Annotated in this window: 49 protein-coding genes (2 of these 49 cut by a window edge); 32 read left to right on the top strand and 17 right to left on the bottom strand. The window is 61.9% G+C overall.

Annotated elements, in window-relative coordinates; genetic code table 11:
- On the bottom strand, nucleotides 1-1,908 hold the 5' portion of the coding sequence (locus BLR80_RS01875; protein WP_092075676.1) for a putative bifunctional diguanylate cyclase/phosphodiesterase. Its footprint begins 189 nt before the window's first position; 1,908 of the gene's 2,097 nt are visible here — the first part of the coding sequence; it begins with the start codon at nucleotides 1,906-1,908; its stop codon lies off the left edge, out of view.
- 296 nt (nucleotides 1,909-2,204) lie between these two features.
- Here BLR80_RS01875 and BLR80_RS01870 point away from each other — a divergent pair, with 296 nt between their 5' ends.
- Nucleotides 2,205-4,061 carry a TonB-dependent receptor plug domain-containing protein gene (locus BLR80_RS01870; RefSeq protein WP_092075674.1) on the top strand — a complete coding sequence of 619 codons (1,857 nt, stop codon included), beginning with the start codon at nucleotides 2,205-2,207 and terminating at the stop codon, nucleotides 4,059-4,061.
- An 8-nt stretch (nucleotides 4,062-4,069) separates the two neighbouring features.
- On the opposite strand, the gene BLR80_RS01865 is transcribed toward BLR80_RS01870, so the two are convergent.
- From BLR80_RS01865 to murI, 10 genes are all read right to left on the bottom strand, one after another.
- Nucleotides 4,070-5,764, bottom strand: coding sequence for a hypothetical protein (locus BLR80_RS01865; protein ID WP_143012064.1), 1,695 nt, complete (start codon nucleotides 5,762-5,764; stop codon nucleotides 4,070-4,072).
- A 12-nt stretch (nucleotides 5,765-5,776) separates the two neighbouring features.
- Nucleotides 5,777-6,247 carry a hypothetical protein gene (locus tag BLR80_RS01860; protein WP_143012063.1) on the bottom strand — a complete coding sequence of 157 codons (471 nt, stop codon included), beginning with the start codon at nucleotides 6,245-6,247 and terminating at the stop codon, nucleotides 5,777-5,779.
- 131 nt (nucleotides 6,248-6,378) lie between these two features.
- The gene (locus BLR80_RS01855) at nucleotides 6,379-7,314 is read right to left on the bottom strand and encodes an NAD(P)-dependent oxidoreductase (RefSeq protein ID WP_281241572.1); all 936 of its coding nucleotides are present in this window, start codon (nucleotides 7,312-7,314) and stop codon (nucleotides 6,379-6,381) included.
- Nucleotides 7,315-7,389: 75 nt separating this feature from the next.
- Nucleotides 7,390-10,068 carry a DNA polymerase I gene (gene polA / locus BLR80_RS01850; RefSeq protein WP_092075666.1) on the bottom strand — a complete coding sequence of 893 codons (2,679 nt, stop codon included), beginning with the start codon at nucleotides 10,066-10,068 and terminating at the stop codon, nucleotides 7,390-7,392.
- 50 nt (nucleotides 10,069-10,118) lie between these two features.
- Nucleotides 10,119-11,489, bottom strand: coding sequence for a sigma-54-dependent transcriptional regulator (locus BLR80_RS01845; RefSeq protein ID WP_092075664.1), 1,371 nt, complete (start codon nucleotides 11,487-11,489; stop codon nucleotides 10,119-10,121).
- Complete coding sequence (locus BLR80_RS01840) at nucleotides 11,486-13,009, bottom strand: sensor histidine kinase (protein ID WP_092075662.1); 1,524 nt, start codon at nucleotides 13,007-13,009, stop codon at nucleotides 11,486-11,488. Before BLR80_RS01840 ends, BLR80_RS01845 begins: the two co-directional genes overlap by 4 nt.
- Complete coding sequence (locus BLR80_RS01835; protein WP_092075660.1) at nucleotides 13,009-13,392, bottom strand: RomY N-terminal domain-containing regulatory protein; 384 nt, start codon at nucleotides 13,390-13,392, stop codon at nucleotides 13,009-13,011. Before BLR80_RS01835 ends, BLR80_RS01840 begins: the two co-directional genes overlap by 1 nt.
- A gap of 56 nt (nucleotides 13,393-13,448) precedes the next feature.
- Nucleotides 13,449-15,863, bottom strand: a complete 2,415-nt coding sequence (locus BLR80_RS01830) for a homocysteine S-methyltransferase family protein (RefSeq protein ID WP_092075658.1) — start codon at nucleotides 15,861-15,863, stop codon at nucleotides 13,449-13,451.
- Nucleotides 15,860-16,471 (bottom strand): GerMN domain-containing protein, encoded by a 612-nt coding sequence (locus BLR80_RS01825; protein WP_092075656.1) that lies wholly within the window; start codon nucleotides 16,469-16,471, stop codon nucleotides 15,860-15,862. The genes BLR80_RS01830 and BLR80_RS01825 overlap by 4 nt, the downstream gene beginning before the upstream one ends.
- Nucleotides 16,468-17,307 (bottom strand): glutamate racemase, encoded by an 840-nt coding sequence (gene murI, locus BLR80_RS01820; protein ID WP_092075654.1) that lies wholly within the window; start codon nucleotides 17,305-17,307, stop codon nucleotides 16,468-16,470. Before murI ends, BLR80_RS01825 begins: the two co-directional genes overlap by 4 nt.
- Before the next feature lie 565 nt (nucleotides 17,308-17,872).
- Between murI and BLR80_RS01815 the strand changes: the two genes are divergently transcribed.
- Both BLR80_RS01815 and BLR80_RS01810 read left to right on the top strand, forming a co-directional pair.
- Nucleotides 17,873-18,187: a hypothetical protein gene (locus BLR80_RS01815; protein WP_092075652.1), complete on the top strand. Its 315-nt coding sequence runs from the start codon at nucleotides 17,873-17,875 to the stop codon at nucleotides 18,185-18,187.
- A 47-nt stretch (nucleotides 18,188-18,234) separates the two neighbouring features.
- Nucleotides 18,235-18,489, top strand: a complete 255-nt coding sequence (locus tag BLR80_RS01810) for a cytochrome c (protein ID WP_092075649.1) — start codon at nucleotides 18,235-18,237, stop codon at nucleotides 18,487-18,489.
- 27 nt (nucleotides 18,490-18,516) lie between these two features.
- Here the strand turns inward: BLR80_RS01810 and BLR80_RS01805 are convergent, their stop codons facing one another.
- Nucleotides 18,517-19,173, bottom strand: coding sequence for an L-fuculose-phosphate aldolase (locus tag BLR80_RS01805; RefSeq protein WP_092075647.1), 657 nt, complete (start codon nucleotides 19,171-19,173; stop codon nucleotides 18,517-18,519).
- Between the two features lie 44 nt (nucleotides 19,174-19,217).
- Nucleotides 19,218-19,952, bottom strand: a complete 735-nt coding sequence (locus BLR80_RS01800) for a phosphatase (RefSeq protein ID WP_092075645.1) — start codon at nucleotides 19,950-19,952, stop codon at nucleotides 19,218-19,220.
- A 119-nt stretch (nucleotides 19,953-20,071) separates the two neighbouring features.
- Here BLR80_RS01800 and BLR80_RS01795 point away from each other — a divergent pair, with 119 nt between their 5' ends.
- From BLR80_RS01795 to BLR80_RS01655, 29 genes are all read left to right on the top strand, one after another.
- Nucleotides 20,072-22,633 carry a TIGR03960 family B12-binding radical SAM protein gene (locus tag BLR80_RS01795; protein ID WP_092075643.1) on the top strand — a complete coding sequence of 854 codons (2,562 nt, stop codon included), beginning with the start codon at nucleotides 20,072-20,074 and terminating at the stop codon, nucleotides 22,631-22,633.
- A complete protein-coding gene (locus BLR80_RS01790; protein WP_092075641.1) occupies nucleotides 22,627-24,141 on the top strand; it encodes an Rne/Rng family ribonuclease in 1,515 nt (504 codons plus the stop codon). The genes BLR80_RS01795 and BLR80_RS01790 overlap by 7 nt, the downstream gene beginning before the upstream one ends.
- Nucleotides 24,142-24,147: 6 nt before the next feature.
- Entirely contained in the window at nucleotides 24,148-25,524 is a 1,377-nt protein-coding gene (locus BLR80_RS01785) for a sigma-54 interaction domain-containing protein (RefSeq protein ID WP_092075639.1), read from the top strand.
- A 212-nt stretch (nucleotides 25,525-25,736) separates the two neighbouring features.
- Nucleotides 25,737-26,162, top strand: coding sequence for a NifB/NifX family molybdenum-iron cluster-binding protein (locus tag BLR80_RS01780; protein WP_092075637.1), 426 nt, complete (start codon nucleotides 25,737-25,739; stop codon nucleotides 26,160-26,162).
- Nucleotides 26,163-26,263: 101 nt separating this feature from the next.
- Nucleotides 26,264-26,575 carry a DUF5320 domain-containing protein gene (locus BLR80_RS01775; RefSeq protein ID WP_092075635.1) on the top strand — a complete coding sequence of 104 codons (312 nt, stop codon included), beginning with the start codon at nucleotides 26,264-26,266 and terminating at the stop codon, nucleotides 26,573-26,575.
- A 187-nt stretch (nucleotides 26,576-26,762) separates the two neighbouring features.
- On the top strand, nucleotides 26,763-27,128 hold the full coding sequence (locus tag BLR80_RS01770) for a NifB/NifX family molybdenum-iron cluster-binding protein (RefSeq protein ID WP_092075633.1): 366 nt from the start codon (nucleotides 26,763-26,765) through the stop codon (nucleotides 27,126-27,128).
- A 6-nt stretch (nucleotides 27,129-27,134) separates the two neighbouring features.
- Nucleotides 27,135-28,007, top strand: coding sequence for a nucleotide-binding protein (locus BLR80_RS01765; RefSeq protein ID WP_092075631.1), 873 nt, complete (start codon nucleotides 27,135-27,137; stop codon nucleotides 28,005-28,007).
- Complete coding sequence (locus BLR80_RS01760; RefSeq protein ID WP_092075629.1) at nucleotides 28,004-28,912, top strand: ATP-binding protein; 909 nt, start codon at nucleotides 28,004-28,006, stop codon at nucleotides 28,910-28,912. The genes BLR80_RS01765 and BLR80_RS01760 overlap by 4 nt, the downstream gene beginning before the upstream one ends.
- A complete protein-coding gene (locus tag BLR80_RS01755; protein WP_245691292.1) occupies nucleotides 28,909-29,250 on the top strand; it encodes a NifB/NifX family molybdenum-iron cluster-binding protein in 342 nt (113 codons plus the stop codon). The genes BLR80_RS01760 and BLR80_RS01755 overlap by 4 nt, the downstream gene beginning before the upstream one ends.
- 113 nt (nucleotides 29,251-29,363) lie before the next feature.
- The gene (gene rplU / locus BLR80_RS01750) at nucleotides 29,364-29,672 is read left to right on the top strand and encodes a 50S ribosomal protein L21 (RefSeq protein WP_092075627.1); all 309 of its coding nucleotides are present in this window, start codon (nucleotides 29,364-29,366) and stop codon (nucleotides 29,670-29,672) included.
- Nucleotides 29,673-29,683: 11 nt separating this feature from the next.
- Nucleotides 29,684-29,938: a 50S ribosomal protein L27 gene (gene rpmA / locus BLR80_RS01745; RefSeq protein ID WP_092075625.1), complete on the top strand. Its 255-nt coding sequence runs from the start codon at nucleotides 29,684-29,686 to the stop codon at nucleotides 29,936-29,938.
- A 147-nt stretch (nucleotides 29,939-30,085) separates the two neighbouring features.
- The gene (gene obgE / locus BLR80_RS01740) at nucleotides 30,086-31,135 is read left to right on the top strand and encodes a GTPase ObgE (protein ID WP_092075623.1); all 1,050 of its coding nucleotides are present in this window, start codon (nucleotides 30,086-30,088) and stop codon (nucleotides 31,133-31,135) included.
- Nucleotides 31,102-32,265: a glutamate 5-kinase gene (proB, locus tag BLR80_RS01735; RefSeq protein ID WP_092075621.1), complete on the top strand. Its 1,164-nt coding sequence runs from the start codon at nucleotides 31,102-31,104 to the stop codon at nucleotides 32,263-32,265. Before obgE ends, proB begins: the two co-directional genes overlap by 34 nt.
- 46 nt (nucleotides 32,266-32,311) lie before the next feature.
- Nucleotides 32,312-33,607 carry a glutamate-5-semialdehyde dehydrogenase gene (locus BLR80_RS01730; RefSeq protein ID WP_342743340.1) on the top strand — a complete coding sequence of 432 codons (1,296 nt, stop codon included), beginning with the start codon at nucleotides 32,312-32,314 and terminating at the stop codon, nucleotides 33,605-33,607.
- Nucleotides 33,608-33,612: 5 nt separating this feature from the next.
- Nucleotides 33,613-34,278, top strand: a complete 666-nt coding sequence (gene nadD / locus BLR80_RS01725) for a nicotinate (nicotinamide) nucleotide adenylyltransferase (RefSeq protein WP_092075617.1) — start codon at nucleotides 33,613-33,615, stop codon at nucleotides 34,276-34,278.
- On the top strand, nucleotides 34,275-34,631 hold the full coding sequence (rsfS, locus tag BLR80_RS01720; RefSeq protein WP_092075615.1) for a ribosome silencing factor: 357 nt from the start codon (nucleotides 34,275-34,277) through the stop codon (nucleotides 34,629-34,631). The genes nadD and rsfS overlap by 4 nt, the downstream gene beginning before the upstream one ends.
- Entirely contained in the window at nucleotides 34,628-35,104 is a 477-nt protein-coding gene (locus BLR80_RS01715) for a 23S rRNA (pseudouridine(1915)-N(3))-methyltransferase RlmH (RefSeq protein ID WP_092075613.1), read from the top strand. Before rsfS ends, BLR80_RS01715 begins: the two co-directional genes overlap by 4 nt.
- Before the next feature lie 112 nt (nucleotides 35,105-35,216).
- Complete coding sequence (locus tag BLR80_RS01710; RefSeq protein ID WP_092075611.1) at nucleotides 35,217-36,572, top strand: tetratricopeptide repeat protein; 1,356 nt, start codon at nucleotides 35,217-35,219, stop codon at nucleotides 36,570-36,572.
- A 5-nt stretch (nucleotides 36,573-36,577) separates the two neighbouring features.
- Nucleotides 36,578-38,113 carry a 2,3-bisphosphoglycerate-independent phosphoglycerate mutase gene (gene gpmI / locus BLR80_RS01705; RefSeq protein WP_092075609.1) on the top strand — a complete coding sequence of 512 codons (1,536 nt, stop codon included), beginning with the start codon at nucleotides 36,578-36,580 and terminating at the stop codon, nucleotides 38,111-38,113.
- Nucleotides 38,114-38,122: 9 nt separating this feature from the next.
- Entirely contained in the window at nucleotides 38,123-38,890 is a 768-nt protein-coding gene (locus BLR80_RS01700) for a ComF family protein (RefSeq protein WP_092075608.1), read from the top strand.
- Nucleotides 38,891-38,995: 105 nt separating this feature from the next.
- Nucleotides 38,996-39,169 (top strand): hypothetical protein, encoded by a 174-nt coding sequence (locus BLR80_RS12860; protein ID WP_171906273.1) that lies wholly within the window; start codon nucleotides 38,996-38,998, stop codon nucleotides 39,167-39,169.
- A gap of 194 nt (nucleotides 39,170-39,363) precedes the next feature.
- Nucleotides 39,364-40,428: a branched-chain amino acid aminotransferase gene (locus BLR80_RS01695; protein WP_092075606.1), complete on the top strand. Its 1,065-nt coding sequence runs from the start codon at nucleotides 39,364-39,366 to the stop codon at nucleotides 40,426-40,428.
- 248 nt (nucleotides 40,429-40,676) lie between these two features.
- Nucleotides 40,677-41,783 (top strand): class II glutamine amidotransferase, encoded by a 1,107-nt coding sequence (locus BLR80_RS01690; RefSeq protein WP_092075604.1) that lies wholly within the window; start codon nucleotides 40,677-40,679, stop codon nucleotides 41,781-41,783.
- Entirely contained in the window at nucleotides 41,771-43,414 is a 1,644-nt protein-coding gene (locus tag BLR80_RS01685; RefSeq protein WP_092075602.1) for a glutamate synthase-related protein, read from the top strand. Before BLR80_RS01690 ends, BLR80_RS01685 begins: the two co-directional genes overlap by 13 nt.
- A gap of 11 nt (nucleotides 43,415-43,425) precedes the next feature.
- Nucleotides 43,426-45,741 (top strand): FAD-dependent oxidoreductase, encoded by a 2,316-nt coding sequence (locus BLR80_RS01680; RefSeq protein ID WP_092075600.1) that lies wholly within the window; start codon nucleotides 43,426-43,428, stop codon nucleotides 45,739-45,741.
- A 350-nt stretch (nucleotides 45,742-46,091) separates the two neighbouring features.
- Nucleotides 46,092-47,855: a DUF3373 family protein gene (locus BLR80_RS01675; protein WP_092075598.1), complete on the top strand. Its 1,764-nt coding sequence runs from the start codon at nucleotides 46,092-46,094 to the stop codon at nucleotides 47,853-47,855.
- Nucleotides 47,856-47,920: 65 nt separating this feature from the next.
- The gene (gene extJ / locus BLR80_RS01670) at nucleotides 47,921-48,148 is read left to right on the top strand and encodes a selenite/tellurite reduction operon protein ExtJ (protein ID WP_092075596.1); all 228 of its coding nucleotides are present in this window, start codon (nucleotides 47,921-47,923) and stop codon (nucleotides 48,146-48,148) included.
- 91 nt (nucleotides 48,149-48,239) lie between these two features.
- Nucleotides 48,240-49,640, top strand: a complete 1,401-nt coding sequence (gene extKL, locus BLR80_RS01665; RefSeq protein WP_248595824.1) for a multiheme c-type cytochrome (seleno)protein ExtKL — start codon at nucleotides 48,240-48,242, stop codon at nucleotides 49,638-49,640.
- Between the two features lie 101 nt (nucleotides 49,641-49,741).
- On the top strand, nucleotides 49,742-50,548 hold the full coding sequence (locus tag BLR80_RS01655) for a PP-loop family protein (protein WP_092075590.1): 807 nt from the start codon (nucleotides 49,742-49,744) through the stop codon (nucleotides 50,546-50,548).
- A 35-nt stretch (nucleotides 50,549-50,583) separates the two neighbouring features.
- Here the strand turns inward: BLR80_RS01655 and glnE are convergent, their stop codons facing one another.
- The 4 genes in view from glnE to gatA are tightly spaced (at most 60 nt apart) and all read right to left on the bottom strand, a layout consistent with a single transcriptional unit that may run on beyond the window.
- Complete coding sequence (gene glnE, locus BLR80_RS01650; RefSeq protein WP_092075588.1) at nucleotides 50,584-53,778, bottom strand: bifunctional [glutamate--ammonia ligase]-adenylyl-L-tyrosine phosphorylase/[glutamate--ammonia-ligase] adenylyltransferase; 3,195 nt, start codon at nucleotides 53,776-53,778, stop codon at nucleotides 50,584-50,586.
- Nucleotides 53,771-54,838: an S-methyl-5-thioribose-1-phosphate isomerase gene (mtnA, locus tag BLR80_RS01645; RefSeq protein ID WP_092075586.1), complete on the bottom strand. Its 1,068-nt coding sequence runs from the start codon at nucleotides 54,836-54,838 to the stop codon at nucleotides 53,771-53,773. Before mtnA ends, glnE begins: the two co-directional genes overlap by 8 nt.
- A 13-nt stretch (nucleotides 54,839-54,851) precedes the next feature.
- The gene (gatB, locus tag BLR80_RS01640; RefSeq protein ID WP_092075584.1) at nucleotides 54,852-56,303 is read right to left on the bottom strand and encodes an Asp-tRNA(Asn)/Glu-tRNA(Gln) amidotransferase subunit GatB; all 1,452 of its coding nucleotides are present in this window, start codon (nucleotides 56,301-56,303) and stop codon (nucleotides 54,852-54,854) included.
- A 60-nt stretch (nucleotides 56,304-56,363) separates the two neighbouring features.
- Nucleotides 56,364-57,671, bottom strand: the 3' portion of a protein-coding gene (gene gatA / locus BLR80_RS01635) for an Asp-tRNA(Asn)/Glu-tRNA(Gln) amidotransferase subunit GatA (RefSeq protein ID WP_092075582.1). Its footprint extends 150 nt past the window's final position; only the last 1,308 of its 1,458 coding nucleotides appear in the window; its start codon lies off the right edge, out of view — the gene reads right to left on this strand; it ends in the stop codon at nucleotides 56,364-56,366.

Below are 57,671 nucleotides of genomic sequence, written 5' to 3'. Positions count from 1 at the left end.
CTCCACCCCCTCGGCAATTACCGCCAGACCCAGGTTGCGGGCCAGATCAACGATGGAGTGGGCGATCCGGGCCGCACCCGGTTCCTCGACAATCGTTTCGACAAAGGAGCGATCAATCTTGAGCTTGGAAATACGAAAACGACGCAGATAGCTCAACGAGGAATAGCCAGTACCGAAGTCATCAATGGACAAGCGAATACCCATGGCACTGAGCTGCTCCATTGTGGCAATGGCCAGTTCCACATCCTCCATGATGGTTCCCTCGGTAATCTCCAGCTCCAGATGGTGGGGATCCAGTCCACTGCGCTGCAGAATGGCCGCAACATCCGCCACCAGGCTGGAAAGCCGGAACTGGCGGGGCGAGATGTTCACCGCAACCACCACCGGCGGCAGGCCCTGCAACTGCCAGACGCGGTTCTGCCGGCAAGCCTGTTCCAGCACCCAGTAGCCGAGTTCGACGATCAGGCCGCTGTTTTCAGCCACCGGGATGAATTCGGTCGGCCCGATAGCTCCCCGCTCCGGGTGCTGCCAACGCAGCAGCGCCTCCAGTCCGATCAGGCGACCATCGCGCAGAGCATACTGCGGCTGATACAGCAGATGCAGCTGCCCGCGCGGCAGGGCCTGTTGCAGATCGGCTTCGAGGGCCAGGTAATGGCGCAGGTTGCGGTCGAGTTCCGGCGTGAAAAACTGAAAACCATTGCCGCCACGCCGTTTGCTCTTGTGCATGGCCACATCGGCACAGCGCATCAGCCCCTGGGTCTGACGGGCATCCGCCGGATAGAGACTGATGCCGGCGCTGGCGGTAAGAAACAGCTCGTAACCCGCCACCGGCAGGCGCTCGCGGATGGCCCAGAACATGTTTTCCACCACCACCCGAGCGTGATCCGCATCGAGCAGGCGGTCAAGCAAAACAAAGAAATCATCTCCACTGAGCCGCGCCACCATGTCGTTGACGCCGACGCTGGCGCTGAGTCTTTCCGCCACCTGGCGTAGCACCATATCACCGACATCGTGGCCAAGCGAATCATTGACCTTGCGAAAGTTATCGAGATCGAGACAGATCACCGCCAGTTGATCACCGCGCTGGGCAGCCCGGGCAATCGCGGCATCAAGCCGCTTGCCGAACTGCAAGCGGCTGGGCAGTCGGGTCATCTGGTCGTACAGCAGCATCTGCTGCAGGCGTTCCTCTTGCTGTCCAAGACGCAGCTCCATCTGCTGGGTATGGGACAGATCGTGCAGGGTTTCGATGAGGGCATAAACCTGGCCAGCTTCATTCAGCAGCGGAGTAAAGGTGACCTCGTAGAGGGTCTGGCCACCACACTCCGGCACTGATCGGGCCACCAGAGCCTCACCGGTGGAAAGCACCGTCAGACGATAGGCAGCCAGTTGGTCATTCTCGGTGGCGGTCAGGGCCGGCAGAAACACCCCGGCGGCACCGACCTGCGGCGCTTCACCCAGCAACCGGCGGGCGGCCGGGTTGATAAACAGCAAACGACCGGGCGCATCCGTCACCACCAGTGGCAGATCAAGATGCAGCAGCAATGCCTGCCAGAGATCGGCCGCGGCGCCATCAGCCGAACTGTGATGACGCAGCAGGACAGCCTGCTGGCCACCCTGGCCATCGTAGAGCAACTGCAGCGACCAGAGATTGTCCTGCGGCGCCAAGCCTGGCAGCAGATCGGGACAGGCGACCTGCTCCATGGCCGAGCCGGCCTGCTCCAGCCGTCGCAATCCGGCCGGCAGCACCTGCTGCAGGGCGGCGACACCGATACCGTAACGCTGCAGCAGGGTTCGCACGGAAGCCGTCATCGACTGCACCCGACCACAGGCATCAAGCACCAGCAGACCATCCACCGGCCACAGGTGCAGGGCAATTTGCGGTACCTGTTGTTGGTGGAGATCTTCCATCGGTGGCTCCCTGAACAGCGACGGCCGGACTCCCGCAGGCGCCGCCGCTCGGTCTTAACGCTCCCCCTGGTCAGCCCTTACGGACTGCCTGCCAGCAGGTCTTTGGCAGTATGGCAGGTTTGTATCGCTTGTCCATGCCGGGAGCCCGGCCAGCCCTACGTCAACCAGAACAATAAACATGGTTGACAAAACCAGGCCTGGCCTGCTTCAATCCATCGTCAACCCAGACCTTATCATGAGTTGACCAATGCACGCCATAGCCGGGTCTGACCCCTGAGGCAAAAAGAGGAGCTGCCATGTCCCTGTTCCATCATTCACCTGCTGCCCTGCCCCAGCACAAGCCCTTGAGGGCATTGCTCCTCACGGTTGTCGTGGTTGTGACGCTTGCGGGTAACGCTGCGGCCGAACCGCGGCAACAGCTGGCGGAGCTCATCGTCAGCGCCAGCCGCAGCCCCCAGCCCCTGCAGGAAGCCGCTCAGACCGTGACCATCCTTGAACGGGCCGATCTGGAACGGCTGCCCGGCGGCAGCCTGTTCGACGCCCTGGAACAAGTCAGCGGCGTCGACCTGCGCCAGCGCGGCCCCTTTGGGCAGCAGGCGGATGTCGCCATTCGCGGCGGCAGCTTCGAACAGACTCTGATTCTGATTAATGGCATTCCGCAGGTCAACCCCCAGACCGGCCACCATAACCTCGATTTGCCCCTGCAGCTGGCCGATATCGAACGCATCGAGATTGTCAAGGGTCCCAGCGCCCGCCTTTATGGCGCCAACGCCATGGCCGGAGCCATCAACATCGTCACCCGCGCCAGCAAGGGCCCAGCCTGGCGTGCCGACCTCAGCGCTGGCGATCACGACGCCCTCAACGCCCAGGGGCAGGCGCGTTGGCAGCTGGGCAACTGGCATCACCGCCTTGGCGCCGGGCACCTGTACAGTTCCGGACACCGCCACGACGAACCAACAGGCTTCAACAGCAAGGTGATCAACTATCAGGCCCAGGGGGAACTGGCCGGCCAGGAAATGCAGGCCTTGCTGGCCCTGAGCGAGCGGGATTACGGCGCCAGCCGCTACTATTTCGACGATCCGCAGCAGAAGGAACGCAGTCGCAACGCCCGCGCCCTGCTGGCCGCCGAGTTGTACGGCGAACGACTGCACTGGCGGCCGACGCTGAGCCTCAACCGCCACGAGGACCGCTACCGTTATGCCTACAACGGCCGCTGGTTCAGCAATGACAGCACCAGCCACAACCTGACACCGGGCCTGCAGGGCTCGCTGGAATCCGCCCTGGGGCAGAGCAGTTTCGGCTACAGCGGCGACTGGCAGCAAATCCGCAGCAGCAGCCTGGGCGACCACCAGCGCCACCTGCATAACCTGTTTTTCAATCAGCGCTACGCCCTGGGCGATCGTCTGCAACTCGGAGGCGGACTCCATGCCCTTTACAGCCGGCGCTGGGGCTGGCAGAGCTGGCCGGGTGCCGAGATCAGTCTGGCCATCAACCGGCAGTGGCACTGGTTCGCTGCCGTCGGCGGCAGCTTCCGCATTCCGACCTACACCGAAATGTACTACCAGACCCCCAACCACCGGGGCGATGCCGACCTGAAACCGGAAGAGGCAACCACCTGGGAAACGGGTCTGCGCTGGCAGGACCAGCACCGTCAGGCCCATTTAAGCCTGTTCCGGCGTGACAGCGACAACCTGATCGACTGGGCCCAGGCCCCCGGAGAAACCCTCTGGCAGGTGCGCAATGTCGCCCACAGCCGCAACTGGGGTGTTGAAAGCGGCCTGACCTGGCAACAGCCCTGGCCGCTGCTGCCCTGGCTGGTTCAGCTTGAGCTGAACTACAGCTGGCTCCACAGTGATTTCAGCAGCAACGGTCTGGAAACCAAGTACAGTCGTGATCAGCTGCGTCATCAGTTGCACACCGGCCTGCAACTGCAGTGGTTGCCCCCGCTCAGCCAGCGGCTACAGCTGCGCTACGAACGTCGTTTCGGCGGCGAGGACGCCCTGCTGGTCGATAGCCGCCTGCGCTGGCAATTCGATCGTCACTGGTCCTGCCATCTCGACGTCACCGACCTGTTTGACCAGAAAGGTCATGAAAGTGGCTTTGTCGAGCGACCCGGCCGCTGGCTGCTGGTCGGCATCAGCTGGCAATCCTGATAACGTCGTCACAAGCCAGCGGGCAAAGACAGACGCAACAGCTGCGGCCCCGCCGGCGTCTCCAGCCGGCCCTGTACCAGCAACGCACCAGCCGATCCAATCTGAACCCCGTCGATCTGTCCCGGCCATTCGCCACAAAGCCAGTCCTGCTGCACCACTCCCTGCGACGACAGACGCAACAAACGCAAGGCAGCCGGACCAGGCACAGCCGGCACCGTTACTCCGACCAGAATCTCAGCCGTTTCAGGCAAAGGTTGCAGCCAGCAGATTCGGCCATTGGCATAGGGCAGCAACTGGCGCCAGCATTCCTCGCCGGCCAGCGTTTGGCCGCGCAAAACGGGCCAGGGCCAGGCCGCCTCGGGCGGCACCCAACGCTCGGCCAGCAGCTGCATGGCTCCATTTCGTGCCGTCAGTAGCAGCTGCGGATCACACCATTCGCCCTCCTGCGGCGGCGCGACCGTCACAGGCCCCAACGCCAGACTCTCGCCATCGATCTCGGCCAAATCCATGCGATACAACCAGGGTCGGCCACCCGCCGGGCCAGCCGGCGCGGCGCCGGCCAGCAGCAGGGTCGAACCGGTCAGCAACAGCGCTTCGCCCCGCACATCCCGCAACAAACGCAGCACTGCGCCCGGCCTGGCCACCCCTTCCACCACCACCGGGGGGAAGGCTGCCAGCAACTGCAACCACACCTGGCCGGCAGCAGCAGGCGCCGTGACATTCAGCCCCAGCACCACCGGCCCCGCCGTCTGCCCAGCCACGGCACAATGCGCCAGCCCGATCAGCTCGACATCACCAGCCACTTGCCGCGCCAGCGGCAGTTCGCGGTAGCCGTCGGCGGTCAGCCAGACCAGCTGTGGAAAAGCCCGCTGCTGAAGATCGAGACCTGTCCAGCCAGCCAGCAAACCATCAGCCAGCGCTAGCAGCTGCGGCACCGAGCCCGCCGCGCCCAACACCTGACGACGCAACAACCGGCCGGCCGGATCAAGCCACAACACCAGCGGTCGTGTGCCACAGGGCGCAATGGGCTGCGATGCGGTCAGCGCTAACGCGCCCGGCGGCAGCGCCGGCGGCCGCTGCTGGGGCAGCAGCTGCAATCGGGCAGGGATCAGCGGCCCATCCTCCGGCGTAGCCAGCCAGCGGGCCTGTCCCGCCGCGTCAAGCTGCACCAACTGCAGGTGCGGCTGCTGCTGGTCAGTCTGCCGCAGCACCACCACCAGGTAATCGGGCGCAGCAGCCGCCACGGCCACACCGATTCTGTCCTGCGATGGGTCGCTACACCACTGCCAGCGGATAGCGCCCTGCGCATCAAGACAGAGCGCCCAGGCCGACCTTGGACCAGCGGCAACGGCAGCGCAACTGCCCAGCGCCAGAGCACCGCCATCCGGCAGGGCGGCCACTGCTGTCAACTGACAGCTGGTCCCGCAGGCGTAGGTGCGACTCCAGCACAGCAAACCGTCGGCTCCCAGCCGCGCCACCAGACCGCGCATCTGCGGCGCGGCCCCTGGCAAAGCCCCGGCCTGGGGCCACAGCACCTCCCCCACCGCCAGCACCGCCCCATCGGGTAATGCCGCCAAGGCCTGCAACCGGCCGGGGTGCGGATGCAGGACCAGACCCTGCGCCGGAGCGCGGGTCAGCCCACCACCCCACAGCGCCAAATGCAGCAGCACAGACCAGAGGACAATACGCCTATAGCAGCCCACCACCCCGCACTCTTAGCGCAAGGCGGACAGATCGAAGGCCGCCAGCAGCCGCTCCATATCGGCCCGGCTTTTCTGTGGCGCGGTCAGCAGGCGCAGCTGCGCGCCCCGCTCCGGCAGGTCAAGATACAGCAGCGACATGCCGGCCATGCTCTTGAGTGTACAGTAAGCCAGCCGGCGGCCCTGAAACTGGCCTTCGACATAGGTTGCCAGATTGGGATCGCCCTTAAGTTCAGCCATGGAGCCCGGCTCGATCTTGATCGACAGATGCTGGGGCGCCCCCGTTGCCATGAAATCGAGGGTAAACTCCCGGTCATCGTAGTTTTCCAGACTCTCCTCATCCGCCACAAAACCGGGCAGTTGCTGGGTCTGGACCCAACGCATAAATTCCGTTTCGCTCAAGCGAAAGGGCGCGGCCCAGCCCGCACCAACCAGCAACAGGACCAGAGCCGCAGACATCAGGACAGACGCGACAGACAAACGCATAATGATCTTCTCCTCGGAAAAAACGGCAACGACCCCGGCCATTGCCCGCAATAACAAGCCATAAAAACAGGGGAAGCCTTTCCGGCTTCCCCTGTGGACAATCCCTTCATACGATCACAGGCCGCAGCGGCCTATTTTTTCAGCACCTTGATGACAGCGGAGAAATCCTCTTCACCCCGGCCGTCAGCCATGGCTTCGCCGTAAACATCCAGCACCGATTCCATCGCCGGCAAACGGGTGCCGGTGATATCGGCCGCCTCCTTCACCTTGCGCAGGCCCTCGTAAACATACTTCAGCGCCAGGTTACGGCTGAAATCACCCCGCGCGACGGAGCGGCCCTTCTTGTGCAGCAACGGCGAGGCCACGCCGCCGGCATCAAGCACCTCCATGATCTGATCGTTGCTGAATCCCAGCCGCTCGCCGAATACCAGACTCTCGGCCAGAGCCTCCATCAGATGCGACTGCATCAGAGTGACGACAAACTTCATCCGGGTGGCATCGCCGACACCGCCGACATGCAGAATATTAAGGCCAACATAGGACAGCACCTCGCGACAGCGGCTGACCACGGCATTATCGCCACCTACCAGAATGGTCAGCAAGCCGTGGGCGGCGTGCTCCTTGGTGCCCCACACCGGCGCGTCGACAAACTGGATTTTGCGCTGGGCCGCGTGCTTTTCCAGTTCCTTGGTCAACTCCAGCGAATGGGTTCCCATATCACACAGAATGGTGCCAGGATCAATACCGGCCAGAAAGCCCTCTTCGGCGAAGAACGCCTGACGCAAGCCCTTTTCATCCGGCAGCACGGCAATGACCATGTCCTTGCCCCGAGCGGCCTCAATGGCGGTGCTTGCCCCCTTGGCGCCCTGAGCCACCAGTTCCTCAACCGTTCCCTTGCGGCTGTCGTACACGGTCAGCTGGTAATTGCCCTTGAGCAGATTACGCGCCATGGATTTGCCGACCGTGCCGAGACCGATAAAGCCGATTTCCTTGATCATGTGCTCCCCTCCTTTAGCGCCTGATGGCTCTCTGTGGTTCCGGCGATAGTATAACCGATATCGGCCAATTTCAAGCCTGCGGCAAGCAACCCCTGGTCTTCGTCAACGGGTAGAAAATCCCTGCCATGAGACAGTGGCAATCGGTCAGTGGGCCTCGCTCCAGTTGCGACCCCAGCCAAGATCGACCCGCAGTGGCACCCGCAATGCGACAGCCTGTTCCATCTGCTGACGCACCAGAGCCTCGACCGCCTCGCGCTCGGCCAACGGCACCTCGAACAGCAGTTCGTCGTGCACCTGCAACACCATGCGACTTTTCAGCCCTTGCTGACGCAGCACCCGTCCGACACCCACCATGGCCACCTTGATGATATCAGCAGCCGAACCCTGCACCGGATAGTTGACGGCGTTGCGTTCGGCCTGACTGCGCACCTGACCATTTTTGCTGTGGATGTCGGCAACGGCACAGCGTCGGCCAAGCAGCGTGGTGACATAGCCCTGTGCCGCGGCCAACTGCTTCTGTTGTTCGATAAAACGCAGCACCGCCGGATAGCGGGCGAAATAGCTGTCGATATAGCGCTTGGCCTCACCGGTTGGAATGCCCAGCTCCCGCGCCAGGCTGAAGGCACCCATGCCGTAGAGCACGCCGAAATTGATGGTTTTGGCCCGGCGGCGCTGTTCGTCACTGACCAGTTCAGGAAAAACGCCAAACAGCTCGCTGGCGGTACGGCGGTGAATATCCTCATCGGTGGCAAAGCTGTGCTGCAGGTGCGGCTCATCGGCCAGATGCGCCATCACCCGCAGCTCAATCTGTGAATAATCGGCGGCCAGCAGCAGATGACCCGGCGGCGCGATGAAGGCCTGGCGGATGCGACGGCCGGCCTCGCTGCGGATGGGGATGTTCTGCAGATTCGGCTCGCTCGACGATAGCCGGCCGGTGGCGGTAACGGCCTGATTGAAACTGGAATGAATCCGGCCACTGGCAGGGTCAACTAGCCGCGGCAGACTGTCGCTGTAGGTCCCCTTGAGCTTGGCCAGAGAACGATATTCAAGGATGAGAGCAACGATGGGATGGGCGTCAGCCAGGCCAGTGAGCACATCAACGGCCGTCGACCAACCGGTCTTGGTCTTTTTGCCATGCGGCAACGCCAGGGTTTCAAACAGCACTTCACCAAGTTGCTTGGGTGAATTGAGATTGAAGGCCGTGCCGGCCAGCTGATGAATCTGCTGCTGCAGAGCGTCAATCTGCTGCTGAAATTCGGCACTTAAGGCCGCCAGATGGTCACAGTCGATGGCCATGCCATGCCATTCCATGTCGATCAGCTCGTGCAGCAGCGGCATTTCGACCTGCTCGAACAGGCGACGCAACTCCGCCTGCAACAGCGGGTCGAACTTCTGGTACAGCCGCCAGGTAAAATCAGCATCCTCGGCGGCATAGCGACTGGCTTCATCCAGGGACACGGCGGCGAAGGGCTTCTGCGCCTTGCCACTGCCGACCACCTCCTCGTAGCGAATCATCTGATGATCGCAGTGTTCCAGCGCCAGGGCATCCAAACCGTGGGAACGGGCCGCCGGGAACAGCAGATACGACTGCAGCAGGGTATCGGCCTGTATGCCGCGCAGTTCAATACCAGCACCGCGCAGCACCTGGACGTCGTATTTCAGGTTCTGGCCAACCTTGTTCAGGCGGTCATCCTCCAGCAGCGGCCGTAACGCCGCCAGCACCTGGGCCCGTGGCAACTGGACGGCAGCATCGGCGCCACAGTGGCCGACCGGCACATACCAGGCCTGACCGGCGGCTACGGCAAAGGACAGGCCAACCAGCTCGGCCTGGCGCGGCACCAGGGAGGTGGTTTCGGTATCCAGGGCAAATCCTCCGGCCGCGCGCAACTGCGCCACCAGCGCCTTCAGCTCGACGGCATCGGTCACGCAGCGATAATCCCCGGCGGCAGCAGCGGGCGATGACAGCGCCAGCCCGAAGTCCTCGTAGAGCTGCTGGAATTCCAACTCGCGCAGCAGCGCCGCCAACGCGGGACGATCCGGCTCGCCCGGCCGCAGGTCGGCGGGCAGGTCCGCCAGGGGCACCGTATCGACCAGGGTGACCAGCTGGCGCGAAAGTCGCGCCTGGTCGGCGTAATTTCTGAGATTCTCGCGCCGCTTGACGCCACTGACCTCGTCACAACGAGCCAGCAGCTGCTCCAGGGTACCAAAACGGTCGATCAGCTCGCGGGCGGTCTTTTCACCGATACCGGGCACACCCGGCACATTGTCCGAGCTGTCGCCGGCCAGGGCCTGCACCTCGACAACCCGCTCAGCCCCGCCAAAGCGCTCGGCCACCTCGGCCGGACCGATAACCCGGTCCTTCATGGTATCGAGCATGCGCACCTGCGGCCCAACCAGCTGCATCAGATCCTTGTCGCTGCTGACAATGGTCACCGCTCCGCCAAGCACCAGTTGGCGGCGGGTCAGGGTGGCGATGAGATCATCGGCCTCGAAGCCCTGTTGCTCGATCTGCGGCAGGTTCAGGGCGCGCACCATCTGCTTGATCAGCGGGATCTGCGGCACCAGATCCTCCGGCATGGCGGCTCGGTTGGCCTTGTAGGCGGGGTACAGTTCCGTACGAAAGGTTGGCCCCCGGGCATCGAACACCACTGCCAGATACGCGGGCTGCTGTTCGCGCAGCACCTTGAGCAGCATCTTGGTGAACCCCAGCACGGCATTGCAGGGCAGCCCGCGCGAAGTCGACAAATGACGGATGGCGTAGTAGGCGCGGTAGATGTAGGAGGAACCGTCGATCAGATACAGATGGTCGACACGGTCGGCCATGGAAGACCCCTTTTTTTCGTTCAGACAACACAGCAGCGTGGGCGTCGTGCTCACAGCAGGCCAAATTTCTTCATGCGGTAACGGAAGGCGTCGATGCCCAGATGCAGCTTGCGCGCGGCCTGCGACTGATTGCCCTGACACAGGAGCAGGGCCTGCTGGATGAGTTCGCGCTCGACCACCTCGATATCGACCCCCTCCGGCGGCAGATTGAAGGCGCCAAGGGCCGGCGAATTCTCGCCAGGGCTGTCGGCGCCCTCGCGCGGCAGGGGTTCGATCTCCAGCAGGTCACCACCTTCAAGAATGACCGCCCGTTCAAGCACGTTGCGCAATTCACGGATATTGCCCGGCCAATCGTACCCCAACAGGTACTGCTGGGCTTTTTTGCTCAGGCCCTTGAAGCTCTTGCCGAATTCGCGGTTGAAATGGCCAATGAAGTACTGTGCCAGCGGCAGGATATCGTCGCGGCGGTCGCGCAACGGCGGCAGATAGATGGGAATGACCTGAATGCGATAATACAGATCCTTGCGAAAGCTGCCCTCCTCGATAGCCTTGAGCAGATCCTTGTTGGTGGCGGCAACGATGCGGATATCGACGTGGATATTCTTGGTGCCGCCGATCCGACGAAAGCAGCGTTCCTCCAGCACCCGCAACAGCTTGGCCTGCATGCCCAGGGGCATGTCGCCGATCTCGTCAAGAAACACCGTGCCACCGCTGGCCAACTCAAACAGACCCTTTTTGAGCATCTTGGCATCGGTGAAGGCGCCCTTCTCGTGACCCATCAGCTCGCTCTCCAGCAGGGTTTCCGGCACGGCGGCACAGTTGATGGCCATGAACGGCTGATCCTTACGGGCGCTGTCATCGTGCAGGGCGCGGGCCACCAGCTCCTTGCCGGTGCCACTTTCACCCTGGATCAACACGGTAATGGCGTCACTACGGGCGATTTTGCCGACCATATCCAGTACCCGCGCCATGTGCTCACTTTCCGCCACGATACGCGCGTTGCTCTGGGCCCGCTTTTTCTCTGTCCGTAGATGTTCCACCTCCTTCTGCAGCGCGCGGGTTTCCAGCGCCTTACGGATGACTACTGCCAGCTCATCGAGGTTAAACGGTTTGTTGATGTAGTCACAGGCACCCAGCTGCATGGCCCGCACCGCCGTTTCCAGCACACCCTGGGCCGTGATCATGATGACGCTGATATCACCGTCGCCTTCGCGCAGCCGTTCGAGCGTTTCCAGACCGTCGATACCAGGCAGCTGGATGTCGAGCAACACCAGATCCGGCGATTCGCGCCGAACCGCGTCCAGCGCCTCCTCGCCCGACGCCGCTGTGCGCACCCGGTAGCCCTGTTTCTTCAGGCTCTGCTCCAGGGACCAGCGAATCAGGTGTTCATCATCTACAACCAATATACGGGCCGAATTCATGCGGATTCTTCTTCCTTGGCAGGTTCTGGCGGCGCTGCCGCCGGAAAGGACAGGGTAAAACTGGTGCCTTCGCCGGGCGCACTGACCAGGCTGATGCGGCCATCGTTCTGCTTCACCAGCTGGCGACAGATGGCCAGTCCCAGACCGGTACCCCGGGTTTTGGTGGTATAAAAAGGCGTGAAAATCCGTTCGAGCTGCGCCACATCCAGACCGACACCCGTATCGGCAATGGTCAGCCGAACATAACAGCGCTGGTCCTGTTCACACTTAAGTTCGCTCGCCAAACGCAGAGAACCGCCATCGGGCATGGCCTGCAGCGCGTTGATGATGATGTTGAGCACCACCTGCTGGATCTGCTTGCGATCGGCCCAGATCGGCGGCAGATCGGACTGCAGAGCCAGTTCCTGGCGCACATTGCAGGCCTCGGGATGCTGGGCAACAAAGAAGAGGGTTTCGCAAACCACCTCATTGAGCTGAACATAACTGCATTGCGGCTGGCCCGGTCGGCCAAAATGCAGCAGATCGGTGGCCGTTTTGTTGAGGCGATCGATCTGTCCAAGGATGTCAGCCACCACCTGACGCCGCGGATCACCCACCGGCAGGTCGTCGGCCAGCACGGTCACCGCACCACTGATGCCCGCCAGCGGATTCTTGATTTCATGGGCCATGCCGGTGGCCATCTCACCAATGGCCGCCAGGCGATCGGCCTGTTCCATCTGGCGGAAATGATACTGCTCCAGTTCCGTCTGGGCCGCTTCCAGACGGCTGACCATAGAGTTGAAACTGCGCATCAGATAGCCAATTTCATCCGTTGATTTCGGCTCCATACGCACATTTTTTTCACCCGCCTCGACCTGGGCCATACGATAGCTCAGCGTCTGAATCGGCCGGCGGACATAGCGCAACAGAATAAACGACACCCCGGCCGACAGCAGCAAGGTGATGAACACCATCGACAGGCTGAAACAGCGCGACGACTGGGCCAGGCGCACCGCGGTGCTCTGCATGGAATAGTTGAGATTGAGAACCCCGAGAACCTGTTCCTGGGTGCCGTGGCAATCCTGACACAGGGTGCGGCTGGTGATGGGCCGGACGATGCTCAGCACCTCCTCGTTGTCGTGCTGGAACAGGGCCGAACTCCGACCGCTGCGGTAAAGGGCGAGGGCGTCGGCGGCCACCACCTGGTCGATTTCATCCGGCCGGGAGGAGTTGGCAATGCGGCCACTATGCGGATTGAAGATGCGCACGCCGCGCAGACTGGGACTGCGGGCGATGAATTCCAGCGTGTTCTGCAGCTTCTGGGCATCACCCCGGCATTTGGAGTTGAATACAGCGTTTTCAATGGTTGCCATCAGAATCTCGGCACCATCGGTGGTCACGGCCAGCATGTTCTGGCGATCACGCTGATAGTGAAAGACGGTAAAAACGCCAATGCCGACGGTCAGCAGCAGAATGTTCATACCGATGACACGGAAAATCAGGCTGTTGCGCAGATCCGGTCGAGCGGGTTGCGGCGGCATCAGTCGCGCCCCGCTCGCAGATAGGCCCGCACCAGCGCTTCCAGCTCGGGTTCAGGCGCAGCCACTGCCTCCTGGACTGGCGGCTCAGCCACGGCTGGCCCGGCCGGCAGCGCGCCGCTGACAGCCGCGATACGGTCATCGAAGGCACCGCGATGCAGATCGCGCAGCAGCTGCTTGTGCTGGCTCTTCATTTGCGCCTCCACTCGGGCCGTCAGGTCAGGCAGTTCGCGCCAGTCGGGATAGTCAAAGTTCTGCCGCGCGATGATGGTACCCCCCAGGTACAGCAAGCTGGTGATACGGGCACGGACCGGGCCACTGTCCTCGGTCTGCAGATGAAAAGTCTGGCCCTGATAGCAGAAGTTATGATTGAAGCCACCGACCATCGCAGTCGCTCCTTCTGTTGGAGAAGAGGGCCGGTGCGGCCACCGGCGGCAAACGCTCAGACCGTCGGCGGATCGCGCCGCAGCAGCACCTTGATCTTGTCGACGGCTTCCATGGCATCGACCGCATAGAGATCAGCACCGATACTGTCGGCGTAATCCTGGGTTACCACGGCGCCACCCACCATGGTGAACACCCGCACACTGGCGGCACGCAGGGCGTCAATGGTCACCTGCATCTGCTGCAGGGTGGTGGTCATCAGCGCCGACAGGCCGACCGCGTCCACCTGATGGGCCAGCGCCTGCTCCACGATGCGGCCCGCCGCCACGTTCTTGCCCAGATCGATGACCTCGAAACCGTGATTCTCCAGCAGGGTGCAGACGATATTCTTGCCGATGTCATGAATATCGCCTTCCACGGTCGCCATCAGAATCCGACCGCGACTGGCCAGGGCCTCGCCGCGCATCTCCTGCTTCAGCCGGCCAAAAGCACGCTGCATGGTCTCGGCGCTGCGCAGCACCTGCGGCAGAAAGATGCGGTTGTCGCCAAACCGGCGACCGACCTCTTCCAATCCCGGCAGCAACCCTTCGTTACTGATGGCCATCACCGCATGGCCCTCGGCCAGGGCCTGTTCCACCAGCGCCACCACGCCCTCGGCATCACCCTGCAGCACGGCCTCGCCCAGGCGGGCCAGAATCCCGACCGGTGCCGGCGTCTCCGCCGCTGCCGTGGTCGGTGGCGCCAGGCCAGCATAGGCGGCAATGTAGTCGGCGGCCTGGGCGTCCTGCTGCAGTAGTACCCGGGCGCTGCGGTAGGCCTCCATCATGCGCGCCTCGCACGGATTGATGATGGCCGCGCTCAGTCCCGCTTCCAGCGCCATGGCAAAAAAGGTCGATGAAATCAACGGTCGCTGCGGCAGACCAAAGGAGATATTGCTGACCCCTAGAGCCGTGGCCACGCCCTGCTGGCGCAGCTGGCGGATGGCGCGCAGCGTCTCCAGTGCCTGATCGGGCTGGGCCGACACGGTCAGGGCCAGGCAATCGATCACCACATCACAGCGCGGCAGGCCAACCGCCTCGGCGCGAGCGAGAATCTTCTCGGCAATGGCCCGGCGTTTGTCCGCCGTAGCCGGGATGCCCTCCTCGTCCAGCGCCAGGCCGATGACGGCAGCACCGTAGCGTTTCGCCAGCGGCAACACCGTCGCCAGACTCTTTTCCTCGCCATTGACCGAATTGATCAGCACCTTGCCGTCGGCAGCCTTCAGTCCACGTTCGAGCGCCTGCAGATCAGAGGAATCAAGCACCAGTGGCAGGGTGCTGATACCACTGATGGCATAGACAGCCCGCTCCAGCGCCAGAGGCTCGTCGGCGCCCGGCGCACCGCAGTTAACATCAAGCAGATGGGCGCCAGCCGCCGTCTGCTGCTGGGCGGCGCTGCGGATATAGGCAGTCTTGCCCTCGCGCAGTTCGGCACTGTACTGCTTCTTGCCGGTCGGATTGATGCGTTCGCCGATGAGAGCGCAGGGCGCATCACCGCCAAAGGCCACCACCTCGGTACGGCTCGACAGCAAACCACGCCGCGCCGGCGCCTGCCATTGCAGATCGCGACCCTCAAGGGCCTGGCGCATGGCCCGGATATGGGCCGGCGTGGTGCCACAGCAGCCACCGATCACGCGCACCCCCAGCCGGATCAGTTCATCATGGCAGGCGGTCATTTCCTGCGGCGAGGCCGGAAAAAGGGTTTCGCCGTTACGCAGCACCGGCAGGCCGGCATTGGCCTGGGCAATGAGCGGCAGGCTGCAGACAGTCCGCATCTGGCGCAGCACCTCGACCATGCCCTCGATACCCAGACCGCAGTTGCTGCCGACCAGATCGACCTGCAACCCTTCGAGGGTGACGGCGGCGGCCTGGGGCGGTGTGCCCAGCACGGTACGACCACCATCGTCGAAGGTCAGCATGGCGATCACCGGCAGATCGCAGCAAGCCCGGCAGGCCAGCACGGCCGCCTTGAGTTCGCGGATATCGAGAAAGGTTTCGCAACTAAGCACATCGACCCCGGCAGCCACCAGCGGCCGCACCTGCTCGGCGAAAATCTCGACCATCTCATCAAAACCGGCATCCCCCACCGGCTCGACAAAGCGGCCGGTGGGACCGATGCTGGCAGCGACAAAACCCGGCCGCGCGCCCAGTCCCTGACGGGCCAGCTCAACGGCGCGGGCGTTGATATCGTACAGCTGATCGGCCAGTTCATAATGCGCCAGCTTGACACGGTTGCCACCGAAGGTGTTGGTGACGATAATCTGGGCGCCGGCTTCGGCATACTCCTGATGCACACCACGAACCACGCCGGGCTGCAGCAGATTCATCCGCTCAGGGCAGTCGCCGGCCTTAAGTCCGCGCGCCTGCAGCATGGTACCCATGGCACCGTCCAGAATCAGCACCTGCTCGCGCAGTGCCTGGCGAAAATCACTCATTGTCTCTCCTCGTTGACAGCGGCCGTCTCTTGTGAGCCGTCTTGCATCTCTTCCGGTCGCACCAGGGAAAAATCGGCGGACACCGGCCCGCGCAGATCAAGATGGCCCTTGAGGGTTGTGATGACCAGGCCATCGACCAGCAGGCGAACCCGTTTGATTTCGGGGAAATTGGCACTTACCGTGTTGGCCAGGGCACGCACCGTCAGCAGCTCCGAGGCACTGCCACCGGGATGCTGGTCGATCAGGGCGCGGTTGAAGTCGAGCAGCAGGGTGCCATCGGCCGCCAGCACGGCATCCTGCAGCCGGCTGGCGGGGGGCAGCACCGGCACCAGCACCGTGGCTGAAGGCGACGGACCGGCGATCAGCGCTGCGATCAGCTGCCGCAGTAATTGCATCTCATCGCCCGAATCCGGCAGCCGCAGGCGCTGTTCGACCAGAAAGGCCGACTGGTTGTCGCCAAAATAGAGCAGCAGCTCGCGTTCGGCTTGCGGCAGAAGCCGTTGCACCGGCGCCGCCGGCCGATGCAGGTCCAGCACCGCCCGCCCGATCAGCAAACCAGCCGTCACCAGCAACACAATCACCAGCAACGCCAGCAACAACCGTTTCATGGCGCCACCTGGGCCAGAACCGCACCGCTGCCATCAAGGGCACACTGCAATTCCACCCGCTGCACCTCGGTCAGCGCCTCTCCCAGAAACGCACCGCCAACACGGACAAAACGGGCGGGTTCGTCAGTGACAAAAAAACGGCAGCTGCCGTCACCGCGCTGGGCCAGCGTCTGCGGTCCAAGCAGACGCCGGACCTGCAGGGCCGTCTGGCGAGCAGAGTCCACCAAACGCACCTCCGGTGGCAGGATCGCCTCAAGGGTGCGCCGCAACAACGGATAGTGGGTACAGCCCAACACCAGCGTATCGACCCGCTGCTGCAGCAAAGGCGCCAGATATTCCTGCGCCGTCAGCCGCGCCACGGCGTGCTCGGCCCAGCCTTCTTCAGCCAAGGGGACAAACAGCGGACAGGCAGCGGAATACACCTCGGCATCCTGCCGCAGGGCACGGATGGCCTGAGGATAGGCGGCACTGGCGATGGTGGCCTCGGTGCCGATGACACCAATGCGGCCGCTGCGGCTGGTTTCCACCGCTCCGGCGGCCCCAGGCTCGATCACTCCGACCACTGGCACCGGCAGAGCCCGCTGCAGGGCCGGCAGAGCGACCGACGAGGCCGTATTGCAGGCCACCACCACCATCTTGACCTGCTGCGCCAGCAGAAAGGCAGCCGCCTGCAGAGCATAGCGTTCCACCGTCGGGGGGCTCTTGGTGCCATAGGGCACCCGGGCGGTATCACCCAGATAGACCAGCGACTCCAGCGGCAGCTCCTGCCGGATGGCCTTGAGCACCGTCAATCCACCTACCCCCGAATCAAAGATACCGATCGCCCGTAAGGACACAGTCAACCGCCTTCCCGAAAAACGTTTTCACCCACCCAGGCCGTGATTTTCGCCTTGGGTCTCATCATCGACGATTTAGCATTGATGCTTGATTGCGGCCCTTCAGCCAGAGGCGTCACCGAGGGTTTGCAGGAAAGCGGCCAGAGCAAACATCGGACGTCCCGTTCCGGCAGCCACGAATGGACATTCGTACACCCGCTGGCGGCGACATCAGCAACACAAAGCATCGCGGCGCCGACCTGCGATGATAGGCGACCAGCGGCGCCAGCGTCAAGGATTTCACCAGGATTTGCGCCTTGAATTTTCAGGCGGTAATGCTAGGGTATGAGGCATTCATGATGGCGCGGCGAAAACTCGCCATGGTCGCGTTGCTGCCTTGGTCTCGGGGCCTTGCCGTCCGTGGCTACAGCACGTCTACCTTGTTTGATTCATGGTGTGTGCCTTGCCTGTGACGTTTTTCGCCTCGCCATCCAAGCCTGACACTTTTTGCAAAATCATCTCTCATGAAGCAGCAGCCAACCCGGCTGCCTTGTTGCCATCCAGCCCGCAACTCCCGGAGCCGCCCATGGAAACCCTGCTCGAATGGCTCAAGCCCCTTGAGACCAGCGTCATTCTCGATTATATTGTCGCGCTCGATCTGGTACACAACCCCTGGTTCATCGCCGGGGCCCTCGTGTTTGTGGTCGTCAGCCTGTACCTGCGCTGGCACTTGCTGCTGAGCTGCACCCTGTCGCTGGCCGGCCTGGTCACACTGGTCTACTTTGTTCACGAACAGGGCACCAGCCTGGACCGTTCATCCGACGGCTTATTTCTGTTCGTCGGCGGTGGTGCTGCCATCGTCTTTTTTCTCATTTACATGGTTTTTTTACGCGGCGACTGACAGCCGAACCCGGTTCTGCCTCAAGACGCCAGAGGACACCCTCCATCGTGAAAACGCGAGATCTGCTGCTTGTCATCGCCGGCATCGCTCTGGTGGCCTTTTTATGGGCCGCCCCGGAAGAAACCACCCCGCATCTGCCGCGGGATACGACCCACGCACCCTACCTGACACTCTTCCAGCAGGAAGGCAAAAAGGCCGCGGAAGCCTTCTGCAAGGACTGCCACGGCCAGCCCGGCATGGAGTTCCCGCCAGAGCATCCCGATCCCAACCGCTGCCTGTTCTGCCACAAGGCCACGCCCTAGCCCCTCCGGTCAGCCCGGGCGATGCGCTCAGGCCGACGGCAGCGTTGGTTGGCCATAGCTTTTGAACCGCTCCAGCACCCGTGCCATCTCATCTTCTGCCACCAGCACCGGCGTACCGGCACAACGGCACTGATAGTAGAGACGGGCAACAAACTCAATTTCCTCAGCCACGTTGAACGCCCGCTCCAGTTGGGTTCCCACCGCTACCAGCCCATGATTGGCCAGCAGCACGGCATTGTAACCACCGATGCTGTCGGCCACCGCCCGGGCCAGCTCAGCCGTGCCGAAGGTGGCATAGGGCGCCAGCGGCACCCTGTCGCCACTGTAGCCCACCAGATAGTGCACTGCGGGCAACTCCCAGTGCAGGCAGGCCAGGGTGGTGGCATAAACCGAATGGGTATGTACCACGGCGGCAATATCGGGCCGCCGGTCGTAAAGCGCCAGATGAAAACCCAGCTCGCTCGACGGCTGATAACGCCCCTCCACCCGCCGGCCCTGCCGATCGACAATCACCACATCCTCTGGCCGGACATCGGTATAGGCGATGCCGCTCGGTCCGATAGCGATAAGTTCCTGCTCCCGGCACAGACAGCTAAGATTACCGCCACTGCCGGTGGTGAGCCCGGCCTGCAACAAACGCAGGCCGTAGTCGACAATCTGTTGCCGCTCGGCTGCCAGCTTCACAGCACCTCCCGGAATAAAAAAGGAAAAGCCAAGAAAAACGATCCTCAGCGCAGCATACGGCCGTTGCGACCCAAGAAGGCGCGGGTCGAGGCCAGGGTGCGGTTGACCACCAGCTCCGGCGGCAGGCCACACTGCTCAAGGGCCTGTAACGCGTCATCGAACTGACCAACCCCCTGGGCGATATGGGCGTCGCTGCCCACGGCCACAGCCACGCCCTGCCGGGCACAAAGGCGAACAATTTCAAGACAGTTGGGCGCACTGTTGCGCCGACTCAGGGAGAAGGACGAGCTATTGATCTCCAGCGCCACGCCCGTGCGCCCAGCCTGGGCCACCACGGCGGCGTAATCCAGCGGAAATTGCGGATTGCCCGGATGGGAGATGATGTCGACCTGCGGATTCTCCATCACCCGCAGCAGGGTGGCCGTATTCTGGCGCCGGCTGTCACCCTGGTAGCCACAACCTTCGTGAAAACCGGCCAGCACAATATCAAGTCGCTCCAGCACCTCGGCGGCAAGATCCAATCGCCCTTCATCGAGGATGTTGGCCTCGACGCCACGCAGCAACCGCACACCGAACAGCTCCTCCGGCACGAAACGCAGTGCCATGAAATGGTAGAAATGCGGCCCGCCCGGCAAGGCCGGGCCATGGTCGGTAATGGCCACCCCAGCCAGACCGCGGGCGGCGGCGGCGCGGGCAATTTCCTCAATGGTGCTGTAGGCATGGCCCGACGCCAGACTGTGCACATGAACATCCACCTGCGGACCGGCAACCTGATGCATGCAAACTCCTTGTGTGCGCTGCGGGTCTGGCAAGACGCCAATGCGGCGGAAAAACTGCTTGTCAGGCCCTGAAGTACCATTGTAGATTGCCTAATTTAACACGCCGGCACTGAAAGACAATGATGAATTCCTGCACCGCTCTGCTCAACCTCAGCCGTCCCGGCCGCTACACCGGCGGCGAAGTCGGCTCTTGCCACAAAGATCCGGCGGGCGTCGCCATCCACTTCGCCCTGGCCTTTCCCGACGTTTACGAAATCGGCATGAGCCATATCGGCTCAGCCATTCTCTATGAGATTCTCAACCATCACGATTGGATAGCCGCCGAACGCGTTTACTGTCCCTGGCCCGACCGCGCCGCCCAATTACAGCAACAGGGTGCCCCGCTGACTTCGCTGGAATCGCACCGGCCCCTGCGCGACTTCGACCTGGTTGGCTTCAGCCTGCAGTACGAACTGTGCTACACCAACCTGCTGCACATGCTCGATCTGGCCGCCATCGCGCGTCGCCGTGACCGACGCGGCGAGGACGATCCCCTCATCATCGTCGGTGGCCCCTGTGCCTACAATCCGGAGCCCCTGGCCGACTTCATCGACCTGGCCCTGTTGGGCGACGGCGAGGAAGCCGTCGTCGAGATCTGCGCCGCCCTGCGCCTCAGCCGGCAGCTGGGGGAAAACCGCCGCCAGAAGCTGAACCGCCTCGGCCGTATCGAGGGCGTCTATCGGCCCGACCTGTTCGACGTGCGCTACGCCGCTGACGGCCGCATCGCCGCCATCGAACCCGGACATCCCGAGCAACCGCTGGTGCGCCGCCGTTTTGTTGCCGACCTTGATGCCGCGCCCTTTCCACGCCGGCCGCTGGTACCGACCATGCACACGGTCCACAACCGCGTCGCCATCGAGATCGCCCGTGGTTGCACCCGGGGCTGCCGTTTCTGTCAGGCCGGCTACATCTACCGGCCGGTGCGCGAACGGCAGGCCACCACCATTACCGAACTGGCCGCCACGGCCCTGCAGCACAGCGGCCACGAGGATTTGTCGCTGCTGTCCCTCTCCAGCGGTGACTACAGCGCCATCGAGCCCCTGCTGGCCGAGCTGATGGCGCGTCACAGCCAGGATCGTATCGCGGTATCGCTGCCGAGCCTGCGGGTCGGCTCGCTGAGCACCACCCTGATCGAGGAAATCCGCAAGGTCCGCAAGACCGGCTTCACCCTGGCACCGGAAGCCGGCAGCGAACGGCTGCGGCAGGTCATCAACAAGGGCATTGTGGCCGACGACCTGATCAGCAGTGCCCGCACCATCTACCAGTTGGGCTGGCGCCTGATCAAGCTCTACTTCATGATTGGCCTGCCGACCGAGGAACAGGCCGATCTGCAAGGCATTATCGATCTGGCGGCGGCGGTGAAAAAAACCGCCCGTGGCACCGAAGGCGGCGGCGATGTGCATGTGTCGGCCTCGACCTTCGTGCCCAAACCCCACACACCGTTCCAGTGGCACGGCCAGATCAGCCTGCAGGAGACCCGCCGGCGCCAGCAATGGCTGCGCGAGGCCCTGGCCAGCAAAAAACTGCGACTGAAATGGCACGAACCGGAACTGTCGCTGCTCGAGGGCATCTTCGCCCGTGGCGACCGCCGCCTTGGTGCCCTGCTGGAGCGGGCGGTGGATCTGGGCTGCGGCTTCGATGGCTGGCGCGACCACTTTCGTTATGATCGCTGGCAGCAGGCCCTGACCGACTGTGCCATCGATCCTGACTTTTATCTGCGACCGCGTGACTTCGACGAGATTCTGCCCTGGGAGCATCTGAGTTGTGGCATCCCGAAGGAATTTTTCCGCCGCGAGGCCCAGCGGGCCCTGGCCCTGGCTCCCACCCCCGATTGCCGCGGCGGCACCTGCGGCGGTTGCGGCGTCTGTGATTTTGACCAGCTGCGGATGCGCTATGCCGATCCGGCACCACAGTTCCAGTCCCCTGCCGTCACGCCAGCGATAACGCTCCTGCCGGACAGCCGCTTCCGTCTGCGCCTGCAACTGGCCAAGGAAGGCCCGGCCCTGGTGATCAGCCACCTGGAGTTCATGAGTCTGGTACAACGGGCCTTGCGGCGCATGAAGGCGCCGCTACGCTACAGCCAGGGGTTTCATCCCCATCCGCGCCTGTCGTTTCCCGATGCCCTGCCCACCGGCGTGGCCAGCCGGGCGGAAATCGTCGATATCGAACTGATCCGGCCTTGGGCCGCTGCCGACTTCGGCCACCAGCTCAACGAGCAACTGCCGGCAGGCTTCGCGGTTCTCGCGGCCTGGTCCGTCAGCCCGCAGACAGCCAGCCCGGCAGCCAGCATTGTCCGCAGCGACTACCGGGTGCCGCTCAATCCGCTGTTTCCGCCCGACCTGGCGCAGCGGCTGCAGCAAGCCCTGTCAGCCACGTCCCTGCCCTGGCAACGGCAGAAGGAGGGCAAGACCCTCAAGCGCGATCTGCGTCCCGACATTGCCGATCTGCAACTGGACGCCAGCGGCCTGCTGCTGAGCCTCTATCGCGGCAGCCCGGTGGCTGTGGCCGCCTGCCTGCTCGATCTTGACGACACGGCGGCGCGCGCCCTGGGTATCTGCAAACAGGCCGTTCACTTCACGCCCGCCGCCGTCCCGCCGGCTGGTGTCGCCGTCATCGAGGCCAAGGAGTCCTGTCTATGCTGAAGAAGCTGGTCATCAACAAAACCTCCCACGAAACCCGCGTGGCCCTGCAGGAAAATGGCCACATCTCCGAGCTCTACATCGAACGGGCGCGCGAACGCGGTATTGTCGGCAACATCTACAAGGGCAAGGTTATCCGCGTGCTGCCGGGCATGCAGGCCGCCTTTGTCGATATCGGCCTGGAAAAAGCCGCCTTCCTCTATGTTGCCGATGTGATCGACGAGATGGAAGCGGTGGCCGACTTTGTCGACGGCCGCAGCGAGAACAATCCGCTAGGTACCGAGAACCTGGAAGAAGCACCCACCGCCCTGCCGCCCATTGAGGATCTGCTGCAGGAAGGACAGGAGATCCTGGTCCAGGTGGCCAAGGAACCCCTCGGCACCAAGGGCGCCCGCATCACCTCGCACATCTCCCTGCCCGGCCGCCATCTGGTTTACATGCCAACCATCGACCATATCGGCATTTCGCGCCGCATTGAGAATGAAGAGGAAAAGGAACGCCTGCGCCACATTGTCGAGGAAATTCGCCCGGCCGGTACCGGCTTTATCGTCCGCACCGCCGCCGAGGGCAAAAACGAGGAGGATCTGCGCGCCGACATGACCTATCTGGCCGATCTGTGGCGCGACATCGACCGCTGCCAGAGCCTGCGGCAGGCCCCGGCACTGATTCACTCCGATCTGGATGTCACCAGCAAGGTGTTGCGCGACATCCTCACCGAGGATATCCGCCATATCCTGGTCGACTCGCCCGAGGAATACGACAAGATTCTGCAATTTCTCAGCACCTACATGCCCAATCTGGAATGCGACATCGAACTGTACGACAAGGACGAGCCCCTGTTCGACGCCTGCGGCCTGGAGGTCGAAATCGCCCGCGCCCTGGAGCGCAAGGTCTGGCTCAAAAGTGGCGGTTACATCATCATTGAGCAGACCGAGGCCCTGACCGCCGTTGATGTCAATACCGGCCGCTTTGTCGGCAAACGCAACCTCGAAGACACCATTCTCAAGACCAATCTGGAAGCCGTCAAAGAGATTGCCTACCAGCTGCGCCTGCGCAACATCGGTGGGCTGATCATCATCGATTTCATCGACATGGAAAAGGAAGCCCATCGCGAGCAGGTACACGCCGCCCTGGAAGAAGCCCTCAAGAGCGACAAGAGCAAGACCAACATCCTGAAGATCTCCGAATTGGGACTGGTGGAAATGACCCGCAAACGGGTACGCGAGAGTATCGGCCGCACCCTGTGCGAACCCTGCCCCTACTGCGAAGGCACCGGCTACATCAAGAGTCGCACCACCGTGGCTTTCGAGATTTTCCGCAAGCTCAAGCGGGAAATCCGCGACCTGCCAGGCCAGCAGATCAGCCTGCAGGTGCATCCCGACGTGGCAGCATTGCTGTACGACGAGGAAAACCGCATCATTGAGGAGATCGAACAGCATTTCGGCAAACAGATCGCCATCGTGGCACGTCCCAGCTTTCACATTGAGCAGTTCGAAATCAGCGCGGGGTAAAATTTTATGGCGCGGCGCGACAGGACGGATCTGACCGAAGCCATCCTGGAGAGCATCTGCGACGGGGTCTTCACGGTCGATGCCGACTGGCGTATCAGTTCCTTCAACCGCGCCGCCGAACGCATCACCGGCATCCGCCGCGAGGAAGCCATCGGCCAGCCCTGCTCCGAGGTGTTCCGCTGCAGTCTGTGTGAAAACCACTGCGCCCTGCGCGAAACCCTGCACAGCAACAAACCCATCGTGCAGCGCGAGGGCTTCATCATCCGTGCCGACGGCCAGCAGGTGCCCATCAGCATCTCCACCGCCGTGTTGCGCGACGCCAGCGGCCGGTTCCTCGGCGGCGCCGAAACCTTCCGTGACCTCAGCGACGTCGAGGCTCTGCGGCAGGCCCTGCATGGCCAGTTCCGCATCGGCGACCTGGTCAGCCACAGCCCGCGCATGCAGCCCCTGTTCGAGCTGCTGCCGACCATCGCGGCCAGTCGCGCCACGGTGCTGATCGAGGGCGAAACCGGCACCGGCAAGGAATTGCTGGCCCGTGCCATTCACGGCAGCGGCGCTGCTCCCGATGCCCCCTTCGTCGCCATCAACTGTGGCGCCCTGCCCGACAATCTGCTGGAATCGGAATTGTTCGGCTACAAAAAGGGCGCCTTTACCGGCGCAGTGCAGGACAAACCCGGCCGCCTGCACCGCGCCGGCCAGGGCACCCTGTTTCTTGATGAGATCGGTGAAATCAGTCCCGCGCTGCAGGTGCGCCTGCTGCGGGTACTGCAGGAGCGCCAGTTCGAGCCGCTGGGCGCCACCGGTTCAGAACCGTTGCAGGCCCGCATCATTGCCGCTACCCACCGCGATCTGGCAGCACTGGTGGCCGATGGCCGTTTCCGCCAGGATCTGTTCTATCGTATCCATGTCGTCAACCTGAAATTGCCTCCCCTGCGGGACCGCCTGGAAGATATTCCCCTGCTGGTGGACCATTTCATCGCCCGTTTCAACCGGTTGCAAAAACGCCACATCCAGGGCTGCCGGCCCACAGCCCTGGCGGCCCTGGTCAGCCACGACTGGCCCGGCAACGTGCGCGAGCTGGAAAACGTTATCGAACGGGCCTTTGTCCTTTGTCAGGGCGACTGGATCGAACGCCGCCACCTGCCCGCGCCCCTGGTACCGCCCCCGCAGACCGGGACGGCTGAACCCACCGGCGACGCCAGCGCCCTGCGCCAGCTCAACGCCGAACACGAACGCCAGACCCTGCTGTCGGCCCTGCAACAGCATGGTTACAACCGCCAGGCCACCGCCGCCGCCCTCGGTATCCATAAAACCACCCTGTACCGCAAGATCCAGGCACTGGGTCTCGAACTGCCCGCCATCGACGGCCGCCGCCGCTCCTGAGCCGCCGACAACAAATGCAGTCGTGCATTTCTGTCGTCAGACAATAATGCATAAACGCAACTCTTGAGCGACCCCACTGCCAACCCGCGAAATTAATCTTTTTCTGAAAAACTATTTTATTTCGGATACTTGAAACCATTAAAAGACAGCACCGCGTCTCTGGCACGAACCCTGCTCTATCCAGCAGCAACACCCGATCGCAACGAACCCCGATGGAGCCTTTGCCGCAGCCCATGTGCATCGCTATCACCACCTGGAATGGCCGGGTCGCCCCGGTCTTCGATGTCGCCGGCAGCGCCGAACTGTGCCAGCACAGTCCGGCAGGGCTCAAGCGCCAGATCCTGCCCCTGCCAGCCGGCAACGGTCTGGAAAAGCTGGCGCTGCTCCGCCGACAGGGCGTGCGGTTGCTGATCTGCGGCGCCATTTCCCGGCCACTCTATCAGGCCGCCTGTGCCCAGGGCATTGAGGTGATCCCCTTTGTCGCCGGAGCGCTGGAAGACATTCTGCACGACTGGCAACAGGGCTGCCTGCAGCAACGCGCCCGTACCATGCCGGGCTGCCGTCGGGGGCGCTGCTGCCAGCGACGCGGCCGGACGTTGACCAGCCCCGCAGCAGGCCCGGAGATGCCGGAGCCATGAGCTGGGGGACAAGCACACAGCCCTGCGGATGTTATGGCAACAGCAGCAGGATTAACCCACAGGCTGCCGTTTGAAACCGGCAGCAGAAACAGGAGGACAAGATGCCTCGCGGAGATCGTACAGGACCACAGGGAATGGGCAGCCGCACCGGCCGCGGACTGGGATACTGCAGCGGCAGCAATGCCCCCGGCTATGCCAGCGGTGCCGGCTTCGGTGCCGGCCGCGGCCTTGCGGGCCGTGGCATGCGCCGTGGTGGCTGCGGCCCCGGCTTCGGTGCCGGTTTCGGGCGCGGCTGGACCGCCCTGCCCCCAGCCGGTGATGCGCCCGCCACCGACAACCGGCGCCAGCAGCGCATTGCCCAGTTGGAGGCCGAGCTGGCCGAGCTGCGTTGCCAGAACCGCCAGGGTGACTAAAATTGCCACGGAACCCTGCACGGACCGGGATCGCACACCTTGACACAGCGGTTGTGTCGACCCTGTCCCTGCCATGATCGCTGTCATGACCGTGGCGCCAACGGCGCCACGGTACTTTTTATTGTCTACCTGCCGGGCCGGCCTTTTTGATATGGCCGTGCGGCCCGCTACTCCCCCCGAGGTGACCATGAAGATCGCATTAAGCTCCACCGGCCAGGATCTCGCCGCTCCTGTCGATAGCCGTTTCGGTCGCGCCGCCCGTTTTCTGCTCGTTGATGACAACAGTGGCAAGATGCAAATTGTCGAGAACCAGCAGAACCTTAACGCCGCCCAGGGCGCTGGTGTCCAGGCGGCCCAACTGCTGCTGCGTGCTGGCGTCAATGCCCTGATCACCGGCAACTGCGGCCCCAAGGCCTTTCGTGTCCTGACCAGCGCCGGTGTCAGCGTCTACCACTGTGATGCCAGCCTCAGCGGGGCCGAAGCTCTGCAGGCGCTGCGCGAAGGGCGGCTGCAGCCAGCAGCCCAGGCCAGCGTTGAAGGCCATTGGAGCTAAACCACGATGACCTACGGCTCAACAGCATTCCGCCTCGCCATCGCTTCCGGCAAGGGCGGCACCGGCAAAACGACCCTGGCACTGGCTCTAGCCGAAGCACAGGCGCAGATCGGCCCCGTCACCCTGTGCGATTGCGATGTCGAAGAACCCAATGCGCATCTGTTTCTCACCGGCCGCTCCGGCCCGCCGCAAGCGATCCACCGGGCAGTGCCACGCATCGATGCGCAGCGCTGCGACCGCTGCGGCCGCTGTGTCGACCTCTGCGCCTTCAACGCCCTGGCCGTTGGCGGCGACTGCACGCTGGTGTTCGACGAACTGTGCCACAGCTGCGGTGGCTGCGCCCGGGTCTGCCCAACGGGTGCAATCCATGAAGAAAACAGCCTGATCGGCCATATCCGCCAACTGCGCCGCGATAATTTGCTGCTGATCAGCGGCACCCTGGCCATCGGCCAGGTGATGGCACCGCCACTGATCCGCGCCGTGCTGGCCGACGCGGCAGCGGCCCCCCTGGTACTGGTCGACTGCCCGCCCGGAACCTCCTGCCCGATGATCGCGGCGGTGCGCAGCTGTGATGTCGTCCTGCTGGTTACCGAACCAACCCCCTTCGGCCTGAACGACCTGAAACTGGCCGTGGCCACTGTGAGGTTGTTGGGTCTACCCTGTGCCGTGGTGATCAACCGCGCCGGCAGCGGCAACGATGCGGCCGTGCATCAATACTGCCAGGCCGAGCAGGTTCCCGTCGCCTTGGAGATTCCGGATGACCGACGGATAGCGGAGGGTTATTCCCGTGGCGCAACCCTGCTGCAGACCCGGCCAGAACTGGCTCCAGCCCTGCATCGACTGCTGGCTGACAGCATTCGCCTGGGGAGGAACGCATGAAGGAACTGGTCATCATCAGCGGCAAGGGTGGCACTGGCAAAACCAGCCTGACCGCCGCCCTTTGCCACCTGGCCAAGGATGTGGTATGCGCGGATTGCGATGTTGATGCCGCCGATCTGCACCTGCTGCTTCAACCGCAGATACAACAGGCACAGGATTTCTACAGCGGTAACGAGGCACAGATCCGGCCGCAGGACTGCCGCCACTGCGACCTGTGTGCCCAGTACTGCGCCTTTGAAGCGGTGGTGCGTCCAAGTACAGATCAGCCCAATTACCGTATCGACCCGCTGGCCTGCGAGGGCTGCGGCGTCTGTGTCCACTTCTGCCCGGTCCAGGCCATTGATTTCCCCGAGCGCCTGTGCGGTCAGTGGTTCCAATCCAGCACCGCCTACGGCCCGTTGATCCATGCCCGGCTCGGCATCGGCGCGGAAAATTCAGGCAAGCTGGTTAGTCTGGTGCGACGCCAGGCGCGCGCCCTGGCCACCGAACGCGGCAGTGCCTATCTGCTGATCGACGGACCGCCGGGCATCGGCTGCCCGGTCATCGCCTCGATCAGCGGCGCCGACGCGGTGCTGATCATCACCGAACCAACCCTGTCGGGACGGCACGATTTTCTGCGCGTGGCCGAACTGTGCCGTCATTTCCGCCTGCCGGCCCTGCTGTGCATCAACAAATGGGACATCAATCCGCAGCAATCCCAGCTGTTGCAGCAGGAAGCCGAACGGCTGAACGTGCCCCTGCTGGGACGTTTGCCCTACGACCCGCAGCTGACCCAGGCCCAGCTGCAAGGCCGGCCAGTCACCTGCCTGGAGCCCAGCGCCGCCAGCGCCGCCATTGGCAAGCTGTGGCGCAATCTGCGCCTGAAGCTCGACACCCCCAACCCCCAAACCGGAGTCCCTGCATGATGACCATCGCCATTCCCACCGCCAACGACCTGCTGGCCGCCCATTTCGGCCACTGCGGCCAGTTCACCCTGGTGCAAGTCAACCCTGAAAACCAGACCATCACCGGCCAGCACACCCTCGAAGCCCCGCCGCACGAGCCCGGCCTGCTGCCGCGCTGGCTGGCGGAACAGGGGGTCGATCTGGTGATTGCCGGCGGCATGGGCCAGCGGGCCCAACAGCTGTTTGCCACCAATGGTATTCAGGTGATTGTCGGTGCGCCAGTCGCCGCCCCAGCCACCCTGGTCACCGAGTACCTCGCTGGCGCCCTGCGCAGCGGTATCAATCTGTGCGATCACTGACCATCACGGCAGCAGAAATTCCTTGACAGCCCGCCCGGCACACGGCTACAGTGCGCCGCTACAAAACGTGTCCGCTGGGCGCGTGACTTTGCACATCAGGGAGGTGAAGACGCATGTACGCGGTGATCAAGACCGGAGGAAAACAGTACAAAGTATCCGAAGGCGACACAATCAAGGTAGAAAAACTGGCCGGCGAGGTGGGTTCCACCATCGAGCTCGGCGAAGTCCTCATGGTCGGCGGAGAAGAGGTTAAAATCGGAGCACCTCTATTGCCAGGCGCCAGGGTTTCGGCTCGCATTGTCGAGCAGGGCAAGGACAAAAAGGTTCTTGTGTTTAAATCCAAGCGCCGTCAGGGCTTTCGCAAGACCTATGGACACCGGCAGCCGATAACACGGCTCAGAATCACGGGCATTGAGGCTTAAGGAGGCGAATCATGGCTCACAAGAAAGCAGGCGGCAGTTCCAGAAACGGCCGCGACAGCGTTGGTAAGCGCCTTGGCGTCAAACGGTTCGGGGGTCAGCAGGTTACTGCCGGCTCGATTCTGGTACGTCAGCGTGGCACCACCTTTCACCCCGGCAACAACGTCGGTTGCGGCAAGGATTACACCCTGTTCGCCCTGATCGATGGTGTTGTCTCCTTCGAGCGCAAGGACAAGAAGCGCCAGAAGATCAGCGTCTACGCCAGCTAGACCGCGCAGACAGCACAGCCCCAAAGCCCGAAGTCAGGCATAGGACTTCGGGCTTTTTTGTGTTATGTTGGCGCCCCGGCAGGCTGTGGTGGCGCCTGCCGGCAACGTTTCCGGTTCCATTTCCTCTTTTTCGCGAAAAACCATCCCATGCGCTTTGTCGATGAAGTCAAGATTCTGATCCGCTCCGGCAACGGCGGGCGCGGCTGTCTGTCGTTTCGACGGGAAAAATTCATTCCCCGCGGTGGCCCCGATGGCGGTGATGGCGGCGATGGCGGCAATGTGCTGATCTGCGCCGACAGTCAGTTGAGCACCCTGCTCGACTACCGTTATCAGAGCCAGTACCAGGCCGGCAACGGCCAGCCGGGCAAGGGCAAGAACATGCATGGTGCCAATGGTGAATCCCTTTGTCTGCGGGTGCCGGTGGGTACGTTGGTGTACAACGCCGTCACGGACGAGTTGCTCGCTGATCTGACCGACCCTGACCAGCCGGTACGTCTCGCCTGCGGCGGCCAGGGCGGGCGCGGCAATGCCCGTTTTGCCAGCAGCACCAACCGGGCACCGCGTCACACCCAGCCCGGCCTGCCCGGTGAAGAACTGCGGCTGCGGCTGGAATTGAAACTGCTGGCCGATGTCGGCCTGGTGGGTCTGCCCAATGCCGGCAAATCGACGCTGATTCGCGCCATTTCGGCAGCCCGGCCCAAGGTGGCTGATTATCCATTCACCACCTTGGTACCCAATCTTGGTGTGGTGTCCTACGATGGCCACAAATGCTTTGTTGTCGCCGACATTCCGGGTCTCATCGCCGGTGCCAGCGAGGGTCAGGGGCTGGGAACCCGTTTTCTGCGCCACATCGAGCGCACCGATTTGTTCCTGCATCTGCTTGACCTGAGTCTGGCGGATGACCCCGATCGGCTGCTCGACGATTTCCACCTGATCAACACCGAACTGGGACGCCACGATCCGGCCCTGCTCGAAAAACCCCAGCTGGTGGTACTGACCAAGAACGACATCACCGAGGTGCGGCAACGGGTCCAGGCCGCACGTCTCCAGTTGGAGGCGCTGGGCTACCCGGTTTTCTGCATCTGCGCCCTGACGCGGGAAGGCCTCGACCCGCTGATCCGTGCCATTGCCGACCGCCTTGAACACAGCCGGGAGCTTGCCCCATGCCCCACAACACCACACCCCGCGCAGCCCTGATTGCTACGGTCCGGCGTGTCGTCATCAAGATCGGCAGCGCCGTGCTCTCGGGCGACAGCGGCCTGAATCTCGCTCAGATCGAGAAACTCTCCGCCAATCTGTGGCAACTGCGGCAGCGCGGCTACGATGTGATCGTTGTCTCCTCCGGCGCCGTGGCAGCCGGCAAGAAGGATCTCGGCATCTGCGGCCGGCCCCAGACCATCGCCCTGAAACAGGCCGCCGCCGCCATCGGCCAGAGCCGGCTGATGCGTTTCTACCGCAGCGCCTTCCGCAGCCGTGGCGGCAATGTCGCCCAGATTCTGCTGACACGTGACGACCTGGCTAACCGCCGCCGTTATCTCAACGCCCGCAACACCCTCATGACCCTGCTGGAATACGGCATCGTCCCCATCATCAACGAGAACGATACCGTGGTGGTGGATGAAATCCGCTTTGGCGACAACGACAACCTCTCTTCCATGGTCGCCAGTCTGGTGGAAGCCAATCTGCTGGTGATCCTGTCCGATGTCGACGGTCTGTACGACAGAGACCCCCGGCAACATGCCGAAGCCCGATTGATTCCCGAGGTTGAACGGATCAGTGCCGACATCGAAACCATGGCCGGCAATGCCAGCGGCCAGCTCGGCACCGGCGGCATGGCCAGCAAGCTCAAAGCGGCCAAGCGGGCCACACTGCAGGGCGTCGCCGCCGCCATCATCAATGGTCTTGACCCGGACAATCTGCTGCGCTTTTTCGATGGCGAGGATATCGGCACCTATTTCATTCCGGCCAGCGCCCGCATGACAGCGAAAAAACACTGGATCGCCTTCACCAAAAAACCGCGCGGCAAGCTGTTTGTCGATGCCGGCGCCCACCGCGCCCTGGTCATGGAAGGTAAAAGCCTGCTGCCCTCGGGCATTCGCGGTGTCGAAGGGACTTTCGAGCGCGGAGACTCGGTCAGCCTGTACGACGACAGCGGCAACTTTTTCGCCCGGGGCGTGACCAACTACACCCTGGCCGAACTGCTGCACATCATGGGCAAAAAAACCTCGGAGATCATCGACATTCTCGGCTACAAATACGCCGACGAGGTGATTCACCGTGACAATCTGGTTCTGTCGACGGCCGACGACGACCGACCCCTCGATTAAAATCCACCCCGGTCTCCATCGACGACCGTTTCTATCCATCCGCCGGCTGGCGCCGGCATGCCAAAGGGAGCTTCGCGCCATGTCCACCCCCCTGACCGTCGAGATGCACCAACTGGCCTGCCGGGCCAAGGAAGCAGCCGTCCAGCTGGCCGGCCTGTCCACCACCGACAAGAATCTGCTGCTTGAACGCATGGCTGACGCCCTGCTGCAGGAGCGCGAAACCCTGCAGCGGGAGAACGAAAAGGATCTGGTCAACGCCCGCGCTGCCGGGCTGTCGGCCGCCATGATCGATCGCTTGCTGCTAAGCGAGGAGCGCATTGCCGCCATGGCCGCCGGTCTGCGCGAAGTGGCCGCCCTGCCTGATCCGGTGGGCGAGATCACCGGCATGTGGCGGCGCCCCAATGGCATTCAGGTCGGCCGCATGCGGATCCCCCTGGGGGTTATCGGCATCATCTTCGAATCGCGGCCCAACGTCACCGCTGATGCCGCCGGGTTATGCCTTAAAAGCGGCAACGCCGTCATCCTGCGCGGTGGTTCGGAAGCTATCCATTCCAACCGCGCGATTGGCCAACTGCTATCCCGCCAGCTGACCGACATGGGCCTGCCTGCCGCCGCCCTGCAGGTGGTGGAAACCACCGATCGTGAGGCCATCACCGCCCTGCTGCAGTGCGAGGACCAGATTGATCTGATTATTCCGCGCGGTGGTGAAGGGCTGATCCGTTTCGTCAGCGAGCATTCCCGCATTCCGGTCATCAAGCATTACAAGGGCATCTGCCACACATTTGTCGACGCCGCCGCCGATTTCGACATGGCCAGCCGCATCTGCCTCAACGCCAAGGTCCAGCGCCCCGGCGTCTGCAACGCCATGGAAACCCTGTTGATCCACCAGGACATTGCCGAAACCTTTGTGCCACGCATCGTCCGCGAAATGCACCAGCATGGCGTACTGCTGCGCGGCTGTCCGGTCTGTCAGAGCCTGTCCGACCGCATTGAACCGGCCAGTGATGCCGACTGGGACACCGAATACCTGGATCTGGTCCTGTCACTGAGGGTGGTGGAAAACATCAACGAGGCCATCAACCACATCCGACGGCATGGCTCGCTGCACACCGAGGTCATCGTCACCAACGACTACGCCAACGCCCAGCACTTTGTCCGCGCCGTTAACTCCAGTGTCATCATGGTCAACGCTTCATCGCGTTTTTCCGACGGCAACCAGCTCGGCCTCGGTGCCGAAATCGGCATCTCCACCACCAAGCTTCACGCCTTCGGCCCCATGGGGCTGGAAGACCTGACCACACGCAAGTTCATCGTTTTCGGCGATGGTCAGGTACGCGCCTGAGAGCCATGAAAACCGGCATTTTCGGCGGCACCTTCGATCCGCTGCACAATGGCCATCTGGCCATCGCCAGCCATTTTTATCACCAGTGTGGTCTGGACCGGGTGCTGTTCATCCCGGCGGCCTGGCCGCCGCACAAGCCCGCCGGACCTCTTGCCAGCTTCCCGCAGCGGCTGGCGATGACGGAGCGGGCGACGCGCGGCCAGCGGGCTTTTTTTACCTGTGATATCGAAGGACAGCGACCTGGCCGCAGTTACTCGGTCGACACCCTGAATCAGCTGCGCCAGCACTATCCGACCGATCGCTTTTATTTTCTCATCGGCATGGATTCCCTGCTCGAACTCGACAGCTGGAAAGAGTTCCGGCGCCTGCCGCAGCTGTGCCATCTGGTGGTGGCACAACGGCCCGGCTACAGCGCCATCACTGGACAAACAGAACTGCCCGTTGCACTGCAACCGGACTTCTGCTACGATCCGGCGTTGCCCGGCTTCCGCCACAAGGATGGCAACCTGCTGATTTTTCTTAAAGAAACCGATTGTCCCATTTCATCCACTCAGGTCCGCACCGCCCTGCGGCAGCACCAGCCGGTGGAACAGCTGGTGCCCGCTGTGGTACTGGCCTATATCCGTCAACACCAGCTCTATGGTGCTGACTTTGTGAAGGAATCACATTGAACGCTCTGCAACAAGCCCACTGGTGCGCCCATTACGCCCTGGAGAAAAAGGCGCAGGATGTCTGCATTCTGCATCTGACCCCCCTGTCCTCCCTGACCGACTACCTGATTCTGGCCACCGGCACCTCCGACCGCCATGTCCAGGCCATCGCCGAGTCCATCCGTCTCGACCTCAAACAGCACCACCAGATCAGCCCGCTGGCCATCGAGGGCATGGAGGAAGGACGCTGGGTGCTGCTCGATTACGGTGACTTGATGGTGCATGTCTTTCAGCAGACGGTGCGCAGTTTCTACGATCTGGAAGGGCTCTGGGCCGAAGCCAAACGCATCGAGCCGGCCCCGCCGCAGGCGTGACCTTTCATCTGCTGTGCGTCGGCAAGCTGTCGCTGCCTTTTATCCGCGATGGCGTCGCCGAGTACAGCCGCCGGCTGGAGCGTTATGGCCAGTTACGGACGCTTGAGGTCAAGGAAGAAAAAAGCCGGCCGCGGGGCGAGGACAGTCGTCTCATCCGTGCCGCCGAAGGTCAGCGTCTGCTGGCACAGCTGCCCGCCAGTGCCTGTGCCATCGCCCTTGACGAACAGGGCCAACAGCTGTGTTCGGAAGAGCTGGCGCAACTGCTGCAACAGCGCATGCTGCACGGCTGCAGTGCCCTGCACTTCCTGATTGGCGGCGCCTACGGCCTGTCGGACGCCGTGCGCCAGCGTGCCGATCAGGTACTGAGCCTGTCGCGGCTGACTTGGACCCACCAGATGGCGCGCCTGCTGCTGCTGGAACAGCTCTACCGCGCCATGACCATCATCCGCAACGAGCCCTACCATAACCGGTAATGACCAAAACGACGTTTTATGCTATTTACAAGGATCGGTCGAGTCTTATACAGTTGCCGGAAACCTGCCATTTATTCCCGTCGCATGGGTGCCTTGCCCACAGGAGGATCGCATGACCCTGATGTCCTTTTTGCTGATTGTCATTGTTTTTCTGGCGTTTTTCGTCTTTTTCTCGGGGATCAATCCACAGGAGATGACCATCTTCTTCCTGCCGGAACAGTCGGTCACCTACCCGGTCACGGTGATCGTCATCGGCTGCATCCTGGTGGGTCTGTTCATCGGCTACGGTCTGCATCTGTACGGCGCCCTCAGCTGCCTGCTACGTGGCTGGCTGCGCGGCCGCAATGACAAGCGCAGCAAGGAAGTCGACGAGATCTATCGCGAAGGCGTCGGCCGCTTGCTGTCAGGCGATATCAAAAAAGCACACAGCCTGCTGCAGAAGGCCATCGACAAAGATCCAGGCAAAACCGAGAGTTACATCGCCATGGCCAGCGTAGTCAGCCAGGAGGGCGATCTCGATGGCGCCGTGGTCCTGCTGCGCAAGGCCAAAAGCATCGACGCCCGCAGCCTGGAGGTTCTGTTCAAACTGGCAGCTACCTATGAAAAGCAGGGCCAGGATGACGCCGCCTGCAAGGAATACGAGGACATCCTGGAGCAGGAGAAGGACAACCGCAAGGCCATCCGCAGCCTGCGCAATCTGCACATGAAACACAACCGCTGGCAGCAGGCGCTGGAATTACAGAAGCAGCTGCTCAAGGCCGGCCTCAGCGGCAATCGCATCCAGGAGGAAAAGCAGACCCAGCTGTCAATCCGTTATGAAATCGCCCGGATGGATCTCGAAGCCGGCCAGTTCGATCCGGCGGTGGCCGCGCTGAAACAGCTGATCAAGGAAAATGCCGATTTTGTTGCCGCCCGCGTCACCCTGGGCGATGCCTTTCAGAGCAGGGGCAATGTCAAGGACGCCGCCGACGTCTGGCAGGACGGTTACCGCCGGCTGGGCCGCAGCGTGTTTCTGTCACGGCTGGAAAATCTCTACATCCAGCAGGAAGATCCCCAGTCCCTGCTGGCCTTTTACAGCCAGGCCTTGACGGCCCGCAGCACCGATCTGGTCCTGCGTTTCTTCTACGGCAAACTTTGCCTGCGACTGGAAATGGTCGATGAAGCGCTGGAGCAGATCTACCTGGTGGAAAACTCGGCACCGGACTTTCCGCAGATCCATATTCTGCTGGCCGAAGCCCATCGCCGCCGCGACCGCACCGACGAAGCCATTGAGGAATACCAGAAGGCTCTCGGTGTCGACAACCAGCTCAACCTCGGCTATGTCTGCGACAGTTGCGGTCGTGCATCTCGCGAATGGATGAGTCGTTGCCCGCAGTGCGGTACCTGGGGCAGCTACAGCATCGCCTTCCGCAAGCTGATCCGCGACCGTGAAGTGGTGCCGCCAGCCGCTGCCCCCCACGGAGCCTGATGCCAATGACTTTTGCCGCCCGTCCGATTGTTCTGTGCATCCTTGATGGCTGGGGCCAGCGTCCGCAGCGCGAAGGCAATGCCGTGCTGCAGGCGCATACCCCCTGTCTCGACCAGCTGTTCACGCGCTATCCGCACAGCCTGCTGCAGGCTTCCGGCCTGGCCGTGGGTCTGCCTGAAGGGCAAATGGGCAATTCCGAGGTCGGACATATGAACATCGGCGCCGGCCGGGTGGTCTATCAGGATTTGACCCGTATCAGCAAAAGCATTGCTGATGGCGACTTCTTCTGCAATCCGGTCCTGCTGCAGGCCATGGCAGCTCTGCGCCACAGTGGTGGCAAACTCCATCTGCTCGGCCTGCTGTCGGACGGCGGGGTTCATTCCCACGACAGCCACCTGTATGCCCTGATAGACCTTGCCCGCCAGCAGGGCATCAGCAACATCCAGATCCACGCCATTCTTGATGGCCGCGACACACCACCCCAGAGTGCCGGCCGCTATCTGCAGGCACTGGAGCACCATCTGGCGGGTGGCCCCGGCCGCATCGCCAGCCTCTGTGGCCGCTTTTATGCCATGGATCGTGACCAGCGCTGGGATCGCGTTGAACGTGCCTGGCGAATGCTGGTGGAGGCTGAGGCGCCCTGCCAACCCGCCAGCGCCACAGCCCTGGCGACAGCCTATGCCGCCGGCGAGACCGATGAATTCGTCACCCCCTGCCTGATTGGCACTGCCGATGGCCGCATCACCGACGGCGACGCGGTCATCGTCTTCAACTTCCGCTCTGACCGTGTCCGTGAAATCAGCCGGACATTCTGTGATCCGCATTTCACCGGCTTTGCTCAGCGTTACCGGCCGCAGCTGTGCCGCTATGTCTGTTTCACCGAGTACGACGAAACCCTGCACCTGCCTGTCGCCTTTCCACCGGAAAACTTGCACAACCTGCTGGCCGAGGTTGTCGCCTCAGCGGGCCTGCGACAGCTGCATATCGCTGAAACGGAAAAGTACGCCCATGTAACCTTTTTCTTTAACGGTGGCCGCGAAGAACCCTTCCGTGGTGAAGAACGCATCCTGATCCCTTCCCCCCAGGACGTGACCACCTACGATCAGAAACCACAGATGAGTGCCGCGCAGGTGCGTGACACGGTCTGCGACAAGATCGCCGAAAACTGTTTTGACCTGATCATTCTCAACTTTGCCAACCCGGACATGGTCGGCCATACCGGCAGTCTGCCGGCAGCCATAAAAGCCATGGAAACGGTGGATCGCTGTCTGGCCGACGTGGTTGCGGTCACCCTGCAGCAAGGGGGCGCCCTGCTCATCACGGCCGATCACGGCAACTGCGAGCAGATGATCGATGATCAGGGTCAGCCGCACACCGCCCACACCACCAATCCGGTGGCCCTGCTGTATGTGGCTGGCGACAGTGATGGATACCGCTTGGCCGACGGCAGGCTGGCGGATCTGGCTCCGACCCTGCTGCAGCTGCTGCACCTGCCTCAACCGGCTGAGATGACCGGCCACAGCCTGCTGCAACCCGCCTAGGCCGCCACCGTGGCCAGGGCACGCCGGCTGGCTGCACGGTTACGGCGCGAAGGCCGCTGGCTCATCAATCTGCTGTTGCCCGCCTGTTGCCCGCTATGCCGCCGGCCGCTGCCCGAGCCGCTGCGTGACTTCTGCCCGGATTGCCAGCAACAGCTGTTGCTGCAACCCCGTAGTGCCTGTGTCTGTTGCGCTGAACCGCTGGCCAGCGCCAGCCAAACCCCTCACCGCTGCAGTCACTGTCTGATTGACCCGCCGGATTTTCTGTGGCTGCGCAGTGCAGGCCTTTACCGGGAACAATTGCGACAGGCCGTTATTGCGTTCAAATTTCACCACCAGATCGGCCTGGCCCGGCCGTTGGCCCGTTTGCTGCTGCACACCACCGCCAGCGACATTGCCGCCTTTGCTCCCACCGCCGTGATTGCCGTCCCCCTGCATCCCCAGCGCCTGCGCCAGCGCGGTTTTAATCCCGCGCTGCTGTTAGCCGTCGAACTGGCCAAAATCCTGCGACTGCCCCTGGAACGCCAAGCGCTGCAACGCAACCGTGCCACGGCGCCCCAGTCCGGCCTTGACCGCCGACAACGTCTTGGCAACCTTCGAAACGCTTTTCAGCTTACCAGCACCCTTCCCCCCCAGCACATCCTCTTGGTCGACGATGTGGCGACCACCACCGCCACCGTCCGCCACTGCTCTGCCTGCCTGGCCGCTGCAGGGCATCGGGTTGCCGTGGTCACCCTGGCGCGCGCCAGTCTGGCCGACGAACAGCCAATCTCTTACTGATATGGTATTTTTTGCTTGATTGCCCAATCTCAGGTGATAGGCTACGACCATCGTCCGCCTTGTCCGCCAACAGGGCACGAAGCGCCCATCTCAGGAGACCCTGCCATGCAGAATCCGACACGCGACCAATTCCAGCTTGAACAGGCCGTCCGCCAGGCCTTCCGCGAACGAACAGCCCGCCTGTTACGTCAGGAGGAACAACACCGCAACAGCCGCCAGTTGCTCTACGGCCCAGTGCCACCAGCGGCGTCAAGCAGGGACGACGAACCGACCGTCTGACCGCCAAACCTCCCCCCGCCCGAGCCGACGACTATCCCCTTGCCTGCCCCAGACGGCTGTGCTAGATAGATTTTTTCTGTCTGCAGCCCTCCCTGCAGCATCCGTTAGCCGTTAGCGTTGGCCGTCAGCGCGCCGGGGTACGCCCTGGCTTCCCGGCCACAAACGCTGCGCAGCTTTTTGAAGGAGTCATACACATGCATATCGAGGTTCTGCCCCTGTCCCAGCCGCGTCAGCCCCAGCAGGATGAAAGCAAGCTGGTGTTTGGCAAAAGTTTCACCAACCGCATGTTCACCCTGCGCTTTGATCGTGGCCAGGGCTGGCATACTCCGCGCATTGAGCCCTACGGACCGTTCAGCCTCGACCCGGCCGCACTGGTACTGCACTACGCCCAGGAAATCTTTGAGGGTCTCAAGGCCTTCCGCCGCAGCGATGGCAGCATTGCCCTGTTCCGGCCGCGCGACAACTTCGCCCGTTTCAACCGCAGTGCCGAACGTATGTGCATGCCGCAGCTCGATATCGATTTCTGCATGACCGCCCTGCGCCAGTTGCTGGAACTGGAAAAGGAGTGGGTCCCCCACAGCCATGGCACCAGCCTGTACATCCGCCCGACCATGATTGCCACCGAACCGGTACTGGGGGTAAAACCGGCGGATCAGTACCTGTTCTACATTATCCTGTCGCCGGTGGCGGCCTATTATAAAGGTGGCGTCAATCCGGTCCGCATCTGGGTATCGGACGACTACGTTCGTGTCGCCCCCGGCGGCACCGGCGAGGCCAAGACCGGCGGCAATTATGCCTCCAGCCTGTATGCCTCGGCCCTGGCGGCCCAGAAAGGCTACGATCAGGTTCTCTGGCTCGACGGCGTGCAACGCAAGTACATCGAAGAGGTCGGCAGCATGAACATCTGCTTTGTCTACGATGGCAAGGTCGTCACCTCACCGCTGACCGGCTCGATCCTTGATGGCATCACCCGCCGCTCGGTTCTGGCCCTGGTGCGGGACATGGGTTACGCCGTGGAGGAACGCGCCCTGAGTATCGATGAGGTGCTTGACGGCGCGGAAAATGGCCGGCTGCAGGAAGCCTTCGGCACCGGCACCGCGGCGGTGGTTTCGCCGGTGGGCGAGCTGACCTACAGGGACCGTACGGTTCGCCTCGGCCAGGGTCAGGCCGGCAAACTGACCATGGAACTTTACGACCGCCTGACCGGCATCCAGTACGGCCGCCTGCCGGACCTCCACAACTGGATCGAACTGCTCTGATCCCTCCTATCCGCCCCTCCGGGCAACGCAGCATCAGACAGCAGCAAGGCTCCCCACGGGGAGCCTTTTTTGTGTACACATTATGATCACGACAAGAATCACCAAACTGTCCCGCCCAAGTTTCAGGCGAACAAATCATCAAACATAATCCTTCAATTCCAACATTTTAAAAGATAATTTTACCAAACCAATATAAATGGCACGCTATCTGCTTTTTGAGTTCGACAACTCGAAACAGGAGGTCTGCCATGTGTCGTATCGGCGCGATCAAAAGCAAACACTACATCCACCCCTGCAAGGCACTGCAACTGATGCAGTCACAGCAGAAAGGTCACGACAACTCCGGCTTCGCCATGGTCATGCAGGATCTCGGCGGTCTGTTCGCCGGCTACAAGGATCTGCCAACCCTGTCGATGGCCTGCACCGACGAGGGCCTGAAGATTGCCGAAGACATCCTGCACGAAGCCGGCTTCCGCCGGGTGTTGCAATGGGTGCCGGAAACCTTCCCCAGCGATGATCTCGACATTATCGCCATGCCGAACTATGTGTTCGAAACCTTTTCCTACCCACGCAGCTACAACAAGGCCAGCACCCGCGAAAAAGAGGAACTGTTGCTCGACATGCGTCTGAAGATGCGCCGGGCACTGGAGCCCGACGAGCAGGGTTTTGTCTATTCCTTCTGGCCCGATGTCGCCACCCTCAAGGAAATCGGCGATCCCCGCGATATCGGCACCTTTTTCAATCTGTGGCAGGAGGATGGCAAGTTCACCGCCAAGGTCATCACCGCCCAGTGCCGCCAGAACACCAACTACGACATCGTGCGCTATGCGGCCCACCCTTTTTTCCTGCAGGGCTATACCGCACTGGCCAATGGGGAAAATACCTTCTATCAGAAAAACAAGGAGATCCAGGCCAAGCTGCACCGTGGCTACATCGGCTTTGAATCGGATTCGCAGTGCTTTCTCTACAGCCTGCACTATGTCCACCGCCAGCTGGGCTGGCCCCTGCCCTACTTCAAACATGTGATCACGCCACTGCCCTTCGACGACCTGCAGAAACGGCCCGACGCCCAGCAGTTGCTGACCATCCGCCAGTCACTCGCCAACCTGGAGATCAACGGTCCGAACACCATTATCGGCGTGCTGCCGGACAACACCCTGTTCACCTGCTGCGATGCCAAAAAGCTGCGGCCGGTGGTGGTGGGCCGTACCGACGACACCGTCGCCATCAGTTCGGAGGTCTGCGGCCTCAACGAGATTCTGCCCGAACGCGACTGGAGTACCGATCTGTATCCCCATGAACGCGAAATCGTCATGATCACGGACCAACTGGAGGTCGTCCAATGGAAACAGTAAAAATTCACGACACCACCCCCAACGACCTGCCCTGGAAGATTGTCTACGACGCCAGCCGCTGTACCCTGTGCGGCAGTTGTGTCGCCGCCTGCTCCTTCCGCGCCATTGAAGCCAAGGTGGAACGGCGCCGCACGGTATTTTCCACAGGGGATCAGCCTGATCCCCGCACCGGTTTTTCCGCCGTGCCCGTCATCAAGCAGGTCAACTCGCTGCAGAACTATTGCCGTGGCTGTGGCATCTGCGAAAAGGTCTGCCCCAACGACGCCATCCGCCCCGTCCGCAACCCGGACACGCGGCACCCCATTGTCACGCGCTGCACGGCCGGCGACGCCATCAAGCGCGGTGGCCGCAAAAACCTGACCGGCAGCCTGCGCACCCTTGACCAACTGCGGGTCGGTCGCATCTCCCAGATGACCGACCCCAGCCTTGATGCCCAGCGCCACAGTTTCGACATGCTGGCCCCCTTTGGCCGCATTCTGCCGGCCGGCGAGCTGCCATTACAGCTGAACGAACAGGGCCAGCTATTCAGTACCGGTCAGGCTCCACCAGTCAACTGGATCTATCCGGTGATCATCGGCGACATGTCCATCGGCGCCCTGTCCTGGCGCATGTGGGAAGGCATTGCCATGGCGGTGGCCTACCTGAACGAGGAATGCGGCCTGCCGGTGCGCATGAGCTCAGGCGAAGGCGGCGTGCCGGTGCGCCTGCTCAAGAGCCGCTTCCTCAAATATCTGATTCTGCAGATCGCCTCGGGGCATTTCGGCTGGAACCGCATTGTCAAGGCCATGCCACATATGCAGGAAGACCCCGCCGGCGTACTGATCAAGATCGGCCAGGGCGCCAAGCCCGGCGATGGTGGCCTGCTGCAGGCGCAAAAGGTGGCTGACCATATCATGGCCATCCGTGGCGTACCCAAGACCGATCTGCTCAGCCCACCCAACCATCAGGGACTCTACTCCATCGAAGAGAGCGTCCAGAAGATGTTTCTGTCGTTCAACGCCGCCTTCAAGTTCCGCGTGCCCGTTGCCATCAAGGTGGCGGCCTCGGCCACCAGCGTGTCGGTGTTCAACAACCTGGTGCGCGATCCCTACAACATTGTCGGCGGATTTTTTCTCGACGGTATTGATGGCGGCACCGCCGCTGCCCACGAGGTTTCCCTCGACCACACCGGTCATCCGGTGGTCAGCAAGCTGCGCGACTGCTATCTGGCCGCCGTGCAGCAGGGCCGCCAGGGTCAGATTCCGCTGTGGTGCGGCGGGGGCCTGGGTAAGACCGGCGATCTGGCAGCGGACGCCTTCAAGATGATCTGCCTTGGAGCCAACGGGGTCTTTACCGGCAAACTGATTTTGCAGATGGCCGGCTGCGTCGGCAACGATCAGGGCCGCTGCAATGCCTGCAATACCGGTCTGTGCCCAGCCGGCATCACCACCCAGAATCCGGCGCTGGTGCATCGTCTCGACCCGGAACGGGTAGCGGAAAACATCGTCAACTACTTTCTGGCCATGGATCAGGAATTCAAGAAGCTCATGGCGCCCATCGGCAATTCGTCACTGCCGGTCGGCCGCGCCGATGCGCTGGTGGCGGTGCATAAACCCGTCGCCGATCGCCTGCACATCCAGTACGTCTGCTAAGGAGATTCTTCATGGCTGCATTCATCAAAGGCTTCGACGAACAGAACCGGCGCATCTCGACGCAAAACCTGCTGCAACAGATCTATGCCGCACTGGAACGGGGTGAAACCGATTTTGAGGTTCTTGCCTCCGGCCATCACGACATCGGCGGTCCCCTGTGGACAGCCGATGGCCAGCCCCTGCGTTTTCATGTCAAGAACCCCGGTCAGCGCGTCGGCTCCTTCGGCCTTGACGGCACAGACATCGTCGTCGAAGGCTCCGCACCAGCCGATGCCGGTTGGCTCAACGCCGGCGCCACCCTGACCATCAAAGGCGACAGCGGCGATACCACTGGCCATTGTGCCGCCAGCGGCAAGATCTTCGTCGCCGGCCAGGTCGGGACGCGCAGCGGCTCACTGATGAAACACGACCCGGCCTTCGAACCGCCGGAGCTGTGGGTGCTGAAAAAAACCGGCTCCTTCTCCTTCGAATTCATGGGTGGCGGGATTGCCGTGGTCTGCGGCGTCAATTACGAACAGGCCGAGTCGGTCCTGGGCGATCGCGCCTGCATGGGCATGGTCGGCGGCACCGTCTACGTCCGCGGCCCGGTGGCCGGCCTGTCCGACGATGTCTGGCTGCTAGACCTGGATGCCGGCGATCAGGAGTTTGTGCTGCGCGGCCTGGCGGATTTTCTTGCCCGTGTCGATCGCGCCGAATTGCTGGCGCGCCTGAGCGACATGACCAGCTGGAAGAAGATCGTCGCCAAGACCTATGCCGAACGGCAGGCGCGCGGGCGCATCAGCCTGCGCGACTTCCGCCTCGGCAAATGGGTCGAGGGCGGCATCTTCGGTGATATCGTGCAGGACGATTACCGTCATGTGGCACAACTGGTCAACAGCGGCAGCGATCGACTGAAAATCCCCCACTGGCTGGAAAAACGCTATGCCGCGCCCTGCCAATCGGCCTGTCCGTCCTTCATCCCGACCCAGGACCGCCTGCGCCTGCTGCGCGAAGGCAAACAGGCCGAGGCGCTGCAACTGGTGCTGCAATATTCCCCTTTCCCTGCCAGCGTCTGCGGCATGGTCTGCCCCAACCTGTGCATGGATGCCTGCAGCCGCCGCTTCCTGGATGCCCCGGTATCGATGAAAGCGCTCGGCAAGCTCTCGCTTGACACGCCGGCGCCAGCCTGTGCTGCAACTACCAGCAAATCCGTCGCCATTATCGGCGGTGGCCCCGGCGGCCTGTCTGCCGCCTGGCAGCTCCGCCTGAAAGGCCACGCCGTGACGGTTTACGAAGCCGACAGCCAACTGGGCGGCAAGCTGTGGCAGGCCATCCCGCGTGAACGTCTGCCGGCCGAGATTCTGCAGACCGAAATCGACCGGCTGCTGGCCACCGGCATTGAAGCGCGGCTGAACCAGCGCATTGACCGCAGCACCTTTGAGACGCTGCGTCAGCAGCACGACGCCGTCGTCATTGCCTCGGGCGCTCATAATCCGGTGGTGATCCCCTTCCCCGGCCACGAGCGACTGATCAAAGGGCTGGACTTCCTTAAACAGCTCAACAGCGGCGTCAGAGCGACGCTGGGTGAAAAGGTGGTGGTGATCGGCGCCGGCAACGCCGGCATGGACGTGGTGCTGGGAGCCTATGCCTGTGGCGCCCGCCAGGTGACCGCCATCGACGTACAAAAACCGGCGGCTTACCAGAAAGAGATTGATCATGTGACTGCCCTGGGCGCGCAGATTCGCTGGCCTGTTTATACCGAGCGCATCAGTGAAAAAGGGCTTCACACCAAGGACGGCGAACTGCTTGAAGCCGACAGTGTCATTATCGCGATCGGCGAACGGCCTGATCTGTCCTTTGTCCCACCAGGCTGGCTGACGCCGCGCGGCATGATGAACGTCAATGCCTGCTATCAGGTAGAAGGCTGTGAAAATGTCTTTGCCATCGGCGACACCACCCGCCCCGGCCTGCTGACTGACGCCATCGGCCAGGGACACGAAGCGGCTGAAGCCTGTGATAGCTGGCTTAACGGCCTGGAGGTAGTCGCCCGCCCCAAACCTCAGATGATTCCCCAGCGACAATTAAGCAAGGAGCTGTTCCGGCCTGCCAACCGCAGCCGACTGCGGCAGGGACAAGATCCGCTGGCGGAAAGCACCCGCTGCATTTCCTGCGGCACCTGCCGCGACTGTTCACTTTGCCTCGAAGCTTGCCCGGAAGGCGCCATCGAACGCATCGAAAAAGCTGACGGCAGCTTTGAATACCGCAGTGATGACAACCTGTGCATCGGGTGCGGCATCTGTGCCGGCATCTGCCCCTGCGGTATCTGGACCATGGAACAAGCCGTTTAGTCCCGCATCCTTCCGTCTCAGACCACAGCCCACGTGTTTGATCACACGTGGGCTGTGCTTTTCACCAGCCGGCATCGCGATATTACGCAATCACAGCCGCCATTTCACCAGACCACCGGCCACCACACCAGACACTCAGCTGGGTTGAGGCCTTCGACTGACTCAATTTCAATCAGTTAGCGTACTGGCACACATTGTGTTATGCGAATATAAAAACGTTGCGTTTATGTGATTGGCGCCACGTCCCCCATCACCTTAAACCCTCCGGTCGTCGGAAACGCCTGCCGATCGGAGATTCGTTCGGGGAATCCCCATTCCCACCCGTTATCTCACCACAAGGAGGCAAAACCATGGTGAAAAAGACCCTGGCCCTGTTCCTCGCAGCCCTGCTGCTGGCACCGGCCACGCCCTTTGCGGCGCCCAGTACGGACGATCTGGCACGTCAGATCGACCAGCTGACCCAGCAGTTGGCCGCCCTGCAGGAACAACTCGAAGAGGTTCGTGAAAACACCGACTACAACAGCGATTCGGTGGAGCAACTTGAAAGCAGTGCCGCCAAATGGGATGAGCAAAGCCGTATCCGCTTTTCCGGCGATTATCGCTTTCGCATGGATTACAGCGATACCGACACCAAGGCCTACTGGGGCGCCGGAGCCATTGCGGGCGCCGTGCGCGACATGCAGACCGTCACCGGCTATGACGTCCAGTCAATTCTTGGCATGATGAATGGCTACAGCGCGGCCGAACGTAAAGGAATGATCGAAAACCTGCCGGCATCCCTGGCACAGATGGGACTGATGCAGATGGGTCTGATGCCTGGCACCGCCGAGTTCGGCGCCGCCTTCCCCTCAGCCCTGGCCGCGGTCAACGCCGCCGGTGTCGTCAACGGCTACAGCATGACGCCCAAGGATACCTACGAAAACGACATTCTCTACACCAACCGTTTCCGACTGGGCATCACTGCCGACATCTCGGACAATCTGGAGTTCAAAGGACGCCTGGCCATGTACAAGGCCTGGGGCATGCAGTCCAATCCGACGGATGTCGGTCCCTACATGATGAATCAGTTCTATGAAATGGACGGCGCCACCACCCGCCAGCCGGCTGACAGCGTCCTGCGTGTCGACCGCGCTTACATCAACTGGACCAATGTCGCCGGTCTGCCCATGTGGTTTTCCGTCGGCCGCCGCCCGACCACCGATGGCCCGCCGGCCCAGCTGCGCATGAACACCCCCGAGCGCATGGCCACGCCGGTCAATTTCATGGATTACGCTTTTGACGGTGCCACCCTCGGGGCCCTGTTCCAGAACCCGATTGACTTCATGGGCTACAGCAAGATCCGCTTCTGCTACGGTCGCGGTTTTGAAGCCGGTCCTACCGCCCAGGCCAACGAACTCGACGATATGGATTTTGGCGGCCTGAGCTGGGACATCATCAATAAGGGCGCCCGCTTCATGAACATCCAGTCCTTCATGGCGGCCAACATTGTCAACGTGCCCGATGGCGTCACCTTCACCAACCCGCTGGAGATGGCTCTGGGTACCGGCGACGGCACTCTGAACACCGCAAACCTGGGCGACATCTACCACACCTCCTTTGTCTACATGGACAAGTACACCGACCTCAATTATTTCCTTGCCGGCGGCTGGAGCCGTACCGATCCGGATGGTGTTGACGAGATGGGGTCCACTTTGTTAGGCTCCTGGTGGGAAAACCCAGGCAGCAAGGACGGCTATTGCATTTATGGCGGCGTCCGCTATGATCTGGACGATCTGGGCTTGAAATTCGGTCTTGAGTACAACTACGGTACCAAAAACTGGATTTCGATGACCCCGGCTCACGATGACATGACCCAGGCCAAACTGGCCACCCGCGGTCACGTCGGCGAGGTCTACCTGATCTGGGATCTACCTGTTGGCAATCTGTTGAGCGACAAGGCCATGGCATTCATGCGCCTGGGTTATCAGCATTACGAGTTTGAGTATACCGGCAGTGGCAACTGGCTGGGTGCCCCGGTGGACATCGACAAACTCAGCGACCCGCTCAACGCCCAGTTCTTCGCCCCGATCGACAAAATGGATCAGGTCTACCTGACGATGGAAGCCTGGTTCTAGAACAAAAGTTCGTTCTGGCCTAACAAGGCGGATTATCCCCACCACCCTAACAAAGGAGAAAGAACATGGCAAAAAAACTGATCGTCCTGATGGCAGCGGCAGCATTCCTTGGCGGCCTGAGCACTGCAGCTCTGGCAGCTGACGGCAAGGTAACCGCTGTTGACGGCGACCTGGTAACGGTTCAGGTTGACAAAAAAGATGCAAAAAAAATCAGCGAAGGCGATAGCGTGACCCTGAAGGTGAAAAAAGGCAAGGCTCCCAAGGCTGGCATGGATGCGCTGACCGGCTGCTGATCCGGGCCAACGCCCTCAAGGGCGCTCCAGATGAGAAGCCCCTGTCACCACGGCAGGGGCTTCTTTTCACGCAAACTGATAGGGAGGCACGATGAAAAAACTGACATGGATCGGGATTACCACCACGGCGCTATGCCTGACGGCGTCGCTGGCCTTTGCCTTGGGGGCCGGCGTCGGACGCGACGGCACCATCGTTGGCAAAAAGGGCAAGGCCAAATCCCTGCAGCAGCTGATTGACATGTATGATTCAACTGGCTGTATCGACTGCCACGAAGACGCACATAACGACTGGGCAGCCTCGCCTCACGCCCGCTCCATTTATGGTACGGGTCGTGCTGCCGCCACCATGATTACCGCCATGAAAAACGGCTTCATGTCCTGGGAATACTCAGGGGTCGAGAAAACCAAGGATATCAAGGTTGAGCACTGGATGGGCTGCATGAAGTGCCACCTGCCACAGTTGGCCGATGCCGAGGACAAGGTTGCCGTGGAATTGGCAGAAACTCTGCTGGAGTGGTATGACGCAGCGGTCGCAGCCGTCAAGGACCCAGAAAATAAAAAAGCGCTTGCGACGCGTGATAAGCACGAAAAAACCCTGACCAGCCTGAACATCAACTGCCTGGTGTGCCACAACCGCATGGCGATCACCCACAAATGGACCGATGGCTATCCACAGCATAATGTCGTCTACGGTCTCAATGACGGCGCTCATGACGATGAAAAATTCACAAAAATGAAGCGCAGCCTCATCATGGACGAGTCGATCTTCTGCGGACAATGCCATGGCATGGGTCCGAATCTGGAGCTTGAGAATCCGACCCAGTGTGCCACCGCCTATGGCAGCTATATGTGGGCCTACCGTGCCGATGGCGGCCAGGAGTCCTGCCAAGAATGCCATATGCACAAGAGTGGCCTGGGCCACAAGATTCTCAGCTACAGCGATCCGACCATGATCGATATGGCGCTGGATTTCAAGGTCCATGCCTATGCCTCTCAATGGCTTGACGGCAGTACCCTGCGTCCCAAGGCTGTGGTAAATGTCGAAATGGTGAACCGTTCCGGCCACGGCATCCCCGATGGCTGACCGACCCCCAACCGACTGGTTCTGTCGGTAAAAGCGACCACTGAAGAAGATGATGAACTGTTTGAGGAAGAAGTTATTTACATGCCGACCCCGCGCCTGATGGCCCGCGGGAACAACATGGGCCGTGGCCCCTATGAGAAGAGCTCTATTCTGGAAGACACCGGTCTGCATCCGGGCAAGAAGGTCGAAGAACGCTTTGACATCTTCTTCCCGGTTGAAGAAATTGAAACCGACGACGGTAAAACTGCTCAGGTTGCTGCCGAACGTGAAATGGACGTAACGGTACAGCTGTGGTACAAGCCCTTCGGTACCATGTCCGGTGCGGTTCTGTGGCGGGAGTGGCAGGAGATCATCAGTCTCGACAAGAAATCCAAGCCCACCACCTATCCATCAGGCAACCCGCAATAAGCGGCAGCCTGAAGCAGGAACCACAAAAAGCCCGGTCGCAGGACCGGGCTTTTTCTATGAAAGCAATCTCTCCCTCTGCCACAACACAGGATCAAACAGCCATGCATAACAAAACAGCGCAAGCACTGTCCGCCATCCAACGGCTGGCCGGCAAGGCCATCGGCGATTTCGCGCTGCTGCGCCCCGATGACCGCGTTCTGGTCGCCCTCTCCGGGGGCAAGGATTCCTGGACCCTGCTTGAGGTGCTGGTGCAGTTGCAGAAAAAGGCGCCCATTTGCTACCAGCTGCAGCCGGCCATTGTTGATCCGGGCTTCGGCGGATTCGATCACGCGGCGTTGCGGCAAAGTGTCGAACAACGTTACAACCTGCCGTTGCACATTATCGCGACAGAGCATGCAAACGTCATCCGTGAACATCTACGCCCAGGCAGTGCCTGTTGCGCCTTCTGTGCCCGCCTGCGCCGCGGCGCCCTATACGGTGCCGCCGACACGCTGGGCTGCAATGTCCTGGCCCTGGGCCATCATCGGGACGATGCCCTCGAAACCCTGCTGCTCAACCAGTTCTACAGCGGCAGCCTCAGTGCCATGAGCGCCAGCCTGCTAGCCGACAACGGCCGCCATCGCGTAATCCGGCCGCTGATCTATGTCCCTGAAGCACTGATTCAGCGCTGGATCAGCAGCAGCGGCCTCGTAACCCAAAGCTGTAACTGCCCCCAAGAAGCGCTGATCGATCAGAAACGCCAGGCCATGAAAACCCTGCTCGACCAGCTGGAGCAGGACATCCCGCAGGTACGCAACAGCCTGCTCAATGCCTTGGCCAATGTCCAGCCGCGCCACCTGCTCGATCGCAAGCTATGGCCAGCACCATCACAGACAGGGGATATCGAGACAGCCACAGGCGCTCAGTGACACAGCAGCAGCCAGTAGAAATAACAATCGCAGACTCAACATTGCAACTCTCCCTCCTCCGTCGCAGCCGGACACAGATAACGTTCAAACAGGGACCGCAGCCCCTCGGTAGTCGTCCGATACGCTTCGAGAAACTGCTCCTCTGGTGGTCCCAGGGTGCCTTCATAACCCAGCAGGCGGGCCAGCTTGCGTAGCTGCAGGGGTTCCGGGCTGATCTCGCTGATCGACTGATCGTGTAACAGACGCAGTTTATTTTCCAACCGCCGCAAAAAACGATACCCCTGCATCAGGCTATCGGCAGCGCAGCCCGCCAGTACACCTGCCTGTCGCAACGCCTCCAGGGCTTCGAGGGTATTGGGGCTGCGAACTGACGGGTGAGCCTGACCATGCAACAGCTGCAGATACTGGGTAATAAACTCAACATCCACCAGCCCACCACGACCGGTCTTGATATTGAAACGACCACTATCCTCGCGGGCAATTTCCTTTTCCATCCGGTCGCGTAAGCGACAGATCTCCTGCGCCAGCTCGACCGGCAGGGGCTTTTCCCAGGTCATACGGGCATTGACGGCGTCGATGCGGCGCCGCATGGCGGCAGACGCCACCACCACCCGCGCCTTGGTCAAGGCCTGGCGCTCCCACAACTGGGCCTGATGCTGGTGATAGTCCTCATAAGCGGGCAAACTGGTCACCAAAGGTCCCTGGTTGCCCGACGGCCGTAGCCGTGTATCGATCTCGTAGACCCGCCCTTCCCGTGTCACCAATGTCAGCACGGAAATGATGCGCTGGCCCAGACGGGAAAAATATTCCTGATTGCTCAGCGCGCGGAAGCGCGCCGGGTCAGTCTGGGCCGCCGGCCGAGTCTGACCCGGCCCATCGTAAATAAAGATGATATCCAAATCGGAATGGTAGTTCAGTTCCATCCCGCCAAGCTTGCCCAGTCCCAGCACAGCAAACTCCGCCTGCTGCCAAACGCCTTGTGTCGTCAGACTGCCGGGCAAACCGAAACGGGGCAGCATCTCATCCTGCGCCAGTCGCACGGCCTGCTCCAGGCATACCTGTGCCAGGGTGCTGAGTTGCTGGGTACTGCTGGCCAGGGCGGCACTGTCCTGCAAATCATTGAAGGCGATTCGAAGAAACTCTTCATTACGAAAGCGCCGCAGTACATCCAGCTGCATCTCGTAATTGTCCTCATAAGCCGCCAGCCGCTGACTGAGTTCGGCACGCTGCTCTTCAATCGATTTATAGGTCTGGGCATGACTGCTGGACACCAAACAATCAATCAAATCGGGATGAAGGGTAAAGAAACGCGACAGGAAGGTACTGGTAGCAAACAAGCTGATCAGCAAGGCGACGGTTTTGGGATGCTCTGCCAGCAAACCATAAAACGTCGCTGGCGCCCGCAGGCCCAGCAAAAAATTTTCCAGATGGCGCAACGCCAGATCAGGCTGCGGCGAGGCGAGCAGTTCCTGCACCAGCAGCGGCAGAATCTGTTCGTAAGCACGGCGGGCCCGCCGGGTCATGGGTGGGCCCATCTTGCCATCCCGCAGGCGTGCCAGGGTCTCCCAGGCAGCGTCGACCTGGCGGAAACCGTTGGCTTCGAGAACATCCTTGAGCAAATCGGCATCCGCTTCAGGATCAAGCAGCAACCGCACCTCGGGCGAAAATTCCTGTTCGGGCTGCTCCTCACCGGCAAAAAACAACCCACGATACAGCTGCATCACCGCCTGACGGTGGTGCTCCAGCCTCTGTTCAAAGTCTGTACAGCTATCAAAACCGCACCGCCGTGCCAGATGCGCCCGTTCCTGGGGTCGGTTGGGCAGATTGTGGGTCTGCTGCTGTTGCAGCACCTGGATGCGATGCTCGACGGTGCGCAGAAACACATAGGCATCATGCAACGTAGCGGCATCAGCCGGGCTGAGAAAGCCCTCCTGAAGCAAACATTCCAGAGCCTTGAGACTGCTGCGTTCCCGCACATGCGGATTTTTGCCGGCATAGATCAGCTGCAGCGCCTGAACAAAGAACTCGATCTCGCGGATACCGCCCCGACCCAGCTTCAGATTGTTTTCGCTTTCCTTCTCCCGCGTCAGACTGTTATCGATCTTGAGCTTCATCTGCCGCAGATCCTCGACCATGCCGTAATCGAGATAGCGCCGATAAATAAAGGGTTCCAGCGACTTGAGCAAACGCTGACCCAAAGCGATGTCGCCAGCAACCGGCCGGGCCTTCATCAACGCACAGCGTTCCCAGTTCTGCCCCCAGCTTTCGTAATAGCTCTCTGCTGCCGCCAGCGAGCAGGCCAGCTCGCCACTGCGACCCTCGGGCCGCAGATTCAGATCGACCCGGAAGACAAAACCATCCTCGGTCACCTGCGCCAGAGCATGGGTCACCCGTTCGGCCAACTTGACGTAGTAGCTGTGCAGTTCAATGCGGCTGTCTCCACGGCCGTCAATGCCGCTGGTGCGTCCCTGAGCGGTGGCATAGAAATAGATTAAATCGATATCAGAAGAAAAATTGAGTTCCCAGCCACCAAATTTACCCATGGCCAGCACGGTAAAAGCCGGTTCCAGTGGCTCACCGGCAGCCACCTGCGGTACGCCGTATTCCAGCTGCAACAACCGTTCGCACTGACTGCAGGCAACCTGCAGGCTGGCAGCCGCCAGATTGGAAAGCTCCGCCGTCACCTCCTGCAGCGACGCCAGCCCACTGAGATCGCGAGCGGCAATGCGCAGGATCTCACGCTGCTTATACTGCCGCAGCACCCGCTGCAGGCCGGCCAGATCACAGGCAGAGTCGAGACGCTGCTCGATCTGCGTCCGCATCAGGGTGCTGTCCTTGGCCTGATCAATCTCTCCTTCGACAAAGAGTTCACCAAACAGGGCCGGGAAGCGACACAGGGTACCGGTGAGAAATGACGAGGCTCCCAGCAGGGTCAGCAGCACCGCGCGCGGATGCTCCTGCTGCAGGCACTGGCGCAGCAGGGCTGCGTTCTGCTGCTGGCTGCAACGCTCCAGATGGTTAAGCGCCATGTCGGGATCAGCGCTGCCCAGGGCCTGGCGCGCCACAGCAGCCAGCAAAACCGGATCGGGCAACTTTTCCGCCAGGTCAGCCAGATTGATAGCGCTTTTCCGCGCATCGGCAAAGCCCCAGGCGCAGGCCAGCGCCTCCCAGGCCGCGAGCTGTTCGGCGGGCGGCAGGGTCAGCAGTTGAGCCAACAATTGCTCAGACATGACCGCACAACGGCGGACGTGCCATCAGCTCCGCCAACTGTGTCCGATAGTCTGCGCGGGCAACCCCCACCTCAGTTATAATGGCACTGACCAGCCGCGCCGGCGTGACATCAAAGGCCGGGTTGTACACCGCCACCCCGGCCGGCGCCAACTGCTGGTTGCCACAGTGCGTCACTTCGCGAGGATCACGCTCCTCAATGGGAATGGCGCTGCCGTCAGCCAGACTCAGATCAATGGTCGAACGGGGCGCAGCAACATAGAAAGGAATGCCATGGGCCTGGGCCAGCACAGCCACGCTGTAGGTGCCGATCTTGTTGGCGACATCGCCATTGGCGCTGATGCGGTCGGCCCCGACAATTACCGCGTCAATGCGGCCCTGCTGCATCAGATAACCAGCCATATTGTCGCAGATCAGCGTCACATCAATGCCGTCACGCTGCAATTCCCAGGCGGTCAGGCGTGCCCCCTGCCAGAACGGTCGTGTCTCATCGGCCACCACATCAATCTGCTTGCCGGCCTCGATCGCTGCGCGAATCACCCCCAGCGCGGTGCCATAGCCACCGGTAGCCAAGGCGCCGGCATTGCAATGGGTCAGCACCGTACCCTGCTGCGACAGCAACGCCTGGCCATGCCGCCCCATGGCACGATTGATCAGCTCATCCTCGGCGTCAATGCGGCAGGCTTCCTGGCGCAACCCGGCCGCCCAGTCCAGTGGCGCCAGGGCGCTGGTGGCCTCGGCCAGCCGCTCCATGCGTGCCAACGCCCAGAACAGATTGACCGCCGTCGGCCGGGTGGCGGCCAGGTGCTGGCAGCGTTGGCGAAACTGGTGCAACCGCTCGGCGACAGGCAGAGACTGTGACGCCAGAGCAGCGGCGGCAAAAGCCGCACCATAGGCCGCCGCGATGCCAATGGCCGGCGCGCCGCGCACCACCATGGTGCGAATCGCCTCGGCAATGGCACCATCGTCGCGATAGTCGCGCCAAAGTTCCTCAGCCGGCAACAGCCGCTGATCAATCATGCGGCAGATGCCGTCTTCAAACAGGATCGGTTTTATCGCCATTGCGCCGTTCTCCTCAGGCTGTCTCACCGCGCAGCTTACGGCACAGCAGTTCATTCACCATGGCCGGATTGGCCTTGCCCTTGCTGGCCTTCATGATCTGGCCAACAAAGAAGCCCAGCAATTTGTCCTTACCGTCGCGAAATTCCTGGGCCTGAGCCGGATTGGCGGCAATCACCTCGTCCACCAGTTGCTCGATGGCACCGCTGTCGGAGACCTGCTTGAGGCCCTGGGCCTCAATAATGACATCGGCCTCATCACCGCTCTGCCACATCTGCTCAAAGACCGTCTTGGCGATCTTGCCCGAGATGGTTCCGTCGCTGATGCGGTTCAGCAGCCCGCACAGCCGTTCAGCGGAAACTGGCACCTGCAAAATGCCCAGACCCGAATCGTTGAGCAGGCGCTGGATTTCGCCCATCACCCAGTTGGAACACAGCTTGGCATCGCCATGCCGGGCGGCGCAGTCCTCGAAATAATCGGCCAGAGCCTTATCGGCCGTGAGCACCTCGGCATCGTAATCAGGCAGACCGAACTGCTCGACAAAGCGCTGACGGCGAACATCGGGCAATTCCGGCAGGGCCGCCCGTGCCCGCTCGACCCAGTCGGCATCGATCAGCAACGGCAGCAAATCAGGATCGGGGAAATAGCGGTAATCGTGTGCTTCCTCCTTGCCGCGCATGCTGCGGGTGGTGCCGCTGGCGCTGTCGAACAGGCGGGTTTCCTGCACCACCTTGCCACCATCCTCAATCAGTTCAATCTGGCGGTCGACCTCGTATTCGATGGCCTCCTTGATAAAGCGGAATGAGTTGATGTTCTTCAATTCAGCGCGGGTGCCGTATTCCTGCTGCCCAACGGGCCGCACCGACACGTTGGCATCGCAGCGAAAAGAACCCTCCTCCAGGTTGCCGTCACACACTCCCAGGTACATGACGATCTGGCGCAGCTTTTTCAGATAAGCGATGGCCTCGTCACTGCTGCGCATGTCCGGTTCCGACACGACCTCGAGCAGCGGCGTACAGGCACGATTGAGATCGACCAGGCTGCCGACGCCCGGCGCCTCGCTGTGCAGCAGCTTGCCGGCATCCTCCTCCATGTGAATGCGGGTGATACCGATACGACGCGGACCGCGCTCGCTGGTTTCAATATCCAGATAACCGCCTTCGCAGATGGGCAGCTCAAACTGTGAGATCTGGTAACCTTTGGGCAGGTCGGGATAAAAATAGTTCTTGCGGGCAAAGACACTGCGGCCGGCAATACGGCAGTTGGTGGCCAGACCGGCACGAATGGCATATTCGACCACCTGCTGGTTAAGCACCGGCAGGGCACCCGGCAGCCCCAGGCAGACCGGACAGGTCTGACTGTTGGGGGCATTGCCAAAGCGGGTCGAGCAGCCGCAGAAGATTTTCGACTGGGTGGTCAGCTGGACATGCACCTCCAGCCCGATAACGATTTCGTAACCTGATCTCATTGTCGTTTCAACCTTTTCAGTTCAGTGCCCCACAGGGCGGCTGAAAGAGGAAAACAGCGGCTACAGCGGTGCCAGGCGCTGATGCCAGGCCGTGGCCTGCTCAAAGGCCTGACCGCAGCGCAGCAACGTGGCCTCGCCGAAGGGCCGGCCGAGCAGTTGCAACCCGATGGGCAACCCGGCAGCGGAGAGCCCGCAAGGCAGGCTCAGACCACAGATGCCCGCCAGATTGGCCGACAGGGTGAAGATGTCCGACAAATACATGGTCAACGGATCCTGAGCCTTTTCGCCCAGAGCGAAGGCCGGCGTCGGCGCCACCGGCGTCAGAATGCAATCCACCTCGGCGAAAGCGCGTTCGAAATCCTGCCGGATCAGGGTGCGTACCTTCTGGGCCTTGAGATAATAGGCATCGTAATAACCACTCGACAGCGCATAGGTGCCCAGCATGATGCGTCGCTTGACCTCGTCACCAAAGCCCTGACTGCGGGTGGCACTGTACAGCGCCGCCAGCCCCTTGCCGGCATCGACCCGCGCGCCATAGCGCACGCCATCAAAGCGGGCCAGGTTGCTGGATGCCTCGGCGGTGGCCACCAGATAGTAGCAGGCCACGGCGTATTCGGTATGCGGCAGGCTAATCTCGACCAGTTCGGCGCCCAGTTCGCGGTAGGTGGCCAGCGCGGCCTCCAGGGCGGCCCGCACCTGGGGATCAAGTCCCTCGATAAAGTATTCACGCGGCAGACCAATACGTAGACCGGCCACACCCTGCGCCAGCGTTGCCAGATAATCGGGCACCTCGACCCGGGCACTGGTGGAATCGGCCGGATCATGCCCGGCAATGGCACCCAGCAGCAGGGCGCTATCACGCACGCTGCGGGTCAACGGCCCGATCTGGTCGAGGGATGAGGCAAAGGCAATCATGCCATAACGCGATACCCGGCCATAGGTCGGCTTGAGACCGACAACGCCACAATGGGACGCCGGCTGCCGGATGGAGCCGCCGGTATCGGTGCCCAGGCTGGCCGGCGCCTGGCGGGCCGCGACACAGGCAGCGCTGCCACCAGATGAGCCACCCGGCACACAGTCGGTATTCCAGGGATTGCGCACCGGCCCAAAGGCACTGTTCTCGCTGGAACTGCCCATGGCAAACTCGTCCATGTTGAGCTTGCCAAGAATCACCGCGCCCTGCGCCTTGAGCCGGCGCACCACCGTGGCGTCGTAAGGTGGCACGAAATCGCCCAGAATCTTGGAGGCGCAGGTGGTGCGGACCCCCTCAGTCACCAGCACATCCTTCAGCGCCAGCGGAATGCCGCACAGAGGCGCAACCGGACCGGCAGCACGGGCCGCATCGGCCCGTTCGGCGGCCTGCAAAGC

Source organism: Desulfuromonas thiophila, from assembly GCF_900101955.1.
Lineage (GTDB): Bacteria > Desulfobacterota > Desulfuromonadia > Desulfuromonadales > Desulfuromonadaceae > Pseudodesulfuromonas > Pseudodesulfuromonas thiophila.
The sequence above is the reverse complement of the archived record's forward strand: the minus strand, read 5'-3'. Positions and strand labels throughout refer to the sequence as shown.

What these genes read in the sequence shown, in the direction of transcription:
- BLR80_RS01790 (WP_092075641.1), top strand. Translation starts at nt 22,627, where the DNA reads ATGCTGAAGAAGCTGGTCATCAACAAAACCTCCCACGAAACCCGCGTG.
- gpmI (WP_092075609.1), top strand. Translation starts at nt 36,578, where the DNA reads ATGACTTTTGCCGCCCGTCCGATTGTTCTGTGCATCCTTGATGGCTGG.
- BLR80_RS01675 (WP_092075598.1), top strand. Translation starts at nt 46,092, where the DNA reads ATGGTGAAAAAGACCCTGGCCCTGTTCCTCGCAGCCCTGCTGCTGGCA.
- BLR80_RS01765 (WP_092075631.1), top strand. Translation starts at nt 27,135, where the DNA reads ATGACCTACGGCTCAACAGCATTCCGCCTCGCCATCGCTTCCGGCAAG.
- glnE (WP_092075588.1), bottom strand. Translation starts at nt 53,778, where the DNA reads ATGTCTGAGCAATTGTTGGCTCAACTGCTGACCCTGCCGCCCGCCGAA.
- BLR80_RS12860 (WP_171906273.1), top strand. Translation starts at nt 38,996, where the DNA reads ATGCAGAATCCGACACGCGACCAATTCCAGCTTGAACAGGCCGTCCGC.
- extJ (WP_092075596.1), top strand. Translation starts at nt 47,921, where the DNA reads ATGGCAAAAAAACTGATCGTCCTGATGGCAGCGGCAGCATTCCTTGGC.
- obgE (WP_092075623.1), top strand. Translation starts at nt 30,086, where the DNA reads ATGCGCTTTGTCGATGAAGTCAAGATTCTGATCCGCTCCGGCAACGGC.
- polA (WP_092075666.1), bottom strand. Translation starts at nt 10,068, where the DNA reads ATGGCCGACCGTGTCGACCATCTGTATCTGATCGACGGTTCCTCCTAC.
- BLR80_RS01680 (WP_092075600.1), top strand. Translation starts at nt 43,426, where the DNA reads ATGGCTGCATTCATCAAAGGCTTCGACGAACAGAACCGGCGCATCTCG.
- BLR80_RS01870 (WP_092075674.1), top strand. Translation starts at nt 2,205, where the DNA reads ATGTCCCTGTTCCATCATTCACCTGCTGCCCTGCCCCAGCACAAGCCC.
- BLR80_RS01800 (WP_092075645.1), bottom strand. Translation starts at nt 19,952, where the DNA reads ATGCATCAGGTTGCCGGTCCGCAGGTGGATGTTCATGTGCACAGTCTG.
- BLR80_RS01795 (WP_092075643.1), top strand. Translation starts at nt 20,072, where the DNA reads ATGATGAATTCCTGCACCGCTCTGCTCAACCTCAGCCGTCCCGGCCGC.
- rpmA (WP_092075625.1), top strand. Translation starts at nt 29,684, where the DNA reads ATGGCTCACAAGAAAGCAGGCGGCAGTTCCAGAAACGGCCGCGACAGC.
- BLR80_RS01785 (WP_092075639.1), top strand. Translation starts at nt 24,148, where the DNA reads ATGGCGCGGCGCGACAGGACGGATCTGACCGAAGCCATCCTGGAGAGC.
- BLR80_RS01655 (WP_092075590.1), top strand. Translation starts at nt 49,742, where the DNA reads ATGCATAACAAAACAGCGCAAGCACTGTCCGCCATCCAACGGCTGGCC.
- mtnA (WP_092075586.1), bottom strand. Translation starts at nt 54,838, where the DNA reads ATGGCGATAAAACCGATCCTGTTTGAAGACGGCATCTGCCGCATGATT.
- nadD (WP_092075617.1), top strand. Translation starts at nt 33,613, where the DNA reads ATGAAAACCGGCATTTTCGGCGGCACCTTCGATCCGCTGCACAATGGC.
- BLR80_RS01695 (WP_092075606.1), top strand. Translation starts at nt 39,364, where the DNA reads ATGCATATCGAGGTTCTGCCCCTGTCCCAGCCGCGTCAGCCCCAGCAG.
- BLR80_RS01690 (WP_092075604.1), top strand. Translation starts at nt 40,677, where the DNA reads ATGTGTCGTATCGGCGCGATCAAAAGCAAACACTACATCCACCCCTGC.
- BLR80_RS01760 (WP_092075629.1), top strand. Translation starts at nt 28,004, where the DNA reads ATGAAGGAACTGGTCATCATCAGCGGCAAGGGTGGCACTGGCAAAACC.
- proB (WP_092075621.1), top strand. Translation starts at nt 31,102, where the DNA reads ATGCCCCACAACACCACACCCCGCGCAGCCCTGATTGCTACGGTCCGG.
- BLR80_RS01835 (WP_092075660.1), bottom strand. Translation starts at nt 13,392, where the DNA reads ATGGTCGGTGGCTTCAATCATAACTTCTGCTATCAGGGCCAGACTTTT.
- BLR80_RS01830 (WP_092075658.1), bottom strand. Translation starts at nt 15,863, where the DNA reads ATGAGTGATTTTCGCCAGGCACTGCGCGAGCAGGTGCTGATTCTGGAC.
- BLR80_RS01815 (WP_092075652.1), top strand. Translation starts at nt 17,873, where the DNA reads ATGGAAACCCTGCTCGAATGGCTCAAGCCCCTTGAGACCAGCGTCATT.
- BLR80_RS01825 (WP_092075656.1), bottom strand. Translation starts at nt 16,471, where the DNA reads ATGAAACGGTTGTTGCTGGCGTTGCTGGTGATTGTGTTGCTGGTGACG.
- BLR80_RS01710 (WP_092075611.1), top strand. Translation starts at nt 35,217, where the DNA reads ATGACCCTGATGTCCTTTTTGCTGATTGTCATTGTTTTTCTGGCGTTT.
- BLR80_RS01775 (WP_092075635.1), top strand. Translation starts at nt 26,264, where the DNA reads ATGCCTCGCGGAGATCGTACAGGACCACAGGGAATGGGCAGCCGCACC.
- BLR80_RS01770 (WP_092075633.1), top strand. Translation starts at nt 26,763, where the DNA reads ATGAAGATCGCATTAAGCTCCACCGGCCAGGATCTCGCCGCTCCTGTC.
- BLR80_RS01755 (WP_245691292.1), top strand. Translation starts at nt 28,909, where the DNA reads ATGATGACCATCGCCATTCCCACCGCCAACGACCTGCTGGCCGCCCAT.
- BLR80_RS01840 (WP_092075662.1), bottom strand. Translation starts at nt 13,009, where the DNA reads ATGCCGCCGCAACCCGCTCGACCGGATCTGCGCAACAGCCTGATTTTC.
- BLR80_RS01685 (WP_092075602.1), top strand. Translation starts at nt 41,771, where the DNA reads ATGGAAACAGTAAAAATTCACGACACCACCCCCAACGACCTGCCCTGG.
- BLR80_RS01780 (WP_092075637.1), top strand. Translation starts at nt 25,737, where the DNA reads ATGGAGCCTTTGCCGCAGCCCATGTGCATCGCTATCACCACCTGGAAT.
- BLR80_RS01845 (WP_092075664.1), bottom strand. Translation starts at nt 11,489, where the DNA reads ATGAATTCGGCCCGTATATTGGTTGTAGATGATGAACACCTGATTCGC.
- gatB (WP_092075584.1), bottom strand. Translation starts at nt 56,303, where the DNA reads ATGAGATCAGGTTACGAAATCGTTATCGGGCTGGAGGTGCATGTCCAG.
- rplU (WP_092075627.1), top strand. Translation starts at nt 29,364, where the DNA reads ATGTACGCGGTGATCAAGACCGGAGGAAAACAGTACAAAGTATCCGAA.
- BLR80_RS01860 (WP_143012063.1), bottom strand. Translation starts at nt 6,247, where the DNA reads ATGCGTTTGTCTGTCGCGTCTGTCCTGATGTCTGCGGCTCTGGTCCTG.